The sequence below is a fragment of the Streptomyces griseomycini genome (assembly GCF_014203535.1).
Classification (GTDB): domain Bacteria; phylum Actinomycetota; class Actinomycetes; order Streptomycetales; family Streptomycetaceae; genus Streptomyces; species Streptomyces griseomycini.
In genome coordinates this window covers 76,959-119,695 of sequence record NZ_JACHJI010000018.1, presented here as the reverse complement: position 1 = coordinate 119,695, position 42,737 = coordinate 76,959, and the positions used below count along the sequence as shown (strand labels likewise).

41 protein-coding genes, 13 pseudogenes and 1 other annotated feature (1 of these 55 only partly in view) are annotated in these 42,737 nt (G+C 68.4%); of the genes and pseudogenes, 25 read left to right on the top strand and 29 right to left on the bottom strand.

Annotation, left to right across the window (positions count from 1 at the left end; all coding sequences use genetic code 11):
• On the bottom strand, positions 1-551 hold a 551-nt coding region (locus tag FHS37_RS33765; RefSeq protein WP_184828273.1), incomplete at its 3' end, for a transposase.
• Complete coding sequence (locus tag FHS37_RS33760) at positions 541-786, bottom strand: Helicase associated domain protein (RefSeq protein ID WP_446001700.1); 246 nt, start codon at positions 784-786, stop codon at positions 541-543. The genes FHS37_RS33765 and FHS37_RS33760, both read right to left, overlap by 11 nt.
• Before the next feature lie 337 nt (positions 787-1,123).
• On the opposite strand from FHS37_RS33760, the gene FHS37_RS33755 reads away from it, so the two are divergent.
• From FHS37_RS33755 to FHS37_RS33745, 3 genes and pseudogenes are all read left to right on the top strand, one after another.
• The gene (locus FHS37_RS33755) at positions 1,124-1,990 is read left to right on the top strand and encodes a GNAT family N-acetyltransferase (RefSeq protein ID WP_184828271.1); all 867 of its coding nucleotides are present in this window, start codon (positions 1,124-1,126) and stop codon (positions 1,988-1,990) included.
• A 350-nt stretch (positions 1,991-2,340) separates the two neighbouring features.
• Positions 2,341-2,556, top strand: a complete 216-nt coding sequence (locus FHS37_RS33750) for a hypothetical protein (protein ID WP_229890318.1) — start codon at positions 2,341-2,343, stop codon at positions 2,554-2,556.
• Between the two features lie 60 nt (positions 2,557-2,616).
• A pseudogene (locus FHS37_RS33745) lies at positions 2,617-3,458 on the top strand (transposase family protein).
• Between the two features lie 132 nt (positions 3,459-3,590).
• Here FHS37_RS33745 and FHS37_RS33740 read toward each other — a convergent pair.
• Positions 3,591-4,208, bottom strand: coding sequence for a TetR/AcrR family transcriptional regulator (locus tag FHS37_RS33740; protein ID WP_184828269.1), 618 nt, complete (start codon positions 4,206-4,208; stop codon positions 3,591-3,593).
• A gap of 172 nt (positions 4,209-4,380) precedes the next feature.
• Between FHS37_RS33740 and FHS37_RS33735 the strand changes: the two genes are divergently transcribed.
• Complete coding sequence (locus FHS37_RS33735; protein WP_184828267.1) at positions 4,381-4,602, top strand: hypothetical protein; 222 nt, start codon at positions 4,381-4,383, stop codon at positions 4,600-4,602.
• 54 nt (positions 4,603-4,656) lie between these two features.
• Here the strand turns inward: FHS37_RS33735 and FHS37_RS33730 are convergent, their stop codons facing one another.
• Positions 4,657-5,610, bottom strand: a complete 954-nt coding sequence (locus FHS37_RS33730) for a MerR family transcriptional regulator (protein ID WP_184828265.1) — start codon at positions 5,608-5,610, stop codon at positions 4,657-4,659.
• Positions 5,611-5,680: 70 nt separating this feature from the next.
• Positions 5,681-6,925, bottom strand: a pseudogene (locus tag FHS37_RS33725) (IS3 family transposase).
• Positions 6,516-6,644, bottom strand: a sequence feature (AL1L pseudoknot). (Overlaps the previous pseudogene by 129 nt.)
• A gap of 49 nt (positions 6,926-6,974) precedes the next feature.
• On the opposite strand from FHS37_RS33725, the pseudogene FHS37_RS33720 reads away from it, so the two are divergent.
• Positions 6,975-7,157, top strand: a pseudogene (locus FHS37_RS33720) (ATP-binding protein); the annotation flags it as partial.
• A 38-nt stretch (positions 7,158-7,195) separates the two neighbouring features.
• Here the strand turns inward: FHS37_RS33720 and FHS37_RS33715 are convergent.
• A complete protein-coding gene (locus FHS37_RS33715) occupies positions 7,196-7,630 on the bottom strand; it encodes a DUF6228 family protein (protein WP_184828263.1) in 435 nt (144 codons plus the stop codon).
• 154 nt (positions 7,631-7,784) lie between these two features.
• On the opposite strand from FHS37_RS33715, the pseudogene FHS37_RS33705 reads away from it, so the two are divergent.
• Positions 7,785-8,527: pseudogene (locus FHS37_RS33705) on the top strand (IS5 family transposase); the annotation flags it as partial.
• Between the two features lie 15 nt (positions 8,528-8,542).
• Here FHS37_RS33705 and FHS37_RS33700 read toward each other — a convergent pair.
• The 3 genes from FHS37_RS33700 to uppS form a co-directional block, all read right to left on the bottom strand.
• Positions 8,543-8,842, bottom strand: a complete 300-nt coding sequence (locus tag FHS37_RS33700; protein ID WP_184828259.1) for a hypothetical protein — start codon at positions 8,840-8,842, stop codon at positions 8,543-8,545.
• Between the two features lie 263 nt (positions 8,843-9,105).
• A complete protein-coding gene (locus FHS37_RS33695) occupies positions 9,106-10,572 on the bottom strand; it encodes an oxygenase MpaB family protein (RefSeq protein WP_184828257.1) in 1,467 nt (488 codons plus the stop codon).
• Positions 10,569-11,279 carry a polyprenyl diphosphate synthase gene (gene uppS / locus FHS37_RS33690; RefSeq protein ID WP_268254627.1) on the bottom strand — a complete coding sequence of 237 codons (711 nt, stop codon included), beginning with the start codon at positions 11,277-11,279 and terminating at the stop codon, positions 10,569-10,571. Before uppS ends, FHS37_RS33695 begins: the two co-directional genes overlap by 4 nt.
• A 271-nt stretch (positions 11,280-11,550) precedes the next feature.
• Here uppS and FHS37_RS40240 point away from each other — a divergent pair, with 271 nt between their 5' ends.
• The 4 genes from FHS37_RS40240 (at position 11,551) to FHS37_RS33670 (ending at position 14,138) form a co-directional block, all read left to right on the top strand.
• A complete protein-coding gene (locus FHS37_RS40240) occupies positions 11,551-12,081 on the top strand; it encodes a hypothetical protein (RefSeq protein WP_229890319.1) in 531 nt (176 codons plus the stop codon).
• A 39-nt stretch (positions 12,082-12,120) separates the two neighbouring features.
• Complete coding sequence (locus FHS37_RS33680) at positions 12,121-12,855, top strand: phosphoadenosine phosphosulfate reductase (protein WP_184828255.1); 735 nt, start codon at positions 12,121-12,123, stop codon at positions 12,853-12,855.
• Between the two features lie 10 nt (positions 12,856-12,865).
• A protein-coding gene (locus tag FHS37_RS33675; protein WP_446001699.1) for an IS5 family transposase occupies positions 12,866-13,736 on the top strand; the annotation gives its coding sequence in 2 pieces (ribosomal slippage) (positions 12,866-13,251 and positions 13,250-13,736; 873 coding nt in all).
• A 72-nt stretch (positions 13,737-13,808) separates the two neighbouring features.
• The gene (locus tag FHS37_RS33670; RefSeq protein ID WP_184828253.1) at positions 13,809-14,138 is read left to right on the top strand and encodes a hypothetical protein; all 330 of its coding nucleotides are present in this window, start codon (positions 13,809-13,811) and stop codon (positions 14,136-14,138) included.
• 8 nt (positions 14,139-14,146) lie between these two features.
• Here the strand turns inward: FHS37_RS33670 and FHS37_RS33665 are convergent, their stop codons facing one another.
• The gene (locus tag FHS37_RS33665; protein ID WP_184828250.1) at positions 14,147-15,238 is read right to left on the bottom strand and encodes an IS630 family transposase; all 1,092 of its coding nucleotides are present in this window, start codon (positions 15,236-15,238) and stop codon (positions 14,147-14,149) included.
• 617 nt (positions 15,239-15,855) lie between these two features.
• Between FHS37_RS33665 and FHS37_RS40235 the strand changes: the two genes are divergently transcribed.
• Together FHS37_RS40235 and FHS37_RS33655 are read left to right on the top strand one after the other, a co-directional pair.
• Positions 15,856-16,161, top strand: a complete 306-nt coding sequence (locus FHS37_RS40235; RefSeq protein WP_229890334.1) for a hypothetical protein — start codon at positions 15,856-15,858, stop codon at positions 16,159-16,161.
• A 75-nt stretch (positions 16,162-16,236) separates the two neighbouring features.
• Positions 16,237-16,813 (top strand): annotated as a pseudogene (locus tag FHS37_RS33655) (replication-relaxation family protein); the annotation flags it as partial.
• A gap of 353 nt (positions 16,814-17,166) precedes the next feature.
• On the opposite strand, the gene FHS37_RS33650 reads toward FHS37_RS33655, so the two are convergent.
• Positions 17,167-17,526 carry a MerR family transcriptional regulator gene (locus FHS37_RS33650; RefSeq protein WP_184828248.1) on the bottom strand — a complete coding sequence of 120 codons (360 nt, stop codon included), beginning with the start codon at positions 17,524-17,526 and terminating at the stop codon, positions 17,167-17,169.
• Positions 17,527-17,585: 59 nt separating this feature from the next.
• Here FHS37_RS33650 and FHS37_RS33645 point away from each other — a divergent pair, with 59 nt between their 5' ends.
• Complete coding sequence (locus FHS37_RS33645) at positions 17,586-17,915, top strand: putative quinol monooxygenase (RefSeq protein WP_184828246.1); 330 nt, start codon at positions 17,586-17,588, stop codon at positions 17,913-17,915.
• 142 nt (positions 17,916-18,057) lie between these two features.
• Here the strand turns inward: FHS37_RS33645 and tpg (FHS37_RS33640) are convergent.
• Positions 18,058-18,345: pseudogene (gene tpg / locus FHS37_RS33640) on the bottom strand (telomere-protecting terminal protein Tpg); the annotation flags it as partial.
• A 227-nt stretch (positions 18,346-18,572) separates the two neighbouring features.
• A complete protein-coding gene (locus FHS37_RS33635; protein ID WP_184828244.1) occupies positions 18,573-18,857 on the bottom strand; it encodes a hypothetical protein in 285 nt (94 codons plus the stop codon).
• 106 nt (positions 18,858-18,963) lie between these two features.
• Between FHS37_RS33635 and FHS37_RS33630 the strand changes: the two genes are divergently transcribed.
• From FHS37_RS33630 to FHS37_RS33620, 3 genes and pseudogenes are all read left to right on the top strand, one after another.
• Complete coding sequence (locus FHS37_RS33630; protein ID WP_184828242.1) at positions 18,964-19,629, top strand: hypothetical protein; 666 nt, start codon at positions 18,964-18,966, stop codon at positions 19,627-19,629.
• 153 nt (positions 19,630-19,782) lie between these two features.
• Positions 19,783-20,562, top strand: a pseudogene (locus FHS37_RS40925) (IS5 family transposase).
• The gene (locus FHS37_RS33620) at positions 20,559-21,002 is read left to right on the top strand and encodes a prefoldin domain-containing protein (protein WP_184828241.1); all 444 of its coding nucleotides are present in this window, start codon (positions 20,559-20,561) and stop codon (positions 21,000-21,002) included. Before FHS37_RS40925 ends, FHS37_RS33620 begins: the two are co-directional and overlap by 4 nt.
• A 9-nt stretch (positions 21,003-21,011) precedes the next feature.
• On the opposite strand, the gene FHS37_RS38985 is transcribed toward FHS37_RS33620, so the two are convergent.
• Positions 21,012-21,281: a helix-turn-helix domain-containing protein gene (locus FHS37_RS38985; RefSeq protein ID WP_221500630.1), complete on the bottom strand. Its 270-nt coding sequence runs from the start codon at positions 21,279-21,281 to the stop codon at positions 21,012-21,014.
• A gap of 132 nt (positions 21,282-21,413) precedes the next feature.
• Positions 21,414-22,681: pseudogene (locus tag FHS37_RS33615) on the bottom strand (IS256 family transposase); the annotation flags it as partial.
• A gap of 322 nt (positions 22,682-23,003) precedes the next feature.
• On the opposite strand from FHS37_RS33615, the gene FHS37_RS33610 reads away from it, so the two are divergent.
• On the top strand, positions 23,004-23,411 hold the full coding sequence (locus FHS37_RS33610; RefSeq protein ID WP_184828239.1) for a hypothetical protein: 408 nt from the start codon (positions 23,004-23,006) through the stop codon (positions 23,409-23,411).
• A gap of 269 nt (positions 23,412-23,680) precedes the next feature.
• Here FHS37_RS33610 and FHS37_RS33605 read toward each other — a convergent pair.
• Positions 23,681-24,486: pseudogene (locus FHS37_RS33605) on the bottom strand (transposase family protein).
• A 308-nt stretch (positions 24,487-24,794) separates the two neighbouring features.
• On the opposite strand from FHS37_RS33605, the gene FHS37_RS33600 reads away from it, so the two are divergent.
• Together FHS37_RS33600 and FHS37_RS33595 are read left to right on the top strand one after the other, a co-directional pair.
• Complete coding sequence (locus tag FHS37_RS33600; RefSeq protein WP_184828237.1) at positions 24,795-25,961, top strand: IS110 family RNA-guided transposase; 1,167 nt, start codon at positions 24,795-24,797, stop codon at positions 25,959-25,961.
• Between the two features lie 92 nt (positions 25,962-26,053).
• Positions 26,054-26,745, top strand: a pseudogene (locus FHS37_RS33595) (transposase).
• Between the two features lie 6 nt (positions 26,746-26,751).
• On the opposite strand, the gene FHS37_RS33590 reads toward FHS37_RS33595, so the two are convergent.
• Positions 26,752-27,168 carry a Dabb family protein gene (locus tag FHS37_RS33590; RefSeq protein ID WP_184828233.1) on the bottom strand — a complete coding sequence of 139 codons (417 nt, stop codon included), beginning with the start codon at positions 27,166-27,168 and terminating at the stop codon, positions 26,752-26,754.
• 112 nt (positions 27,169-27,280) lie between these two features.
• Here FHS37_RS33590 and FHS37_RS33585 point away from each other — a divergent pair, with 112 nt between their 5' ends.
• Positions 27,281-27,916 carry a TetR/AcrR family transcriptional regulator gene (locus FHS37_RS33585; RefSeq protein WP_184828232.1) on the top strand — a complete coding sequence of 212 codons (636 nt, stop codon included), beginning with the start codon at positions 27,281-27,283 and terminating at the stop codon, positions 27,914-27,916.
• Between the two features lie 194 nt (positions 27,917-28,110).
• A pseudogene (locus tag FHS37_RS33580) lies at positions 28,111-28,754 on the top strand (alpha/beta fold hydrolase).
• 78 nt (positions 28,755-28,832) lie between these two features.
• On the opposite strand, the gene FHS37_RS33575 reads toward FHS37_RS33580, so the two are convergent.
• The 6 genes and pseudogenes from FHS37_RS33575 to FHS37_RS33555 form a co-directional block, all read right to left on the bottom strand.
• On the bottom strand, positions 28,833-29,381 hold the full coding sequence (locus FHS37_RS33575) for a TetR/AcrR family transcriptional regulator (RefSeq protein WP_184828230.1): 549 nt from the start codon (positions 29,379-29,381) through the stop codon (positions 28,833-28,835).
• Positions 29,382-29,445: 64 nt separating this feature from the next.
• On the bottom strand, positions 29,446-29,952 hold the full coding sequence (locus tag FHS37_RS33570; RefSeq protein ID WP_184828228.1) for a hypothetical protein: 507 nt from the start codon (positions 29,950-29,952) through the stop codon (positions 29,446-29,448).
• 215 nt (positions 29,953-30,167) lie between these two features.
• Entirely contained in the window at positions 30,168-30,437 is a 270-nt protein-coding gene (locus FHS37_RS33565) for a hypothetical protein (protein ID WP_184828226.1), read from the bottom strand.
• A pseudogene (locus FHS37_RS40920) lies at positions 30,437-30,674 on the bottom strand (hypothetical protein). Before FHS37_RS40920 ends, FHS37_RS33565 begins: the two are co-directional and overlap by 1 nt.
• Positions 30,675-30,780: 106 nt before the next feature.
• Entirely contained in the window at positions 30,781-31,188 is a 408-nt protein-coding gene (locus tag FHS37_RS33560; RefSeq protein WP_268254622.1) for an NPCBM/NEW2 domain-containing protein, read from the bottom strand.
• Positions 31,185-32,126 (bottom strand): hypothetical protein, encoded by a 942-nt coding sequence (locus FHS37_RS33555; protein ID WP_184828223.1) that lies wholly within the window; start codon positions 32,124-32,126, stop codon positions 31,185-31,187. The genes FHS37_RS33560 and FHS37_RS33555 overlap by 4 nt, the downstream gene beginning before the upstream one ends.
• A gap of 198 nt (positions 32,127-32,324) precedes the next feature.
• Here FHS37_RS33555 and FHS37_RS33550 point away from each other — a divergent pair, with 198 nt between their 5' ends.
• The 3 genes and pseudogenes from FHS37_RS33550 (at position 32,325) to FHS37_RS33540 (ending at position 35,866) form a co-directional block, all read left to right on the top strand.
• A complete protein-coding gene (locus tag FHS37_RS33550) occupies positions 32,325-32,588 on the top strand; it encodes a hypothetical protein (RefSeq protein WP_184828222.1) in 264 nt (87 codons plus the stop codon).
• Positions 32,589-32,886: 298 nt separating this feature from the next.
• Positions 32,887-34,029, top strand: a complete 1,143-nt coding sequence (locus tag FHS37_RS33545; RefSeq protein ID WP_184828220.1) for a hypothetical protein — start codon at positions 32,887-32,889, stop codon at positions 34,027-34,029.
• 251 nt (positions 34,030-34,280) lie between these two features.
• Positions 34,281-35,866: pseudogene (locus FHS37_RS33540) on the top strand (ISAzo13 family transposase).
• Here FHS37_RS33540 and tpg (FHS37_RS33535) read toward each other — a convergent pair.
• Complete coding sequence (gene tpg, locus FHS37_RS33535; RefSeq protein ID WP_184828218.1) at positions 35,850-36,257, bottom strand: telomere-protecting terminal protein Tpg; 408 nt, start codon at positions 36,255-36,257, stop codon at positions 35,850-35,852. The pseudogene FHS37_RS33540 and the gene tpg (FHS37_RS33535) sit on opposite strands and share 17 nt — an antisense overlap.
• A gap of 463 nt (positions 36,258-36,720) precedes the next feature.
• On the opposite strand from tpg (FHS37_RS33535), the gene FHS37_RS40220 reads away from it, so the two are divergent.
• Positions 36,721-37,620 carry a TniQ family protein gene (locus FHS37_RS40220; RefSeq protein WP_229890306.1) on the top strand — a complete coding sequence of 300 codons (900 nt, stop codon included), beginning with the start codon at positions 36,721-36,723 and terminating at the stop codon, positions 37,618-37,620.
• A gap of 11 nt (positions 37,621-37,631) precedes the next feature.
• Here the strand turns inward: FHS37_RS40220 and FHS37_RS33520 are convergent, their stop codons facing one another.
• The 5 genes from FHS37_RS33520 to FHS37_RS33500 all read right to left on the bottom strand — a co-directional run.
• Positions 37,632-37,802: a hypothetical protein gene (locus tag FHS37_RS33520; protein WP_184828214.1), complete on the bottom strand. Its 171-nt coding sequence runs from the start codon at positions 37,800-37,802 to the stop codon at positions 37,632-37,634.
• Positions 37,803-37,952: 150 nt separating this feature from the next.
• Complete coding sequence (locus FHS37_RS33515; protein ID WP_184828212.1) at positions 37,953-39,125, bottom strand: XdhC family protein; 1,173 nt, start codon at positions 39,123-39,125, stop codon at positions 37,953-37,955.
• Positions 39,122-41,332 (bottom strand): xanthine dehydrogenase family protein molybdopterin-binding subunit, encoded by a 2,211-nt coding sequence (locus FHS37_RS33510; RefSeq protein ID WP_184828210.1) that lies wholly within the window; start codon positions 41,330-41,332, stop codon positions 39,122-39,124. The genes FHS37_RS33515 and FHS37_RS33510 overlap by 4 nt, the downstream gene beginning before the upstream one ends.
• Positions 41,329-42,312: an FAD binding domain-containing protein gene (locus FHS37_RS33505; RefSeq protein WP_184828208.1), complete on the bottom strand. Its 984-nt coding sequence runs from the start codon at positions 42,310-42,312 to the stop codon at positions 41,329-41,331. The genes FHS37_RS33510 and FHS37_RS33505 overlap by 4 nt, the downstream gene beginning before the upstream one ends.
• Positions 42,312-42,737 carry the 3' portion of a (2Fe-2S)-binding protein gene (locus tag FHS37_RS33500; protein WP_184828206.1) on the bottom strand. 186 nt of this gene lie beyond the right edge of the window, so only the last 426 of its 612 coding nucleotides appear in the window; the start codon falls outside the window, past its right edge; the stop codon is at positions 42,312-42,314. Before FHS37_RS33500 ends, FHS37_RS33505 begins: the two co-directional genes overlap by 1 nt.

Below are 42,737 nucleotides of genomic sequence, written 5' to 3'. Positions count from 1 at the left end.
TAGACCGGGTCGAGGGGCCTGCTCTGCCACTCGGCCATGCCCTCCAGCACCTTGTCGGTAATGGTGGAGATGGTCTGGCGGGAGACCTCGGCGCCATAGACCTCGGCCAGGTGGGCCTGCACCTCGCCGGTGGTCAGGCCCTTCGCGGCCAGCGAGATGACCATCTCGTCGACCCCGGTCAGGCGCTTCTGCCGCTTCTTGACGATCTTCGGTTCGAAGGAGTCGTCGCGGTCGCGGGGCACGGTTATCTCCACCGGGCCGACGTCGGTCAGCACCGTCTTGGAGCGTGTGCCGTTGCGGGAGTTGCCGCCGTTCTTGCCCGCCGGATCGTGCTTGTCATAGCCGAGGTGGTCGGTGATTTCGCCTTCCAGGGCGGACTCCAGCAACCGCTTGGTCAGCTGTTGCAGCAGCCCGCCCTCGCCGGTCAGCTGCAGGCCCTCGGCCTGGGCCCGGCTCGCCAGCTCGTCGATCAGCTGGTCGTCCACGGCCTTCGCCGATACAGCCGGTGCCGACTCGACAGCGTCCTGCTCGGCCACGTTCTCACTGGTCATCGATGCATCCTCCATGATCGGGAGTTACACCGAACGATTTGCAGTCCCTGACGTTGGTCGGTGCCAGCAGGTGCCCGTTCTCCTTGGCCCACCCTCGGGCGGCAGCCAGACTCTCTTCCCAGGCGACGTCGTAGTGCGACCAGATCATGCCGAGCTTTTCGAGCTGCGCGATGCGCTCCTCGTCCATGTCCCCGCAAGCGTAGAAGCGGCGGGCGTCGGCGATCCACCGCCCCAGAAAGTGGTGTGCATCGTGAAGGTGCTGGTCACGGGTCTGGCGTGAGTTGTCTTCGGCGTACTCGTGCTGGTCGTGGGCGGCAGTCTGAGGTGTAGACCGTCTGGTAGGTGCGGGTTTTGCGATTTCTCGCCCGCCGTCTCGGGTTGCGCTCGTACGCTCGGCGCATGGTGGACCCCGAGGTGCATGAGCGGATCACCGCGCGCCGTGCGGAACGGGGGGCACCGAAGCTGCCGGGCCATTGCGGGAGCAGAAGCTCTTGGCCGGGCCGCTGCGGGAGCAGCGGCCCGGCCCGGTTAATCGGTTGCGGACCTTCGGGACGGGGTGTCTGATCCCGGCTATGACGATTGTGCTGGGTACGCCGACTGTCGACGGGGTACGCAAGGCCATGGCCGCGCTGCGGGTGTGGCAGCACGACGAAGCGCCGATGCAGTTGCATCCCGGGGACATCGGCTGGAACTACCGGTTCGGAACGGCCGAGACGGCCGCGGTGATCCGGACCTGGAGTCGGGACGGGCGGATTCTCGCGGTCGGGATGCTGGACTCGCCGACGCTGGTGCGGATGACGGCCGCTCCGGACGCTTTCCAGGATGAGGACTTGGCGCGGCGGCTCGTCGAGGACTTCTCGCTGCCTGAGCGCGGCGTACTGCCGGAAGGAGCGGTGTCCGTCGAGGCGCCGCTGGGCCTGCTGCTCCACGACCTGCTGAGCGAGGAGGGGTGGGGCGTCGACGAGCCGTGGACGCCGCTCTTCCGCGACCTCACCGAGCCGGTGGAGGGCCCCGGCGTGCGGATCAAGTCGATCGGCCCGGAGCACGCGCAGGACTTCGCCGACGTCCTGCGGTCGGCGTTCAACACCTCGAGGCCTACGCGCGAGTACTGGCACGCGATGTCGGCGGGGCCGTTCTACGCCGACGCCCGCTGCCTGGGCGCCTATGACGACCAGGGCAGCGTGGCGGCGGTGGTGACGGTGTGGTCGGCCGGCCCGGGGAAGCCGGGGCTGGTCGAGCCGATGGGCGTCCACGAGGACCACCGTGGGCGCGGCTATGGCCGGGCGATCACCGTGGCCGGGGCGGCCGCGCTGCGGGAGATGGGCTCGTCGAGCGTACGTGTATGCACGCCGAGTTCCAACGTCGGCGGCGTCGCCACGTACAAGGCGGCCGGGTTCGAGGTGCGGCCGGAGGTGCGGGACCGGATCCGGACGGCCTGACGCCGGGGCTGCTCGGTAAGACGACAGTTTGGGGCGTAGATCGTCCGGTAGGTGCGGGTTTTGCGGTTTCTCGTCCGCCGTCTCGGGTTGCACTCGTACGCTGCGGCGCATGGTGGACCCCGAGGTGCATGAGCGGATCACCGCGCGCCGCGCGGAGCTGGATGAACTCGAAGAGCAGCTGGTCAAGCAGCTGTCCGAGGTGCGGGCTGAGCGGGACGAGCCGGCCGTGGCGGTGCGGGTGTGGCAGCGGATGAGCGAGCAGCTCGCTGATGAGCGGGCAACGGGCGGGTCGCCGGTGGTGCAGGTGGCGGGTCGGGCCGGTGCGGCTGGTCCCGGACCGGGTGTCAGGGGTGGCCGAGTCCGCGCTGCCGGCGGACTACCAGCGCATCCTGGCCGCCGTGCGGCAGGCCGGCGGGCCGGTCGCCACCCGGGCCGTCGGTGAGGCGTTGGGTCTGGACACCGGAGTGCGGGGCAAGCTGGAGCCGCTGCGCGGGAAGTTGACCAAGCTGGCCGGTCGCGGCTGGCTGCATCAGCGGGGTGACGGCAGGTTCACCGTACGCCCGTAGTCGCTGGGCTCAGAGCGGGTGGGCGTAACCCGCGGGCTTCCGGCGGCAGTTGAGTTTGGTGTGAAGAGAAACAACGAAACCGTCGAGGGCCCTGGCGGCCTTGTTTACACCGCCCGCCTGCCGCTGTCGAGCGCCACCTTGAACTATCCCACCGATCTGATCCGCGGCCACTGCACGAAGATCCGCTCGCCGTGGCGGGCGCTGCCCGCCGGGAAGATCACCGGGATCGTGCTGGCGGTGCTGCGCTGTGACCAGCGGCCCGGAGACCTGGCCGGCGGCAACGGCATCCACCGCACCACCGTGAGCCGGTGGGTGCACGAGGTCGTCGGCCTGCTGGCCGCCCGCGCCCCGCGCCTGGACCGCGCGCTCAAGAAGATCACCCGAACGGGCGGCGGCATCGTACTGCTGGACGGCTCACTGATACGCACCCGACGCCGCACCGGAGACGCGAACCGGAAGAACTACTCCGGTAAGAGCACATGCCACGGACTTCCCCTGATCGCACTCACCGACGATCGTGGCCGGCTGCTCCGGGTCTCCGCGGCCCGGCCCGGACGCACCTCGGAGATCACCGCCTGCCGGCACAACCACCTCACCGCCCATCTGCGCGCGACCGGCCTCGGCGTCATCGCCGACCTGGGCTTCATCGGCCTCGACGACAACGACGACCCGGACGCCGACCCGGCCGTGATCACCGGCTACAAGACGGCCCGCAGCCGGCCCCTGGCCCCGGCCAGAAACTGTCGAACACCGTGCTGGCCTCAGTCCGCGCCCCGGTTGAGCACGGCTTCGCCCACCTGAAGAACTGGCGCGTCCTCACCAAGCTCCGCACCGACCCGAAGTCGGCGACCGCCCTGGTCAGGGCCCTGCTGGTGCTGACCAACCGCGAAATCGCCCGCTGACCGATGATCTTCCCGAGAGGAATCCGCCCACGACCAGCCCGAGAATCCCGAAGACGACTCACGCCAGGCCCGTGACCTGCAACTTCACGATGCACACTGCTCAGTGGTCGACGGACGAGTACGTCTGCTGCCTCAGGCCGTTGCCTCGCGCTGGTCCGATCCCAGGATCTGATCGATGTGATAGCCGAGCACGCGTCTGGCGGCATCCGGTGAGCGATACCCAAGGGCGACGTCCACTCCGAGACTCGTAGCGAGTGACCAGCAGATGTCGGCGTCGACGCGCTCTTCGCCGCGAGGTTCGCTGCCTCGCGCCTGCCGGGCCGCAGCGATGAGCCCGGCGGTGAAGGAGAGCAGTTCGTCGTCGCCCGGAGCCAGGACCCGGGCCATCGTCGGGTCGGATACGGCCCGCCCCGCTGCTGCCAGGGAGAACCGCATGAGCCGCATGCTCTCCTGGTCAGCGTTGATCAGGGCATGGAGGCATGTACGGAGCACGGCTTCCGGGCTGGTTACGCCGGCTGCCCTGACCTCGTTCTCGATGTTGGCGTTCACGGCTCGCACCGCTCGGTCGAGCGCATCGCGAATCAGGGCCTGCATCGAGGAGTAGTAGTGCTGCACCTGCCCCATGGAGACGCCTGCTTCGTCGGCCACCTTGCGCAGCGTCACCTGCTCAATGCCGCCCCGGACGGCCAGCGACCAGACGGCGTCGACCAGGCGCCTCCTGCGCTCCTCATGGTTCACGATCTTCGGCATTGCGCCTCCTCCCTGGCCGTTTACCATGCATCTGCATTGCAAACGAGGTTCCGCCTTATTACAGTGCAAGTGCACTGTAACCGTCCCACCGACGGCCATGGCGGTGTGGAGGGCGCCCCCGGTGGAGTGCTGCTGCGCGATGGCGACGTTCTGGAGATCTGGAAGGCATCACATGAAGTACGACATCCTTGAGGGCCTCGGTGTGGTTCTTCTCGCCCTTGGGGCGCAGGGAGCAATTCGCCAGCTCATCGATCACGACAACGCCGGCCTGCTCGGCTGGCTGCCAGGCGGATTCGCAGCCGGCATCACCGTCTACGTTCTCGCCATTGTGATCGGCGCAGTCGTTGCGGGCTGGGCCCACGGCGCAGCGAAGGCGGTCGGCCGTCGCCGCTGAACAAATCCGACCGAGTTCCACCGTTCGCTACACAGACCCCCGTCAGGCGTGGGACTACTGCACGCGGGACTGCTGCGGGGTGTGAGTGCGCAGGGCTTCTGTGAACCACGTGAACACCGGTGCCAGGCTGGGCGGGACGGGCCATCCGTTGATGACGGCCAGCAGGTGCCAGTAGCGTTCCGCGCGGGGGTCGCCAGCGATCTCCAGGCGTGTCAGCAGCCAGTGGCGCAAGTCGGCGTCGTCGGCGCGGCTGAAGGTTTGGGCGTAACGGGCGGTAAGAGCGTCGAGGATGGGTGTGGCCTCGGCCGAGGCTGGAGCGATGCCGACATCGAGCGCGCGGCCGACGGTGTCGCGGACGGTCTCGGTGAGGTCGTGATGCAAGCCGGTGACGTCGCCTTGAGCGCGCTCGGCTGCCTGGTACTCCGCCATGCGGCGGACGGCGGCACGGAAGTCGGGGTCCTGGGTGAGCTCGGCGAGTTCCACCCAGGCATCGACCTGATTGGGTTCGGGGTCGTCCGGCAGCTCAGGCATGGCCGAGCGCATCATGTCCACGAAGTCGGCGTTGGCGTCGAACCCGCCGAAGGTGTCGTCGATGAAGTCATTGATGAAACGTCGGCGTTCGTCGTCGGAGAGCTTGGCAAGCTTGTGCATGAGGTCCATTTCCTCGGGGGTGGAGCCCCTTTTGGCCACCGCTCGCAGTACCGCGCGCCGCAGTCGCAGAGTGCGGATCTGCGCCTCCAGGGCGTCGGCGTGTGCGGCCGCGACCTCGGGCACCGAGACCTCCCGGTCCAGCACCTGCCGGATGACAGCAAGGTCGAGCCCCAGGTCACGCAGGGTGCGTACCAGATCCAGACGCGCCAGTGCGCCGATGTCATAGAGACGGTAGCCAGCCGGGCTGCGGTCCGTCGGCGGCACGATTCCGGTGTCGGAGTAGAACCGAATGGTCTTGACCGTCAGCCCGGTCCGCCGGGCCAGGGCCCCGATCGTGAAGAGCGTGTCGCCGTCCATGCCTGCACCTTCGTGCCTCCCCCCACGGGAGACTCAAGCCCAGTGAAGCGCTCCGGGATCGGTGGAGGCTCTATGCGTTGGCTCCAGCCGCCGGTTGGGGCTGGTGTCGAGCGTAGTAGTTGGTCTCGTGTTCGTGGGGTGGGATGGTCCCGATCGCAGTATGCAGACGCTGGTTGTTGAACCAGTCGACCCATTCCGCGGTCGCGAGCTCGACGTCGGGCAGGCCGTGCCACGGCTTGCGGGGCTTGATCAGCTCGGTCTTGTAAAGGCCGAGCTGGGACTCCATGAGGGCGTTGTCCAGGGCGTCGCCGACGGTGCCGATCGAGGCGTCGATGCCGGCCTCGAGGAGGTGGGCGGTGAAGGCGAACGACGTGTACCTGACTGCCCGCATCGGAATGATGTATCAGCCCAGGTCCGACCGGGTTTCCGGCTCGGTCGCGGCGCCATAACGCCATATCGAGAGCGTCTAGGACGAGCTTGGCCCGCTTGCTGGTGGCCGCGGACCAGCCGACGATCGCCCGGGAGAACACGTCGACGACGAAGGCGACGTAGACGATCCCGGACCAGGTGGCCACGTAGGTGAAGTCGGCGACCCACCGCTCGTTCGGATATGAGGCGGTGAAGTCGCGTTGCAGCAGGTCACCGGCCCGATCGTGGCCGTCGTCGCGGATGGTGGTGCGGGTACCGCGGCCGCGTCGGACGCCCTGGAGGCCGAGGTCGCGCATCAGCCGGGTGACGGTGCAACGGGCCACTGGTATGCCTTCGCGGTGCAGCTGTCTCCAGACCTTCCGCACCCCGTAGACGCTGAAGTTGTCGGCGTGGACGCGGCTGATCTGCGTTTTCAGCTCCGCATCCCGCACCGACCGCGCACTGGGCGTCCGCTTCCTGGCGGCGTAGTAGGTGCTCGTGGCGATCTTCAGTCCGTGACTGGTGAGGACTCTGCAGATCGGCTCGACCCCGAACACCTGCCGGTGCTCGTCGATGAACGCTACGAGCGCTTCGACGGCCGGTCGAGCTCGGCCGCGAAGAAAGCTGAAGCCGCCCTGAGGATTTCGTTCGCCCTCCGTAGTTCGGCGTTCTCGGCCTTCAGTCGCTTGATCTCCGCTGCCTCCTCCGAGGTCACACCGGGGCGGTGGCCGGCGTCGACCTGGGCCTTGCGGACCCAAGTCCGCACCGTCTCGGCGGCACCGATACCCAGCTTCGCGGCGACCGCCTTCATCGCGGCCCACTCCGTCGGATAGTTGGGACGGATCTCCGCGACCATGCGCACCGCACGCTCACGAAGCTCGGCAGGGTAAGGGGAAGGACGGGCCATGAACTCGATCCTCTCAGGGAATCGAGCCTCCAACAGGCCCGGAGCGCTTCACAGCGTCGCCATCGCCTCCAACGAGTCCTTCAGCGGTTGGACCAAGACCTTCACCGACCCCCGCCTCTGCGCGGCCATCGTCGACCGCCTCACCTTCGGCGGCAACATCATCGAGACTGGCACCGACTCCTACCGTCTCGCCACCACCCGCGCCCGCGCTGAGCAGCAGGCCGTCGGCTGAACCGGACGCGGGAGTGCCTGCCGGGCGACGTGGGCGACTTACCCCTGGCGCAGAAATTCCCGCAGGTCCGCAGCTACAGCTGTCATCCCTTCACCGGCTTCGATCACGGTCGTCACCGTGCACTTCCAGTCACCGGGAAAGAAGCCGGACCGAAGCGTCCAGTCCAGATACACATGACCACCCGAGCCGAAGGCCGCCGTCACGACCAGATGATTGTTGATCCAAACCCGCTCCCCCTCCCAGCCACGAAAGTCGCGCGCGAGGCCGTCGAAGAACTCGCTCATGTCATCCCAGACGGTGAGGGTCACATTCTCGAGCCGTGCACGCACACCATCAGCAACGGCCTCCACCGCGAAGACGGACTCGTACTCATCCGCACGCGACCAGTCGAACAACCGGACAGAGGCCGCCAGCGCCCCCGGCCCCCGCACGACGAGCTCAGCTTGCCCTGGCCCCACCTCGATCAGACTCACCCACCGAAGGATACGGACGTCGACACGTTGACGACATCACGATTCCGTGGCCCAGGACCGTTGCTGATTCTCATCAAAATTCGACGGCCCAGCAGCAGCCATCTGTTCCCAGCGCCCACCGACAAGTGCTCTTCGTTCTGACCTACGTAGCCACCACCGGCTCTGGTCGGCCGACGGCACCTGGGAACGGCTGCTGCAACAGGTCCAGGCTGCGGCCGACGCGGCCGGCGAGATCGACTGGGACATCTCGGTGGACTCCACCATCGTGCGCGCCCACCAGCACGCGGCGGGCGCCCGCACCGATCCGCCGCCAACCCTTGCCGCGCCAAAGGGGGACGAGATGGTGGAACACCAGGACGAAACACCGTGGCAGAGCCTCGTCGGCCGGCTGGTGGAGATGGCGCAGGAGGCGAGGGCCTGGGCCGTTCACGCGGCGGCTTCACCAGCAGGATTCACCTGAGCGCGGACGGCCACTGCCGCCCAATGTCTCTGATCGTCACGCCGGGGCAGCGGGCCGACTGCACCCAGTTCGTTCCGGTGCTGGAGAAGATCCGGGTCCTCCGGCTCGGGTCGGGCAGACCCCGCAAGAAGCCCGACAGCGTCGCGGCCGATAAGGCTTACAGCAACGGTCCCTGCCGTCAGTATCTGCGGTGCCGCGGCATCCGGCACATGATCCCGGAGAAGGCCGACAGCCAGGCCGCCCGCCTACGCAAAGGAGCGCGCGGCGGACGGCCGCCAGGCTTCGACGAGGACCGGTACAAGAAGCGCAACACCGTCGAGCGGGCCATCAACAAGCTCAAGAACTCCCGTGCCGTCGCGACCCGTTACGACAAGCGCGGGTACGTCTTCCTCGGCACCGTCACCGCGGCCGCCCTGGTCATCTGGCTCCGCACCTGACCGCGTGCCGCGACGTCAGCGCACCGAGGCGCCCGGCGCCAACGCCAGGCCCGCTGCCGCGAGGAAGTCCTCAAGACTGATGACACCGCTACCGGTGCCGTCGTCCCATTCGATCAGGAGCCCCGAGCGGCCCTCGTTCCACGACTCCAGACTGTCATCGAAGTCAGGGTCGGGATGCCACTCGACGCAGCCCTCGCCATGCCGGTATCGGAGATACAAGTACTGGCCGCCTGCCGTCCAGGCATCCCACTGCGACGGATAGGCAGAACACGTCTGCACAACCCGCGCAAGCTTCCGGCCCTCATCTGTATCCATCCGAGGATGGTCGCGCACCAGTAGACCCCTGGCAATCGGCTTCAGGCTGCCGTCACAGGCGCCTCAAGTAGCGGCTAGAGCACGCCATCAATGATCGGCCGGACAGCTCCTAGCTGCCGACGCCACCAGAGCGACGAGTGCGTGGATGAGAAGCGCGCGCCCAGGAGGTCCTGCCGCTCGAGGAGATTTCGCCACGACCTGAGCCGCAAATCCGGACGTGGGTACGAAGCGTGCAACCGTGGCCGCCAACATGCACGAGTTCGTCAGGCGTCGGCGAGAAGGGGGTCATACGCGGTGTTCTTGCGGCGGCCGGACATGAAGGAAAGGAAGTCGCCCACGAAGGCGCTGCGGCCGTAGCTGCCGTCTGTGGTGGTGAGGTCGCGGTGGAAGGCGGTGCGGAAGAGCGCCCGGTGTTCGTCCGCGTTGATGGTCCCGCTGCCGTCCTTGTCGGTGGCGTCGAAGAGCACCTCGGCGACGCGGATGAGCGCGGGACCGGCGAGGGAGGGTACGGCGGCGGCGTACTCGTCGGCGCTGACACGGCCGTCACCGTCCGTGTCGAGGGCGGCCTGGAGCTCGCGCCACCAGGCGGCGAAGGCGTCGTAGAGCCGGGTCTCCTCGGGTTCGTCCAGGTCAAGGCGGGTGGCCAGTTCGCGTGCCATGGCGGCGAGGTCAGGCCAGTCGAGGTGGCCGTCGCCGGTCTGGTCCAGCACCTGACGGAAAAACTCCTCCGCCGAGCGCTGGCCCTCTGCCGCCGCCGAGCTAGCCGGGACCGGGTCGGGGCCCGTGTCACCGTTCAGTGGTGTGAGGAGGCGGAGCAGGGCCGATGCCCGCTTCATGCGGGCGCGCAGCGCGGTCACGGTCCGGGCGCGGGGGTCATCGCTGTCCGGTGAGAGGGAGAGGGTCTCGATGATGGTTTCGGCATTGATCCAGCCCTCGGGCAGGAAACGGGTGAGCCCGGCGGCGAGGTAGGCACCCTGCATGAGGGTCGGGGCGCCGGGCATCTCGGGCAGGCCGGCCCTGCGCCGGTAGGGCTCGGGAAGCGAGGCGACGGTGATCGCGCCGAGGAGCGGACCGACGACGGCCCGGCCGGCCGCCCACAGCGTCGGCGCGCTGTCGAGCAGTGCCGGGGCGGGCAAGTGGTCGAAGAGCCGGTAGAGAATGATGCGGGCCGCCTCGGTGTTCTCCAGCTCGTCCTCGACGACCCGGTCGAAGTACCGCCAGAAGTCGTTCAGGTCCTCGGGGAGTTCCCCGGCATCGCCGTCGAGCGCGGCGAGGAAGGCGCGGTACTCGGCGTACATGCGCTCCATGGTGTCTTGGTCGAGCGGCTGACCGCTCAGTCGGCACATGGTGACGGCGCTCTCGTAGAGGGTGGCGACCACCCAGGCGCGGGCCGCGCGGTCCATGGCGTCGTAGGAGCGGCCGCGGGTGTCGGAGCCGCTCATGCGGGCGTGCAGCCTGTTGAGCCGGGCGGCCTCCCGTTCACGTACGGCTGGATCGGCATTGAACATGCGCCGCATGCTGAGGAAGGTGTTGCGCAGCCGACGCCAGGGGTGGGCGACGAAGGTGGAGTTGTCGGCGAGGGCGGCGCCGATCTGCGGGTGGGCGGCCTCCAGCACGGTGGCGCGGATCATGGCCAGCGCCCAGCGCGGGTCGTCGAAGAAGGCGCGGAACTGTGATTCCGGGCCGAACAGGGGTGCCTTGTCGGCCGTTCCCGTGGTTCCAGTCGTCATGACGGGTCTCCGTTCGTCTGGGGCGGCACGCCGCCGAAGCGGCGGTCACGGCGCCGGTAGGTGTGCAGGCAGGTGAGGAAGTCAGGGGCCCGGAAGTCTGGCCAGAGCACCTCGGGGAACACCCACTCGGCGTAGGCGACCTGCCAGAGCATGAAGTTGGAGATGCGCTGCTCGCCGGAGGTGCGGATGACGAGGTCGACGTCGGGGGTGTCGGGAAACGGCAGATGGTCCGCGAAGAGCCGCTCGGTCACATCATCGGCGGGTGTCCCGTTGCGAATCAGCGACTTGGCGGCCTCGACGATGTCTCGGCGTCCGCCGTGGTCGAAGGCGACGGTGAGCGTCATCCCCTGGTTGTCGGCGGTCAGCGTCGCCAGATCGTCGAAGTCCTGGGCCAGCTCCCGGGGGATGCGCGGGTCGGTGGCCCCGAGGAAGCGGCAGCGGATGCCGCGAGCGAGAAGCAGCGGTGCGTGCTTGCGCACAACCCGGCGGACCATGCGCATCAGGTAGTCGACCTCGGTGCCGGGGCGGTTCCAGTTCTCGGTGGAGAAGGCGTACAGACTGAGCCACTCGACTCCGGCCGCCCGGGCCGCCTCGATGATGTCGATGACGGTGGTTTCGGCAGCCCGATGGCCCGCCGTTCGTGGAAGCGAACGCCGCTGAGCCCAGCGGCCGTTGCCGTCCATCACGCAGGCTACGTGCCGCGGCACCGCACGCGCCGGCCCATCGTCCCGCCGCTGATCGTTGCCGTGCTGTCGCCCATCCGCCCCGTCCCCCGTTGCCGTGCGTGCGCGATGGACGCCGTGATCCGTCACACCCAGCCCCGTCTCGCCCGGAGCGGCACGGTCGGCCCTGCCCCGCTCGGTCACGCCCACCCCGTATCGTCCATACGCACGCCCCACCGGAGCGTTCCCTCCTAGGAGTCTGACGGCACGGAAGGATCCTGACCGGCCGAACAGGGGGTCGTCACCCTTGGCTCAGATGTCCGATTCCCTTCGGCATCGGCGGCTTTCTCCGGTGACCACGATCGACAACCTCATCCGCCTTCGCCCCCCCTCCGTCTCCGCCGCTCCCATCGGCCAGGGCCAGGCCCTTCTCCTGAAGATGAAGCCACAGGCTGTCCGACTGCTTGCGCGACGAACCCGCGCGCAGCCACCCGTCAGGCGGCTCTCATCGCGCGGGTTGGAGCGTGACCGCATCCAAGAATCCGCGGACCTGCGCGCTTCCGACCCGGCCGCACAGAAGGTCCGCCGCCAGGAGCAGGGCCACCAGTACGTCGAGGCCCGGCTGATCGCGCTGGGCGCTCCCGTACCGCGGGCCGGCTGCGATCCCGCGGTGTGGCTACGGGAGGCCCTGACAGCGATCGGTACCCGTAGCGTCCGCCACCGCGGCGCCCACAGGTTCATCTTTCCCCTGGGCCAAAACCGGCGACAGCGTGCCCGCACCAAGATCGGGATCGATGCGCGACCGCCCTATCCACGCCGCCCCGACTCCGAACCGGCCGCCCTGTGACGGCCATCCACCCATTCCCCTGCCTTCCTTGGAGCAGTCATGCCCGCACGCCCCACCGTCTGCCCGTCCGGCACCCCGGACCTGACCGCCTACGACCTGCTCGCCCCGCAGCTGTCCGGCGGCAAGGGCAGCGGCGTCATGCTGTGGCCGTTCATGCGGGACGCCGCGGCGGCCGGGGTCACCGACCGGGTGATCACCTATCACGCCACGCTCGGGCCGCTGGAATGGCCGGCCGTGCACGTCGACGGCACGCGCTATGCGTCGATGTCCGAGCTCGCCGCCGCCCAGAGCGCGGCCTGCGGCATCCCGCCCGACCGCCATGTGGAAGTCACACGGCCCGCGTTCCTGCTCACCGAGATCGCCGCCTACGGCGGCTTCCCCCGCATGGGCAGCCCCTACTGCCGCAAGTACGCCAAGGAGTCCATCATCTCCACCGCCTGGACACCCCTGGTGCGCCGGCTGCGCCGCGAGCTCGGCCGCCCGGTGCCCATCCTGAAGGTCATGGGGCTGCGGGCCGACGAGAGCCGCGACCGCGCCCACCACCCCGCCTACCGCGACATCCTCACCAACAGCGCCCGCATCGTCGACGAGTGGCTGCCGGTCAAGGACTGGCCCACCGCCACCGTCCTGGAATGGCACCGGGACGCCCCCGTGGCACACCACTGGACCTACGAATCCTACCCAGGCGCGGACGACTGGCGGGGAACCAGCCGCCATGTTGACCGGACTAGCCGGGTTTTGAAAGTCGGCTCTGTTCCTCGCCTCGCATCGTGATGATCTCGGTGTGGGGCGAGGGGATTTTTCTGATGAGCAGTGGGCGGTGCTGGAGCCGTTGTTGCCGGTTGCGGTGTTGGGGCGGCCGTCGTTGGGTCGGCGGAGGCTGATCGATGGGATCCGGTGGCGGGTGCGGGCCGGTGCACCGTGGAGGGATCTGCCGTCGGAGTACAGGCCGTGGCAGACGGTCTATGGACTCTTCCGCCGCTGGCAACGCGACGACACCTGGACCTTGCTGTTGACTCGGCTGCAGGTCCGGGCGGACGCGGCAGGGCTGATCACGTGGGAGGTCAGCGTCGACTCCACGATCTGCCGGGCCCATCAGCACGCCGCGGGCGCCCGCCGCCACGGCCAGTCTCAGAAGGAACCGCCGGGCGGTACCCGCACGGATACCCGAGGACCACGGCCTGGGCCGGTCCCGGGGAGGCTTCACCACCAAGATCCACCTGGCCTGCGAACAAGGCCAACGGCCGCTGTCCTTGCTGGTCACCGCAGGTCAGCGTGGTGACAGTCCTCAGTTCACCGCTGTTCTGGAAGGCATCCGAGTACCGCGCACCGGACCCGGCCGTCCCCGTGTCCGCCCGCTGCGAGTGCGGGGCGACAAGGCGTACTCCTCTCGCACCAACCGGGCCTACCTGCGGAAGCGGGGAATCCGGTGCACGATCCCGGAGCCTGCCGACCAGGCCGCCAACCGCAAACGGCGAGGGAAGGCCGGCGGGCGGCCTCCGCCCTTCGACCGCGAGGGCTACAAGGCCCGGCACGCGGTCGAATGCGGGATCAACCGGCTCAAGCGCAACCGAGCGGTCGCCACTCGCTTCGACAAACTCGCGGTCCGCTTCGAAGCGACCGTCCTGATCGCGGCCATCGGCGAGTGGTTATGACCGGCCCGAGCCGTCGTCTCCCCATGCCATGCTGGCCGCAATCAGGATGAACGGAGCGAGGGGAAGGCAACGATGGGGGCTCAGTACTACGGCGCCGACAGCGAGAACGGCGACCGCATCGACGACCCCTCCGAGGACGCACTGTTCATGCTGATCAGCGACCTCAACGACTCCGACAACACGTTCGTGGTCGTCCAGCCCGACGAGGACGACCCCGCCTGGTTCACCTCAGTGGCCGTCCTGGACGAAGGCGGGTACGAGATCGTCCGCCGCGACACCGCCCGCAATGAGCATGAGGTCACCACGGCGACCAGCGTCAACGACATCGCTCGCGACCTCACCATCTGGATGGCCGCCCGCGACATCCCCGGACGGCCAACCAGGCACGTCAACGAGTTGTAAAACACGGTCTAGTCTTCTGAGTCAGGAATTCTGTTCAGATAGCTGGCGAGGCGTTCGAGGATCTCGTCCGCGGTCTTGGTCCACACGTAGGGCTTGGGATCGGTGTTCCATGCGGCAATCCAGGCACGGATGCCCTTCTCCAGCGCTTGGACGCTCTTGTGGACGCCTCGCCGTATCTGCTTGTTGGTCAGCTCGGCGAACCACCGCTCGACCAGGTTGAGCCAGGACGATCCGGTGGGGGTGAAGTGCAGGTGGAAGCGGGGGTGGGCCATCAGCCAGGTCTTGATCGCCGGAGTCTTGTGGGTGGCGTAGTTGTCCAGCACCAAGTGCACGTCCAGGCCCGCCGGCACCTCCTGGTCGAGCTTGACCAGGAACTTCTTGAACTCCTCGGCCCGGTGCCGGCGGTGCAGGGAGCCGATCACCTTGCCGGTGGCGACCTCGAGTGCGGCGAACAGGGTGGTGGTGCCGGCGCGCACGTAGTCGTGGGTGATCCGCTGCGGGACCCCGGGCATCATCGGCAGCACCGGCTGGGAGCGGTCCAGCGCCTGGATCTGGCTCTTCTCGTCCACGCAGAACACCAGCGCCCGCTCGGGGTGATCCAGATACAGGCCGACCACATCGTGGACCTTGTCGATGAAGTACGGGTCGGTCGACAGCTTGAACGCCTCGGTGCGGTGCGGCTGCAGGCCGAAGGCCCGCCAGATCCGCGACACGGTCGACTGCGACAGTCCCATCTCCTTCGCCATGGCCCGCGTCGACCAGTGCGCGGCATCCTTCGGCGCCGACTCCAGCGTCCGCTTCACCACCGCGGCGACCTGCTCGTCGGTGACCGTCCTCGGCCCGCCGGAGCGCGGCATGTCGCCCAGGCCGGCGATCCGGTGCTCGACGAACCTCGCCCACCACCGGCCCACCGCATGCGGTGTCGAACCGAGCTCGGCGGCGACATCCTTGTTCGACGCGCCAGCCGCGCAGGCCAGGATGATCCGACACCGCAAAGCCCACGCCTGCGGAGTGGAACGGCGCCGCACCCACCCCTCCAGCGCAGCCCGCTCCGTATCCGACAGGATCAACTCGGCCTTCGGCCGCCCAGTACGCGCCACCCCGCACCCCTACACATCTGAACAGAATTCCTGACTCGGAAGACTAGACCGGCATTCCGCTCCGGCCCGCTGCCCCGGCCGTACGCTGGCCGGGGCAGCCCATCGCTCTCTTTGAGGAACCGCGCCGTGTCCATGATCCGCCGCCGCTTCCACGACCTCCCCGCGGAAGCACGCCAGGCCATCACCGGCAAGATCGGCCCCGTCCACGCCGCCCGCACCGCCGACGGAGGACTGAACTCCGGCATCGCCACGTTCCTCGACACCGATCACGGCCCGATCTTCGTCAAGGGCATCCCCACCAACCACCCACAGGCCCCAGCCCAGCGTCGAGAGGCTGCGATCAACCCCCACCTCCCGCGCGCCTGCCCCACCTGTACTGGCACCTCGAGACGGCCGGCTGGGACCTCCTCGGCTACGGAGTCCTTCCGGGACGACACGCCGATTACGCCCCCGGCTCCGCTGACCTGCCCCTCATCGCCGCAGCCCTTGCGGAACTCCAGGAGATCACCGCTCCCTCGGGCATCCCCGTCAAGGCCGCCGAACAACGCTGGTCCGCCTACGCCCCACCCGGAACCGCCACCCTCTTCACCGGCGACACCCTCCTGCACAGCGTCCTCGTGGACGACCGAGCCCACATCATCGACTGGGCCTGGCCCACACGCGGCGCAGCCTGGATCGATCCCACCATCCTCATCCTGCGACTTATCGAAGCCGGACACACGCCCGCTGAGGCAGACGCTTTCGCCCGCCGCTTCCCCTCATGGCGCACCGCCCCAGCGAAGGCCGAGAAGGCGTTCGCCGCCGCCAACGCCGCGGCGTGGGAAGAGATCGCCAGCACCGACACCGCACCATGGAAAACAGCGCTGGCCAGCCACGCGATCGCCTTCCACGCCCACCTGCATGCCTTGCCCGGCAACAGGTAGAGCGAGGAAGCGGCTCGGTAACGACCGGTGACGACACCGAACGTCGCCCCCTACCTGTGCCCCATGCGGTCGCGCAGCGTGAAGACGCCCCATATGCTCGCCGTTGTACGCGCGCACCGCCTTCGCTGCGGACGCCCGCCGGCTCGGGCACGAGCACGGCCCCTGGGACTGGACGCCCGAGGTGTCGCACTCCATCGGCGAGGGACAACGGGTGGTGGCCGACGCCGTCATGTACTACACGGTCATCAAGGGTGAGCAGCGGCGCAAGCTGCGCGCGTTCGTGGAGGTCGACCGCGCCACCATGAGCGGTGAGCGTCTGGCGGTGAAGCTGATCGAGTACGCGCGGCTGCATCAGTACGAGGCCCAGCCCGTCGGCCGGCGTCGGCGCGTCGCCGCGGAGCCCGGCTGGATGCGCTGGTATCCGGTCTTCCCCCGTGGGCTGTTCGTCCTCACCGGGGCCTCCCGTGCCCGGTTGAAGGACAGGATCAGCGACCTGCAGGCGATGGCCGCCCAGCACCCCCTGGTCGCCGCGCTCGCCCGCGAAGTACCGCTCGGAGCCGCCGTCCTCGAGGACCTCGAACAGCACGGCCCCGCCCAGGACGTGTGGACGCCCCTGACCGGCGGCACACCCCGCCCCTGGACCGACCTGTGACGCTGCCGGCCACCCCTGCCGGCGGATACACGAGCGAACCCCGGACCGATACCGTGCCGAAGCACGGCAGTTGACACCAACAGCAGCCACCGACCTGCGGCTTCGGCGCGGCGAAGCACAGTGGTTGGCACCAGGTCGGCACGCTATTTGTCACCAGCAGCGTCGAAAGCACGGCAGTCATCACCAGCTTTGGTGACCGCTGACCGTCCACCTGATCCGCTTGCAGGGGAAATGGGGGACGGCTTTCGCGCAGATCGAAGCCCCTTGGCTGGGACGGCGGGTCAGAGGTCGTATGCGCCTCCGCGTTGTCGCAGCGAGAGGATCGACGTCACCGTGGATGCGCGGTAGCGGTCTTATCTGGGTGCCGACTCGCGGACCTGGGTGGCGGAGATGAGCCCAGCCAGGGAGGTGCGGGCTTCCGACAGCGCTGAGATCCGGTCGTTCAGACCTTGGAGGTGTTCTTGAAGGGTCTCCAACTTGCATTCGGCGACCGTTCCGTCCTGGCGAACGCACGGCAGCAGGTCTCGGATGACCCGGGTCGGCAGGCCGGCGTCCAGCAGCGAGCGAATGCGGCGGACCACGTCGGGGGCGCTGTCGTCGTAGCGGCGGTGGCCGCTGTCGAGGCGATGGGACCCCAGGAGGCCCTGATCCTCGTAGTAGCGCAGCAGTCGGACAGAAGTGCCCGTCACGGCGGCGAGTTCGCCGATCCTCATGTGGTGCTCCTCACAACCGCTTGAACCTCACATCAGTGTGAGATCTTAGGGTCACAGCCATGACGAACACAGACCACCCCATCGCCCTCTACGGATTCCTTCGCCCCAGGCCGGAGCGCAAGGACGAGGTCCGGCGCATCCTCTCCTCCTTCGTGGAACCCACCCGGCGGGAGCCCGGCAATCTGCAGTACCACCTTCACGAGCACGAGGACGGCCGCTTCTTCCTGTACGAGGTCTGGCGCTCCCAGGAAGACCTGGATCGGCACAACGCGACGCCCCCGCTGCGAGCCTTCCTGGAAAACCTGTCGACTTTCCTGGAAGAAGCCCCGGAGGGTTACTTCGACACCATGCTCAGCCCGTACCCCGATACCGAACCGGCTCCAGCCTGAGCGGGATGCCCGCGGCAGATGCCCTGCAGCAAACCGTGCACGGAGCAGGACTCAACTCCCACGACCTTGGGACCGCCCCGCGTGACACACCTTCGATCTTGGTGACAACAAGCCTGCTTGGTGACAACCATCGTGCTTCGGCTCACACATGGTCCAGGGCTCGCGTGATGCGCGGTGGCGTCCACAGGTCGAACTCCAGGTGCTCGATGTCGGTGAAGCGGACCTCATCCAGGCTCCCGGCGCGGCGGCCGTTGTCCTGGAAGTACACCTCCTTGAGCGCTTCAGCCGCGATCTTCTTGAGCCGCTGGTCGCCGACGTCGGCCTGCTGGGCGTCGAAGAGGCCGGCGGCGTACTGCGGGGGCAAAGCGACGGTCGGATGCCGGATGCGGTCCTGGTCCGTCGACCCGATCGGAGCAGCAGAAGCCCTTCTGGTGTCGTCCCCGCACTTGCGGGGGTAGCTCCGGCCGGCCACCCCCGGTGCTGCCTCCGAGCCGTCGTCCCCGCGCTTGCGGGGGTAGCTCTCCTGGGCCCGCTTGCGAACCACCCCGGAGCGCGTCGTCCCCGCGCCTGCTGGGGTAGTTCATGACACGGCATCACAGTGGGGTTGCGATACGGGTCGTCCCCGCGCCCGCGGTAGTTCGAACTCTCCCGATCCTGCTAACTGCCGGTGTCGATGGCGGCGGAGGCGGTGTTCTGCTCGGGTAGGTGCAGGTCACGGCGGTGGCGTGCGGCGCGGCGGTGGGTGGCGGCGATGCAACGGGGTGTGCAGGCGGAGTGCCCGGTGTGCGGGCGGTCGTGGACGGTGGGGGTGGAGCGGTCGCGGTCGGCGGTATACCGCTCGACGCGGTGCCGGGTGCGGGCCTGCCGTCGGCGGCGGGCGTCGCGGGAGGGCGTTACGGAAACGCCGTAGCCGAACGCCTCACCTGTCTCTGTGGTTGACAATCTGATGAGACCGGGGACCGGTCCCGGCCGCGAACCGCTAAGTTGCCCCGTGAACGAGGCTCACGGCGCTGCGTAACAGTCAAGCCCTGATCAGATGAAGAGCGGAGTGTTCATCACGATGAAGTTCTTCCGGCGGCGGTCCAGCCCTCCCCCGAGCTCTCCCGGTCATCCGGTGGACCTCCACGCGGCCGCGTCGACTGGAGCCGTGCCGCAGCAATGCCCGAACTGTGGCTCGCGGAAGCTGTTCAAAGAGAAAGCATCATTCACCGCGATTTATCGCATCGACGACGAGCGCAGTCTCGCGCAGCCGTTCACGCCGATGCAGGTCTACTGCAAGGAATGTGACTTTCTCGTGAACGACGACCTGTATTGGGATGCCCAGGTCGTGTATGCGCGGTTGGCAGGCGGCCGCACACCGCAAATTCGCGTAGCCGCAGAAGTGGACAAGGCCATGCAAGCGGCCAAACAGTTGCCGGCTCTGTCCGATGCCGAACGGGACCAGGACTACGACAGGGCACGGGAGGTCTGGGGCTGCGCCGGCATGCACACGATCGCCGAGAGCGAGCTCCAGGACACCCTGACCAGAATCATCCGCGGGTACCTCGCGGAGGGCGCCTACAAAGTCGAGACGGAGATGGTGGAGCAGAGGTTTCTATTGCTCTCGTTCATTACGGGAACCGGCTGGCGTCCGGTTCGACTCGCTCGCACCGCCAGTAGCGGGTTCGTTGTCTACGGCCAGATCTATCTATACCGAATCCTCGACGCTCTCTGAGAGGGCAGTATGAGAGTCCATAGGAGATCTGTCGTCACCTGATCGTGTGGCGGTGCGGCGTCCCGGCCGGTCGGCGGCCATGGGCATGTTGGGCTGGTCGCCGTGAGCGAGCGCAAGCCCTACAAGACCGACGTGAGTGATGAGCAGTGAGCGCTGGTGAAGCCTGTGAGCGCCGCGTGGAAGGCCATGCATCCCTCGGTCAGTGGCCATCAGGGTCGGTACGCGATGCGGGAGATCGTCAACGCGTTGCTCTACCAGGGCCGGACCGGTTGTCAGTGGGAGCTGCTCCCGCACGACTTTCCGTCGGCCGGTGCGGTGAAGTACTACTTCTACACCTGGCGTGACGACGGCATTGATCAGACCATTCACGACCTGTTGCGCTGGCAGGTGCGGGAGATGGCGCGTCGGAAGGCGGACCCGAGCCTGGTGGTGCTCGACACCCAGAGCGTTCACGCGGCGGCCGGGGTGCTCACGGTGTCGACGGGGTGTGATGCGGCAAAAAAGTACCGGGTCGCAAGCGCGGCCTGGCTGTTGACGTTCTGGGGCTGGTGATCGCGGTGGTCGTGGCGGCCGCGTCGGCGCACGAGAACGCCGTCGGGATCGCGCTGCTGGACAAGGTCGCCGCCGACACCGACGCCGTACGGAAGGGCCCTGGTCGACCAGGGCTTCAAGAACGCCGTCGTCGCGCACGGTCGGAAGGTGGGCATCGAGGTGGAGATTGTCGAGCGCAATCCCGCGCAGACCGGGTTCGTTCCCCAGGCCAAGCGGTGGGTCGTGGAACGCGCCTATGGGATCTTGATGCTGCACCGCAGGCTGGTGCGCGACTACGAGCATCTGCCCCGCAGTTCGGAGTCGCGGGTGTACTGGGCGATGACCGCGGTGATACTGAGGCGGCTGACCGCGGCGACCGTACCCGCCTGGCGCACCGCATGACCGGCGGGGAGCTGACGCTCGGCGCGGTACTGGCACGGCTGGAGGAGCGGGAACGGGAGATCACCGCGCAGGCCGAGACGATGCGGGAACAGATCACGCAGTTGACCGCCCAGCTCGACGAACTCGGCCGGGCTGCCGAAGAAGTCCGGATCACCCGCAAGACGCTGCTGGCGCCGCCCGACCCCGGGCTGCCCGCGCTGTCGGCACCGAAACTGCCGGACCACCCGGCCTACCAGCAGATCATGGCGGTGTTCACCGCGGCCGACCATCCGCTGCGTGCGCGGCAGGTGTGCGAGGTAATGGACGTGGCGGTCGCGCCCAACAACATCAACAACGTCCGCCTCAAGCTCAAGCGGCTGGCCGACCGCGGAATCCTGGCCGAAACCGAGCCAGGACTCTTCGCCAGGCCACGACCGCAATCGCCCGGACCTCAGCCCTGACCAACACGCCTACTCGAGGTCCATGGCCAAGTCGGCCGATGTCTCACGGCCCATCGCCTCGGACGGCGCGGTCTTGATGCTGCCCGGAGCCCAGCCGAGTACCTCCTCGAAGCTTCGGGCAACGGTCGGGGTGGGCAGGTCCCCACGGTCGCGTTCGAAGGTCCTGATGGTCGCCTCACTCAGCCAGGTGCGGCGCGCGAGTTCACGCTCCGAGATGCCCTCGGCCTCTCGGAACTCGATGAGGGCTCTCGCCAGCCGTGTCGAATCCTCTCCACTCATGACCGCAGTATGCCGCCGAGCCCAGGCCGGGATGGCCCTCTTGCTCGGTCCCACGCCAGGGCACCGGGCGGCGGTAACACGCCCGCTGGAGTGGTGTATCGACGGCCACTCGATGATCTCGGTCTGAGGCTGTGCGGTGAGTTCGGTGGGCAGGGCGGGGTCGTCGGTTTCTGACTCGATCGGGTGGAGGCGAGCCTTGGCAAGGAGCTCGCGGCCCATGTGGCGGCGGGCTTCGGTCCACTCGTCGTTCTGCTCGGCCAGGACCGCGCCGACGAGCCGGATGACGGCGGTGCGGTCGGGGAAGATGCCGACCACGTCGGTGCGGCGCCGGATCTCCTTGTTCAGCCGCTCCTGCGGATCGTTCGACCAGATCTGCCGCCAGATCTCCCGCGGGAAGGCGGTGAAGGCCAGCAGGTCGTGCTGGGCGGCGTCCAAGTGGGCTGCGGCCTTGGGGAACTTGGCATCCAGCGCGTCCATGACGTGCCGCATCTGGGCCTGGACGGCGTCGGTGTCGGGCTGTTCGAAGACGGTCCGCAGCAGGGGTGCCACCCTCCCCCAGCCTCCGGCCGGGGGCACCCCCAGGCTGGGCCGACTTCGGCACCTGGCTCAGCAAGTTCCTCGCGTAGTGGGTGCGACAGCGCTACCACGACGCACCGGGCAGCACCGCACCGATGGCGTCCACCAGGCCGGCGTGGGCGTCGGAGACGACCAGCTGGACGCCGGACAGGCCGCGGGCGACCAGGGAACGCAGGAAGGCCAGCCGGCCGGCGCCGTCCTCGGCGGTGGCCACGTCCGGGCCGAGAATCTCGCGGTCGCCGTCGGCGTTGACGCCGATGGCGATCAGCGTATGCACGTTGACGATGCGGCCGCCCTCGCGGACCTTCTGCGTCAGGGCGTCGACCCAGACGAACGAGTACGGGCCGGCGTCCAGGGGCCGGTTACGGAAGGCGGTGACCTGCTCGTCCAGGTGCTTGGCCATCGCACTGACCTGGGACTTCGACAGCTGCGTCACCCCGAGGGACTCGGTGAGCTTCTCCACTCGGCGTGTGGAGAAGCTCACCGAGGAGGTAGGCGGTGGCGACCACCGAGATCAGGGCCCGCTCGGCCCGGCGGCGGCGCTCGAGAAGCCAGTGCGGGAAGTAGCTGCCCTGCCTCAGCTTGGGAACGGCGAGCTCGACGGTCCCGGCGCGGGTGTCCCACTCGCGCGGGGGATAGCCGTTGCGGTGGTTGACCCTCTCGTCGCTGACCTGCCCGTACTCGGCGTTGCAGAGGGCGTCGGCCTCGGCGGACATGAGGGCGTCGGCGAACGTCTCGACCATCGCGCGCAGCAGGTCGGGACTCGCCGCGGCGAGGTTCTCCTCGGCGAGGGCGTGCAGGGGCAGACTGTCGGGTGCGGTCATCGTGCTGATCTCCTTCGAGCTTCGACATCTCGAAGATCAGCCGGTGGCCGTTCTCATATCCGGGCCCCCACTCCGACGCCAGGACGAACGCCCGGATCAGGTGGGAACCCGTACACCGCTTCCCGGGACGCAATCCGCCGCGCCCCTCAGGGGTCAGCCCACCCCCATCCGCATACCTCACACACCACGGGATGCAGCCACTGCTCCGGATCCATCAGGAACTTCATGAAAGTTCACCCTGACGAGCCGAAGTCAGTGATCCGGTCCTGCTGTGAAGGGGAGCCGACGTGTGTACTTTGCCCCAAAGACGGACAGTGAGGCCATGGAAGTGGTTGTCGGGACGGCGTGGTGGCGAGTGATCCCTGCTCGCGCCGGCATCTTCACCAGCCACACGGAAGCCCGAGCGGGCAAGGGGGATGAATCAGTGTGGTGGACCGGCTGGGGACTGGTGTTTGTGATCTTCCTCATGCCCGTCGGAGTGGGTCTCGGAGCAGGTCTCGGATCCAACGCCGGTGGTGAGACAGGCCAGCACGTGGGAACGATCGTTGGTGGCATCCTGATGTGGCTGATCGGCAGGTATGTGAACCGAGACGTGCTCTACGTACATCCTGAGGGAAACGAATATCTCCCTCGCAACCGTCACACCCTCTACTCGATCCCCGTCCAGTACTGGGCCGTAGCCGCGGTTCTGTGGGGTATCGGTGGTTGGATCTTCGGGTGGGAATGGTAGGCCGGAGCGCTCGCGGTGATGTCGTCGTCGATCATCTCGGCGCCGAAGTTCTCGGCCTGGGCCCGCATGCCCCGGGGCGTCCCGGGCGTTCCAGGTCCCGGTGGGTGCGGTCGCCGACGTCCTCGGAGGCGTCCAGCAGGATCACCAGCGTGACGCGCTTGTCCACCGGGAGCCGCGTGACAAATGTCGGGCCCGGCCCGCGCGAGGTCGATCGGGCGGCAGCGTGATCGTTGTGACGGCCAAGGGCTAGTCTTCTGAGTGAGCCTCTTTCATCCTGGACAGCTACAGGTCAGCAGCGTATGCACGGCTCGGACGATGATGCTGATGCGGCGGGTAGAGCATCTGGCTCGCCGGAGTGGCCGCCAGGACTTCAGCTGGGCGAAGGCGCGTTCACCTGGGGCTCTGAGCCGGGCATGGTCGCGGTGGAACTGCTGGTAGTGCTCGGGTTGGTGGCGGTGATGGTAGTACGGGGTACGGACGGTGGCACCGGCGCCCTGGTAGGCACGGTCGGCTGGGACGAGGATCTGCCGGGTGAGGCATGCCTGGACGATGCCGTGGGCGCGGGCCGCGGTCAGGTCGTGGGTGCGGCCCGGTGTCGCGCGGGAGAACCAGAGCGGTGTGCCATCGGGACGGGCAACGACCTGCACGTTCATGCCGTGCTTCTTGTGCTTCATCGAGTAGTACGGCTCGTCGGCGGTGATCCGGTCGGTGGGGATCAGGGTGCCGTCAACGACGACGTGGTCGCCTTCACCGAGGCCGGTGAGGCTTCATGGAGGCCGGGTGCCCAGCCGGCCAGGACGTCCAAGGTCTCGTCGACGTACCGCCAGGCGGTGGCCTGGGATATCCCGAAACCAGCTCCGATCTGCGAAAACGTCTCGTTCTTACGCAGGTGCACCAGCGTAAGCAGTGCCTGCTGGAAGCAGCCGGGCTTGCGCCATCGGGTGTTGCGGGCCCGGCGGTGCTCGTGCAGCAGCCAGGCGACATGCTCGACGAGCTCATGTGGCACCTCGAGCGTGGCAGGATACCGAACCAACAGGGCCCCTTCGGCCGCCGGTGTGCTGAGTGGAATCACCACGCCAACGACGAGGGGCCCTGCCTTGTCACCCCACCCGCTGACCAGCCCATTCCACCCTCCAGAACAGGATGAAAGAGGCTCCCTACGTTGTTCTGCGGGATGCGGTGAGCCCTTCGTATGGTTCACCCACCCAGGGGCACCGGGTGTGGTTCAAAGAGCTCTGCCGCTTGTGGCTTGCACTGATTGGCCGCCCGGCGCCCCACGGCGACTCGGCTGCCAATTAGGAATTGCGAATGATCGCTCTGTAGGGAATCGACAGCGAGGTCGTCTGTGGGAGGCATCAGCAGCACACCGCACGGAGGGACCACATGACAGCGATCTGGGCCGGCATCGATGCAGGAAAGACCCACCATCACTGCGTCGCGATCGACGACAGCGGCCGCCGGCTGCTGTCGCGCCGCATCGCCAACGACGAGCCCGAACTGCTCCAACTCCTCAGCGACGTCCTGGCTCTCGGCGACCACGTGACCTGGGGTATTGATCTGGCTGATGGCGGGGCCGCCCTGGCCATCACGATCCTCCTCAACCGCGACCAGCCGGTGCACTACATCTCCGGCCGGGCCATCCACCGTGCCTCCGAGACCTACCGCGGCGAGGGCAAAACAGACGCCAAGGATGCCGCCGTCATCGCCGACCAGGTCCGCGTCCGCCGCGACCTGCACCCGTTACGCGCCACCGAGGAAGCCGTCACCGACCTCAAGATCCTCACGGGTCGGCGCATGGACCTCGTCGCCGACCGCACCCGAACGGTCAACCGTCTCCGAGCCCAGCTCACCGGTGTTTTCCCCGGCCTGGAACGGGCGTTGGACGTGACCAACACGGGCCCGCTCACCTTGCTGACCGGCTACCAGACCCCCGCCGCCATTCGTCGGATCGGCAGCAAGCGGCTGGATACCTGGCTGCGCAACCGTCACGTCGTCCGCCCCGACCGGCTCGCCGAGATCGCCGTCCAAGCCGCCGAACGCCAGCACACCAGCCTGCCCGGCGAGAAACTGACTGCCCAGCTGGTGCACACGCTGGCGAAGGAGGTGATGGCTCTCAACCAGAAGATCGCCGAGCTCGACAAGGTCATTGAGGCCCGGTTTCGCGACCACCACGCCTTCCACGTGATCACCAGCATGCCCGGCCCGGGCGTCATCCTCGGCGCTGAGTTCCTGGCCGCCACCGGCGGCGACATGACGGTCTTCGGCACCGCTGACCGCCTCGCCGGCTTCGGCGGCGTCGCACCGGTCCCCCGCGACTCAGGGAAGATCAGCGGTAACCTGCGACGCCCTCAGCGATACAACCGTCGCCTCCAACGCGTCTTCTGTACCTCCGCGCTGTCCAGCATTCGGCACTGCGACGGGTCGCGCCGGTTCTACGATCGCAAACGCGCCGAGGGCAAACGGCATACCCAGGCCGTCCTCGCGCTCGTACGCCGCCGCGTCAACGTCCTCTGGGCTCTCCTACGCGACGACCGGCGCTACGAGCTGTGACCGTCCACTGCCCTCGCGGCTTGACAGACCGCATCAGGAATCCCTACTCAGCCGCACTCGGCCTGCCTCATGCCCTGGTCGAGTGGGTCACGATGCTCATCGTCACCCGGGAGGTGACCGTCGCTGCAAGCTCCCGCCGCACCAGCGTGCGCTGGTCGGCCTGGTGTACCTGCGCAGACGTGACACGCTCGCCCAGATCGCTGTCGGCTTCGGTATCTCGGTGGGCACCGCCCACGCGTACACCTCCACGGTGATCAGCCTGCTCGCCGAGCGTGCACCGGGCCTGCTCAAGGTGCTGCGCAAAGCAGATCCCGACTACGTCCTGCTCGACGGCACTCTTGCGGAGTGCGACCGCCTGGGCGACGGCCAGGCCGACTACTCCGCCAAGCACCGCCGACATGGTGTGAACGTGCAGGCAGTGACCGATCCGGATGGCTGGCTGCGGTGGATCTCACCCGCACTGCCCAGCCGAGTGCACGACCTGACCACGGCCCGCACCCACCGGATCATCAGGATCTGCGAACGTCAGGGCGTCCCGGTCCTGGCCGACCGTGCCTATATGGGAGCCGGCCCGTGGGTGACGACGCCCCTCAGACGTCCGCCGGGCCGTGACCTCACCCCGACCCAGCAAACCGTCAACCGCGCACTGTCCGCGGCGCGGGCACCGGTCGAGCGTGGCGTCGCACGACTGAAGTCATGGCGGATCTTCCACGGGTCCCGGTGCAGCCCAAATCGAATGTCGTCAATCTCTGCCGCCACCCTCACCCTGGAGCGTCAGCGCTGAAAAGGCTCAGTTCTTGGGGTCGTCCTCGAGGCCCGCGCCAAGATAGGCGGGTACGTCGGCCAGCATCTCGTGCGTTTCGGGGCTCAGCTCGTTGCGACGCCGGTGCAGTTCCTCGATCTTCGCGGCCAGCTCGGGGTCCTCGTCGTCACTGATGTCGAAGATGTCGAGTCGCTCGACCACAGGCAGGCCGACCTTGTCGGAGTTCAGCGTCGCGGGATGCGTCAGGTACTCCCAGAGGCCGTCGAGGTCCTCGATGACGTATGTGGCGCCCCAGTCGAAATCGGCGCCGTGGTCGCGGCCCACCACGAACGACTTCACCGAGGACACCTGCCGCCCCTGATTGCGCAGGCTCTCCAGTGCCTCCTCCACCTGCGCCGACGGGGCATCCGCCTTGAGCTTGATGCGATTGACGTGGTAGATCATCACTTTCCTAACGTCGTTAGATTTCCTATCAACGTTAGATTAAGGGCGTGGTGATGCGACCGTCAAGAGGGGCGATACTGTGCGGTGCGACATCGAAGCGAAGTGACGGGACATGCCAAGCAGTACACGACGCGCTCGCGAGCGGGCCAACATCCGCGCCAGCATCGTCGAGACCGCCATGCGCCTTCTCGAGTCCGAGGGCGCCGCGGCACTGACGATCCGGCGTATCGCCGCTGACATGGACTACACAGCGCCGATCGTCTACCAGCACTTCGCCAACAAGGACGCTCTCGTGCTGGAACTGGTCGTACGCGGTTACGACCAACTGCTGGCCGAGCTGAGGCGGGCCGGCGAGGCATCGGACATCGACGGACGCATCGTGCGGGTCGCCGCTCAGTACGTCCACTTCGCCGGCGAGCACCCCCACCTCTACCAAGCCATGAACGGCACCGTGACCGACGCGGATGAGCGTCGACGTGCTGCGGCGCCTGCCATCGATCTGCTCACCGAATTGCTGGATGCGTGGTCTCACACGCATGGCGTGACCCTGTCTGATCAATCGGATGCCTGCGAGATCCTCTGGGGCACTCTGCACGGCATGGCCGCACTCGGATATCTCGACACTGTTGGGACCGAGCGGGCGCAACGGCTCGCCGAACAAGCGTGCCGCACGATTCTTCTCGGCTGGCGCGCCACGGGGTCCGCGAGCGGTCTCCGCGCAGGTTCCTCGCCGAAGTCGGGAACTTGAGCAGTACTCAGGCCCTCGAAGCGCACCCCCGTCCAGAGAGCCTCGACGGTCGGCGGAAGAACTGCCGCAGCACGGTCAGCCACCGCTAGCGTCCCTCGGGTAAGGCGGACGGGAAGAACTCGACGCCGTGCACGTCGAAGGCCACATTTCTACTGGTACACGGCGCCTGGCACAACGGGCGAAGCTGGGACCGGGTGGTCCCGCTGCTGGAGGCGGCCGGGCACCGGGTGCTCGCGCCGTCGCTGACCGGCTACGGCGACAGGGCACACCTGCTGAGCCCCACGATCGGGCTCGGCACCCACATCGACGACGTCGCCGGCCTGATCGAAGACGAGTACCTCGTCGACGTCGTGCTCGTCGGGCACAGCTACGCCGGGGTGGTCATCCCAGGAGTCGCCAACCGGGTCCCGAAGCGGATCCGCATCTGGTATTCCTCGACGCGATGGTCCCCGAAGACGGCGAGACCGCTGTCGACGTCCTCCTTGTCACCAAGCAGCTCATCGACCTCGCCGTGGACGGCTGGCGGGTTCCGCCGATGCGCGAGCGGCCGCCGCCGTTCGGCTTGTTCGGCGTCACCGGTCCCGACGGCCTCGCCTGGTTGCGCTCGATGCTGTCGGACCAGCCGGTGCGGTGCCTGCGGGAGCCAGTCCTGCTGGACGACCCGGCCGCGCGCACGATCCCGCGCACACACATCCACTGCCTCGAGGGCCGGCCGCCGGCGGACATCACCCGGCGTCCCGTCCCGGCAGGCGAACGAGTACGCGAGCAGCCGACCGGCCACGACTGCATGATCATCATGCCCGTCGAGCTCACCGCGCTGCTGCTCGAGACGGCCTAGAGGACTCACGAGGTGCGGCTGCTTCTGGCTGCCCCAACGGAAAGGACCGACCGGCCGGGGCGCCGGCCTGCCGGGCAACTACGCGGGAAACGGCCCTGCCGCCGGTGGCAGCGGGGTGCGGTCGGGGGAGGCGCGGAACGCCTGGACGACGTGGGCGGTGAAGCGGCGGGAGGCGGCGACCCGGGCGGCCGGTGTCGGAGCCTGGATGCCCTTGTTGGCCATGAGCATGAGGATGAGGTCCTCCGGGACGAAGTCCGGGTGCAGGCCCCCGGAGTCCTTGGCACGGCGGGCCGGTTCGGCGATCGTCCGCAGGGTCTCCTCCCGCCCTGCGGCGAGGCCCAGCGCTTCGGGGAAGCCCGCGACGAAGGCCTCGGCGATGTCGCGGCAGGCCCGCATCCGGTCCGCGAGGGTCTCGGCAACCAGGTCCCGCTTGGTCGGGAAGCGGCGGTAGAGGGTCGCGGGGCCGACCCCCGCGTGCCGGGTGATCTCCCGCATCGGCACGTCCGGCCCCTGGGAGACGGACAGCGCGCGGGCCGCGTCGAGGATGCGGGCCCGGTTACGGCTCCGGCAGCGAGTCGCCGAGCTCGAGGACGACCTCGCCGCTGCCCGCACCAGCCTCCGCCGCATGATCCGCAACGAGAACCGTGCCTAACGGGTGGCGTCGTTCGCCGGTGGCTATGAGGCCGCAGAATCACCCTCGACCCCACGGCCACCAGCGACGACGTCGCCGCACCGGCTCACCGATCTGCGGCTCAGGAACACCCCAGCCCAATCTCGTCATGACCTCGTCCAGCCGCGCCTGATACGCGGCATCGGCCTGGCGGGCCAAGTCCTCATGGCCGAAGAGCCAGATGTACTTTCGCGGCGGGAGTAACGTGTCGCCGGAGAACCGATTGAGATGTGCAACCACCGCCCGCCACCCGTCCAGATCTGCCGGATAGTGTTGACCGACCGTCAGATAAGGGCGTCCCTGACCGGCAGACACCAGCCGGAAATAAGTGCCCATGTAGTAGTCGGGGTCGCGCACCTCAAAGTGGTAGCCGATGGTGCCATCGTCCAGCCGCTTGGGCAGAGGAAGATCACACTCTAGATCTTGACGCATCCACTGGTCCACCTCAAATGGCAGAGGTCCCATGAAGCGCCGCAGCCGCAGATCGCGCCCGGCAGCCATCAAGAGTTGAGCGGCCTCACTCGTCATGACAGCAGTATGTGGCCTCGGACCGCTACCTCAAACGGCAGCCGCAATATCCTGTCCCTCCTGACTCAACAGTGAACCCACCGGCGTCGACGGGAGGAGTCTCCGCGCAGGGAGTCGGCCCTGCCGGTCGCAACGCCTCCGGCAGGGGCGATCCAGCCGACCAAACGAGAACCGTGCCTGACGTCCCTTACGCAGCTGCGCGGCGGTAACCTGCATCAACACCCCGCGAACCCTAGATAACCGGGATGCGCAGGGCGGTGACGAAGTACAAGGACGCGGACCTGGTCGACGTCGTCGGTGTACTGGCGCAGCTGGGGGCCGGTGGTGTCGCTGGGTATGGGCTGGCCGATCTCGGGATCGACAGAGATGACGACCAGGGTGCGGTCGAGGGCGTGGAGTTCCGCTTCGCTGGTGAGGGAATCCAGCTGTTTGGCGGCGGCGTCGGAGAAGGTGATCCGGGCGCGCCGTCCCTGGCGAGGGGGCATCAGGTGACGGCCGGGCGCTGCGCGGCCAGGCGGGCGAGGTGGGCCTCGCGCGGGTCCTCCCATGGGGTGCACTGCTCGGGGTCGGGCAGGCCGTGGGCGGCAATGTCCTCTAGGACCGCGGCGAACTCATCGGCCCGGGCCCGGATGTCTGCTGCGTAGGCGCGGACCGCGTCGGCGGCCGTGGGCTCCAGATGCTGCCGGGCCGTAGTGTTTGGCGGGGGCCGGCTGGTCGCTCATCGGGGCCTCCACGAGTGGCGGAACTGACCCAGACCACCACGGTATCGCCGGGCGGGCGCGCCGTAGACCGCTCGCAAGGATCCGGCCCGTTATGCATCGAGGGGCGTTAGGAGACCTTCGGGTTGCCCCAGACCAGAGGGGTGCCGCCGCAGCTGTCGGTGTGGGCGGCCAGGATGATCTGTCGGGCACCCTGGAGGTCATTGGTCTCGATGGCCCCTGGCTTGTCGAATGTCACACCTTTGGAAGCGACCAGCTCATCGCTGTCCGCCCTTTTATCCATGTTGAGGTCTGCATAGACGTCGAAATCGGTCACGCCTTCGTGGTCCCGGTCGTCGGATGGTTCGTTCAGCCCCACCTGGGCGGTGAAGCGGTGGTAGGCGTCGGGGAGGGAGATCACCACTGACTCTTCCTCGTTGCATGCATTGACCCAGGCCAGGCTCTTCTCGTACTTTCTGCCGCCGAGTGTCCACGCCCCCTGGACCCAATTGTCTCCCGTGAAGTTGAGGTCGGCTATGTCCAGCGCTGGTGGGGTGGGGGTGTCGTGGGCACTTTGCTCGGCTTGGAGGCCTCCTGCGTGGGAGTGTTCTCGTGCGGAGCAGAGCTGCTGGCGGGCGGCGTGGAGGTCACTGACTTCCCCTGATCGCTGGTACCGCCCTCTTGATCGGCGTCTTCAAGCAGCTGGGCGGCGCCGTACATGGCCAGCGCGCCGAAGACCACTGCCACTGCGGCCATGAACCGTGTGCTCCGCATGCGACTGCCATTCGGGCGGGCACCTCCAAACGGGTGCTCTCCATGGGAAACGCCCAGCTCAGCCCCGCTTCTTCTGTCGGCTGCCGCCTCGTGAGACTCGAACCGGTCGAGCTCTGCGCTCGCCCGATCACGCTGCAAGATGGCTTGCTGCTTACCCGCTTTGGCAGAGTTCAGATCACGCTGGAGCTGCTCAATCCGGGCGGAAAGGGCATGGGTGCGCTGACGCTGGTCGTCCCGGTCCTCGCGAAGCGTGTCCCGTTCCGCGATCGCGTGGGACAGGGCCAGCTGATCGCTGCTCACCTTCGCCGTGAGTTCGGCGACGACTTCAGCGTGATACAGCTCCGCGAGCATCGTCTGGTGGATGTGGTGCGGCTTGTCGACGGCGCACAGGGCCTCCAGTGTCTCCCGGTGCCGTTGGCGCAGCACGACAAGCGCCGCGTCCTGGACGTGGCAGCGCTCGGCCAGTTCCCTGCACAGCTCTTCGAACATCTTGATCCGCGGGAAGTACGTGCCGTCCGCGTTGGCCCGGAGCGTGTTGCTGACCCGGCCGCTGGTGTAGCCGTACTTCGTCGCGAACTGGTTCTGGCTCAGCCCCGAGTCACGCAGCATCTGGAACCGGTCGCGCAGCATCTCTTTGAACGCGAGGTGCTTCTCATGCGCGTCGTCGTCCTTGCCGACGGTGCTCAACTCCTGGCCAGACACTGCTTCTCACCATCATCACCAGACAGGCTGGGAACAGCATTCTGCCGCCAATGCGGAGCACCCGCGGCGACCGATCCAGTGGATCCCGCGCCGGCTCCCGCCGGTGCCTCCGCACCAGCGTGCAGAGACACATGGGGAACACGTTCCTGATGCCCGGCCGACACCAGGAGCGTGGACCAGAGACCGAAAGGTTCACGCATGAACGGCCACGACCCTCTGGGGGTCATCGCACTTCTCCTGCTCTTCGGTGTCGGCATCTCCGTTGTCGGCTACCGATGGCCGACCGTCGGGGCAGCGATCGACCTGGCAACCAAGGTAGTCCTCGCCTGCATCGGGGCTCTGCTGTTCGCCAGCGGCATGAACGCACCGTCCGTCACTCCGGTGCCAGAACCGACGCAGCCGACAGCGCCCACAGCGGACGCCCCCGCCCCGGCGTCCAGCACCCCGCCCGGCATCCAGTGACAAGCGGGGCGTAGTCGCGGCCGGCCACGCCCCGCCCGGCTCAGCCCGCCGCCGCGGGCTGAGCCGGGACGTGCCCTGAGCCGCGCCGGCACTCGTGGCCGACCGTGGGCGATGACGTCAGCCGGGCGTCGTAGGTTTGTCTGCCCGGCGTGGACCGCCCAGACCGGTGAGAGGTCCCGGCCCCGTTGCACAGGAGTCAGGAGGTGGAAGAAGTCACGGAGGGACCGGTCCAGCATCTTTGCCCGCCTCGGCAGTCTCATACGATACGGGGAGACCGTTGAAGGGGAAGCCGGGGGCCATGGACCCAGGGAGTAGAGAGGCCGACGCCGAAGTGTGGGCCGATGCTTCCGGTGCGCATGTTGCGAAGCCTGGTAGCTGGCGGACACCCGGTGTCCCGCAGGGCCGGACGTACGACCCAGGCCGGGATGTCGAGCATCCCGGCAGCGAGGTGTACTTCCCACCGGTCCCGAACGGGCTCGACTACCTGCTCAGCGTCGTCGAGCACCTGGAGGCCGGCACCGAGCGAGTCAGTGCCCGGGCCCTGAAGTACGCCGTCCTCCACCTCGCCGCCGGCACCGAGGTACTGCTCAAGGCCCGGCTCCAGCTCGAGCACTGGTCGTTGGTTTTCAGTGACCCGGCGAAGGCGAAGCGGGCGGAACTGGAGAGCGGCAGCCTGCTCAGCTGCGGACCCGACGAGACAATTCAACGACTGCGGGACATCGCAGAAGTGCAGATAACCGAGAAAGACCGCAAAGCTCTAAGTCGGCTGGCCAAGGACCGCAACGCGCTGCAGCACTACGGGCTGTTCGGCCAGTCGGCGAACGCCCGCGCCGTGGAGAGCCGGGCAGCCGAGGTCCTGGACTTCCTGATTCGCTTCGTCGACGAGGATCTGCTGCCGGCGCTGCCCCTGGAGGAAGCCGAAGCTGCGCAGAGCGACCTCGAGCGCATCCGCAGTGGCCTCGCTGAGATCGAGGGCTTTGTAAAGCAGCGCATGCAGCGGCTCCGGGCCGAGCTGCATGCGCTGCGCGACCGCACACTGCAGTGTCCCGACTGCCGCCAGTGGGCCCTGGTTGTTGAGCCCACCCAGGCACAAGGAGCGGCCCGCGCCTCTCGCTGCCGGTTCTGCGGCATGTCCCGCGACGCCGAAGACATCGCTCTCATTTACGGCGTGGAGATCCTGGGCCGTGATCCCGGGATGCCGGACTTGCTCACCGGCTTGACCGCAACCGAGCACTGCCCGCACTGCGAGGTGGAGAGTCTCGTGGAGGGGGCGCGGTTCGCCGCCGATCCGGACACCCCGATGGCCTTCTGTTTCCAGTGCGCCAGGCTGCAGCCCGCGCTGGCGGTGTGTATGGGCTGCGGCCACAGCTTCCGTCCTGCAGATGGCGCCGCGTCTTGCGAGAACTGTACGACCTCCACCTCACCGCACCAGGCACCGTAGGAGGCAGAGCTCGCCTGCAGTTCTCACGACGGTTGGCCTCCGGGACAACACCCCAGTCCGGATGCAGTTTCCGTTGGCGGGATCGAGCTGGGTGATCCACTTGCGCACAAGGGGGTACGCCGTGACGAACACGTTCGAGTGGCGGTCAGTCCGCATTGGGCAAGGTCGGCGGTCAGCAGCACCTCCACGGCGCTAAGGGCCTGCCGATCATCAAGGTGTTGCTTTCGGAGGTGGGGTCTCGTTGATGTCGTATGCGCATCCCGGACGAGACTCGTGATCAACTTGCTGTGAAGCTCGCGGTGTTGTTCCCGCATCTGGACGAGCGGCAGCGACGGTTGCTGGCGGCCGCGGAGGCCCGGAGTCTGGGGCATGGCGGCATCCGGGCCGTGGCCCGGACGGCCGGGGTGAGCGAGACAACGATCCGCAGGGGTATGTCCGACCTGGAGGCGGGCGAATCCCTGGTGGGGCGGGTGCGGCGGCCGGGCGGTGGGCGCAAACGCGTCGCGGACCTCGATCCCGGACTGCGGTCTGCGCTGTTGGGTCTGGTCGAACCGGACGAGCGCGGGGATCCGATGTCGCCGTTGCGGTGGACGACCAAGTCGACCCGCACGCTGGCGGCCGAGCTGACCCGCCAGGGACACCGGGTCGGTGCCGACACCGTCGCCGGCCTGTTGCGCCAGGAGGGCTTCCGGCTGCAGGCCAACGCCAAGACGCTCGAGGGAAGTCAGCATGCCGACAGGGATGCCCCGTTCCGGTATCTCAACGAGCAAGCACGCGAACACCGGGACGCCGGCCAGCCGGTGATCAGCGTGGACACCAAGAAAAAGGAATTGGTCGGCGACTTCCACGATCCGGGCCGTTCCTGGCGGCCGACGGGCGAACCGGTGCCGGTACGTGTCCACGACTTCGCCGATCCGCAGCTGGGCAAAGCCATCCCTTATGGCACCTACGACCTGGCGGCCAACACCGGCTGGATCAACGTCGGCACCGACCACGACACCGCCGCGTTCGCGGTGGAGTCGATCCGCCGCTGGTGGCACGACCAGGGCCGGGCCGCTTGTCCGCGGGCTTCCCGGCTGCTGATCACCGCCGATGCGGGTGGCTCCAACGGCTATCGCACCCGGGTCTGGAAACTCCACCTCGCCCGTCTGGCCGCCGAGACCGGCCTGACCATCACGGTCTGCCACCTGCCTCCGGGCACCTCGAAGTGGAACAAGATCGAGCACCGGCTCTTCTCCCACATCACCATGAACTGGCGCGGTCGCCCGCTGACCAGCCACGAAGTCATCCTCGAATCGATCGCCGCGACCACCACCCGCACCGGACTGCGCGTGAAGGCCCGGCTGGACACCAACATCTATCCCACCGGCATGGGCGTCGGCGACGCGGAGATGGCGGCTCTGCCGCTGACCCGGCACGCCTTCCACGGCGAGTGGAACTATGCCCTGCACCCCCAGTCGGCCCCGCCATCCCGGCAGCCCGAAGCAGCCGACCATCGGCGCCGCAGTGGGACCCGGCCATGCTGTCCGATCCCGCACTGACCGGCCTGACCCCGCACCAGCTGCAGCACCTCATCGAAACCCTGGCCGCAAAAGGGGACACTCGCCGCGGCCGCCCGCCCCGGCTCACCTTCGCCGACCAGGTCCTGGCCGCCGTGCTCCACTTGCGCGTCAACCTGGCCGCGGAACCCCTCGCCGTGCTCTTCAACAGCAGCCGCACCGCCATGCACCGCACCCTGCTGAAGATCAGACGCCTGCTCGAAGCACAGGGCATCACCATCGCGCCGGCCACCACCCGAAGCAGCAACCCCAACAACAAGATCAAGACGACAGGTTAATGATCGGCAGACCCTTAGGCGCCCCCGGACCGAGTCCGAAGCACGCCCGGCAGGAGATGACCAGCCCACCCGAGGACGCCGCGCGCTGCCGCGCCTGTGCTCTGACCTGCGGTTGCCACTCCGATTCGGTCTCCTGCACCAGCGCCGCCCGGAGGCGCTTGTTCGGCTTGGTGGAGGCACCCGAGAGGTAGCGCTGCACCGTCTTGCGGGAGACGCCCAGACGCTCGGCCAGGGACTTGGTGGAACCCTTCTCCCGCGTGCAAAGGAATTTCATCTGGGCTCGCGCAGATTTCGGCGCGGGCCGGGTGAACAGGGCACACTCCGCGCGGGCGAGGCCGTCCAGGATCTTGGCCCGGATCCGGGCAGTGCGCTTCACGTCGTCAGCAGTCATGTGATCATTCCGCCCGGCCGGGCCTGTGGACAGAGACCGGCGACCCGTCGCGCGGCCGAGGTTGCCTACTGTGTGTGACGACCCAGCACAGTTGGCGAATCAGCACGCTTGTTGGCAAGCGACGCCGATGTTGTCCCGTGGTCACTCTGCGAAGCGATCAGTTGTGATCAACCGCTGCGGGGCGCCGTACGAGCCGGTGATCTGGTGCGGTGAATCCGAGGGCTGCCGCCCAGGTCCGTTCTGACGCATGCGTCCTGGACGAGCTGATGTCGCCGTACAGGAGCCTGGATGAGGCCCGTACGCGGCTGGTCATGCGGGACAACTGGGCGAGCCGCTGGACGGCCGCCTGGCAGATCAACGGTCGGAGGTCGTCTGGCCGGTCCGGGACCTCGGTTCGGTGCCGGCGCTTTCGTCGAAGCCGGTTCGCGGGTTCACTTGGAGGACGAAGCGAAGACATCGTCCGGTGCTGGAGTTCCTGGTCTCGGCAGGGCGGAAGCACGGCTTCGAATCGCTGGAGGAGAGGGCGGCCCTGCTGGCCCTGGACTTCATGGCGGTGATCGAGGTGCTTCCGCAGCCCTTCACCCTCAGCTTCGAGCACGTCGACGGCCATGCCGGACACACCCCGGACTTCCTGGCCGTGATGGGTGACAGCGGGCACTGGCTGCTGGATATCCGGCCTGCCGGACTGACCGGCGAGGTGGACGCGGTGAAGTTTGCCGCGTCCCGGGAGGCTGCGGCCGCCTGCGGCTGGCGCTACTCGGTGATCACCGGATGGCGCCCGCACGCGCTCTCGGGGCTGGACGCGCTGTCGGCGCAACGGCGGCCGCTGACGGACCAGCTGGGATGCCAGCCCGCTCTTCTCGCGGCCGCCGCCGACGGGCCGGTCGCGTTCGGGGAACTGGTCCAGATGACACGGCTGCCGGCGGTGGGGCGGGCCCACGCGGTTCATCTCCTCTGGCACCGGAGGCCTCGACCTGGGTCGCCCGCTGAGCGATTCCTCCCTGGTCTGGCCGACGGGCTGGAAGGGGCCCCGGCGACGGCGGCACAGAGACTGCTGGACTTGGCGCCGGGTGCCGGGTTCCGGATCGACGGGGTCGACTGGTTCGCCGACGAGGTGGAGCCCCAGCACGGTCTGGGCATGCGCGGCCTGACACCCGCCCCCCGCGGGGTCTTCCCCGTCTGGCTGCTGACGACATCGACGCGCTACTGCCCCTCCTGCCTCTCCGGCGACGGCTCGGCCATCCAGCAACGCCACGGAGGACCCTGGAAACCGGCATGGCGGATGGCGGCCGACTTCGCCTGCCTGGAGCACCGCTGCTTCCTTGCACCACCTGCCCCGCCCGCGAGCTGCCGGCACAGATGATCCGAGGCACTTCACGACGTCTGATCGTCGAGCCGCACGCCGACCCGCTCCACCCAGCCCAGTGCCGCAACGTCATCGACCCCGGACAAGGCCCCTGCGGCGCCCGGCTCGACACCGCCGATCTCAACGCCGGCGACTTCCCCTCGGACGAGCTGCTCCACCTGCAACACCGCCTTCTGCAAGCCCGGCCCTACGGCGCGAGCAGCCCACTGGATCCCCTGGCGGGTGGGACAGAAGTGGAGGCCGGTCAGGAGCTTGTCGGCGACGTGGCACAACGCGGCTGCGCAGTCGTTGCCGAGCCTCCGGCGGGACGGCGTCCGCTCGCCGACGGGTCAGGGGGCGCTTACTTCCAGCAGCGGCTGTTGCGGTGGCGTGGCTTTCCGGTGGATCGGTCCGTGGATGTCGCGCAGGCGCATCCGGCTGCCGCCGTTGCGCAGGTGGAGGATTTCGGCGGTGATGGACAGCGCTGTCTCGGCCGGGCTGGTACCGGTCAGGTCCAGTCCGGCGGGAGAGCTCAGGCGCGTGAGTTGTTCCTCGGGCAGTCCCGCGGCTCGCAGTCCCGCCACCCGGCGCGCGGCGGTGCGCCGCGAGCCCATGGCTCCGGTGTAGGCGAGATCCAGGCGCAACGCGGTCTTCAGCAGGGGGTGGTCGAACTTGGGATCGTGCGTGAGTGAGACGACCGCGGTGCGCGCGTCGATGCGTCCGGCTGCCGCTTCGGCGGCGAGGTGGTGGTGGGGCCAGGCCACGACGACGTCGTCGGCGTCCGGGAACCGTTCTGGTGTGGTGAACACCGGGCGGGCGTCGCACACGGTGACCCGGTAGCCGAGCAGGGCGCCTTGGCGTGCCAGGGCGGCGGCGAAGTCGTTGGCGCCGTAGATCAGCATGCGCGGCGGGGGCGTCAGGCAGTTGACGAACACGCGAGGGCTGCCGGCTGTGCCGTTCTTCGGGCCGTCCGTAGCGGCGGTCGTGGGGCGGATGACGCCGGAGCGGCCCTGGGCCAGCAGCCGTTTTGCTTCCCGTGCGATCTCCTCGTCGAGGGCGCTGCTGCCGGTGCTGCCGCTCGTGCCGTCGGCCCAGCAGACGAGGTGCCGGCCCGAGCCGGGTGCGCTCGCGTCGTCGAGGAGGGTGGCCAGGGCGACGGCGGTGCCGGCCCGTCGATGGGTGAGGAGGTCCTCCAATTCGGGGAAGGAGGAGCGGTCGATGCGTTCGACGAGGACCTCGATGGTGCCGCCGCACGTCAGGCCGACCGCGCCGGCGTCGTCGTCACCGACCCCGTAGCGTTCCAGTGCTGCGGTGCCGTACCGCAGTGCCTCCTGGGCTTTGTCGTACACGGCCCCTTCCACGCAGCCCCCCGATACGCTGCCGGTGACTTTCCCCTGCGGGGTGCAGACCATGATCGCTCCGGGCTGCCTGGGCGCCGAGCCGTAGGCGGAGACGACGGTGGCCAGGGCGCCGGGCGTGCCCGACTCCCACAGGCGGTACAACTGCTGCCAGGCGTCGTTCATGATGCGCTCGCGATGAGTTTGTCCTGGGTGAGGGGCAGGTCGCGGATCCGGCGTCCGGTGGCGTGGTGGACGGCGTTGGCGATGGCGGCGGTCATGCCGCACATCGGTGTCTCGCCGAACCCACGGGCACCGAGGGCCTGGCTGGTCGGATCCGGCTGGTCGATGAAGAGGGCCTGGATGTCGGGGATGTCGGCGTTGACGGGGATCAGGTAGCCGGAGAGATTGCGGTTGACGAACCGGCCGTACCGGGTGTCGAGAAGGGTGTGTTCGGTGAGGGTGAAACCGACCGCCCAGATGAAGCCGCCGATGACCTGGCTGCGGATCGTTCTGCGGTTGAGGACGCGCCCGGGATCGAAGGCTCCGAGCATGCGGGTGACGCGGACCTGGCCGAGCAGTGGGTCGACGCGTACCTCGGCGAAGACGGCCCCGGTGGAGTACTGCTCCCCGCTCTCCTCCGGGGCCTCGGTGGCGACGTCGAGCGGCCGGCCGTGGCGGGTGAGCACCGCGCGGATGCTGTCCCGCCGCTCGGGCCGGCTCGTCTGGTAAAGGGTCCCCTCTTCGGCGGTGATCCCGTCGGCGGGCAGATCGTGCAGCGGGGAGCGCGGGTCGGCGACGGCGAGGCCGATCAGCTTCTGCCGGGCTTTGGTGCAGGTGCGGTTGACGGCGCTGCCGACGGCCGGAACGGTGGCGGAGGAGGCCGACAGCGACGCGTAGGGCAGGTTCGTGTCGCCGAGCACGAAGTCGACGTCGTCCAGGGGCAGGCCCAGCACGTGCGCGGCCATCTGGGACATGACCGTGTAGGTGCCGGTGCCGATGTCCTGGGTGGCGACCTGCACCTGCGCCGTGCCCTCGGTGGAAAGGGTGACACGGGCGGCTGCGCCGGGCATGCCGCCTGCGCTGTGCGCGGCGGTCGCCATGCCCCAGCCGATGCGGATGCGGCCGTCGCGCATCGAGCCGGGGCGCGGGTTGCGTTCGCTCCAGCCGAACGCGGTGGCGCCGCGCCGGTAGCACTCCTTGAGGTGTTTGCTGGGGAACGGCTCGCCGGTCTCGGGGTCGGTGGCGGTGTGGTTGCGCAGCCGCAACTCGATCGGGTCCATGTCCGCCGCGTAGGCCAGTTCGTCGAGTGCGCACTCCAAACCGTGGGCCGGCATGACCTCGGGCGAGCGCATCCAGGCCGGGGTGGGCAGGTCGAGCCGGACTGCCCGCTGGGCGAGGGAGAGGTTGTCGCAGGCGTACAGGCGGCGGGTGGGCACGCTGGCGCTGGGCAGGAACTCGTCCTCGGTCCGGGAGACCTGCTGGGTGGTGACGTGGTCGATGGCGGTGAGCGTGCCGTCCCGCCGGGCTCCGAGCCGCAGGCGCTGATGGGCCTGGGAGCGGTGCCCGTGCAGGCTGTAGGAGTCGGAGCGGGACAGGACGAGTTTGACCGGGCGGTCGACCTCCCGGGCGGCGGCAGCGGTGAGTACGGTGTGCGGCCACGGCGTCTTGCAGCCGAACCCTCCCCCCAGATACCGCGAGATCACGCGAACGTGCCCGACCGGCAGGTCGAGGGCTTGGGCGATGCTCTCCTGGGCGGCGGTGACCCCCTGGCTGGCGTCGTACACCGTCACCTTTCGGCCCCGCCAGACAGCCGTGGTCGCGGACGGCTCGATCGGGTTGTGATGGTGGATGGGCGTGGTGTAGGTGACGTCGACGCGCAGGTCGGCGCGCGCGAGGGCGCCCTCGGGGTCACCGCGGGTGAGCTCGTTGGGCACGGGGGTCTCCCCGGGCTCCTCCTCGGGCGGGGGGATCCAGGCGTCGTCCATGGCGTCTTCGAAGACCGTCCGGACGGGCTGGGTGTCATAGGAGACGCGCACGAGCGTCGCCGCGTGCTGGGCCTGCTCCAGGGTCTCGGCCAGGACGAGAGCGACCGGCTGGCCGCTGTGGTGGATCTCCGTGTCCTGCAGCGGGAGGAAGCGCTTGACCAGCAGATGCGGTTCCGGGACCGTCAAGCGTGGCATGTTCCGGTGGGTCATCACGGCGGCCACACCGGCGGAGCGCTCGGCCTGCCGGGTCTCCAGGCGGGTGATCCGTCCGCGGGCGACGGTGCTGAGCACCATGACGCCGTGCAGGGCGCCGGGGACGTGCACGTCCGCGGTGAACTCGGCCGCGCCGGTCACCTTCGCGTGGCCCTCGACGCGGGGCACGGGCCTGCCCACGATCCGGCTCATCGCCTGCCTCCCAGGTCGGTCAGAATGTCGGCCAGTGCACGGCGTACCAGCTCGACCTTGAACGTGTTGTGCTCGCGCGGCTGCGCGCCGCTGACCAGTGCCTGGGCGGCCGACGCGATGGTGGAGTCGGTCAACGGCCGCCCGCGCAGGGCCGCTTCGGCCTCGGCCGAGCGCCACGGCCGCGGGGCGATGCCCCCGAAGGCGAGGTGGACATCGCTCACCTCGCTGCCTTCCATGGTCAGCGCCGCGGCCACGGAGACCACGGCGAACTCGAACGCCGCCCGGTCGCGCAGCTTGAGGTAGCGCGAGTGACGGGCCGACCGGCTCCCGGGGACGGTGACCCCGGTGATCAGCTCGCCGTGCCGCAGTGCCGTCTCCTTGTGCGGGGTCGTGCCGGGCAGGAGGTAGAAGTCCTTGAGAGGGATGGAACGTTCGCCCCGTGGGCCGAGAACGACAACGGTGGCCTGCAGAGCGCTCAGTGCGACCGCGAGGTCGGAGGGATGTACGGCGATGCAGTGGCGACTGCCGCCGTGGATCGCGTGCCAGCGGTTCTGCCCCGTGATGGCCGGGCATCCGCTGCCGGGCTCGCGCTTGTTGCACGGGCTGCCGGCGTCGCGGTAGTACCAGCACCGCGTGCGCTGCATGAGGTTCCCGCCGATGGAGGCCCGGTTGCGGATCTGCGGGGACGCCGACGCCAGCAGGGCCTCGGACATCACCGGGAACCCTGAACGGACCACCGGGTGCTCGGCCACCTCCCGCATCCGGGCCATCGCCCCCACGTGCAACGTGCCGTCGCGCAGTTCGATGCCTGACAGCGGGACCTGATTGATGTCCACGACCAGGTCCGGGGCGAGAGCCCGGTCCCTGACGAGGTTCAGCAACTCGGTCCCGCCCGCGACGAACGTCGCCCCCGGGCGGGCCGCCACCAACCGCACGGCCTCGGACGCACGTGCCGTGCGCGTGTAGTCGAACGGCTTCATCACGCGCGCTCCCTCGCGGCGTCCCGTACGGCGTCGACGATGTTCGGATAGCAACTGCACCGGCAGAGGTTGCCGCTCATCCACTCCCGGATCTCGTCGTCGGAGCCCGTATGCCCCTCGTCGATGCAGGCGACGGCGGACATGATCTGCCCGGGGGTGCAGAACCCGCACTGGAAGGCGTCCCGCCGGATGAACGCCTCTTGCACGGGATGCAGTTCTTCGCCGCGGGCCAGCCCTTCGACCGTGGTGATCTCCCGGCCGTCCTCCATGACCGCGAGGGTCAGGCACGACTTCACACGCCGGCCGTCGACGAGAACCGTGCAGGCGCCGCACTCGCCCCGATCGCAGCCCTTCTTCGTGCCCGTCAGGCCGAGACGCTCACGCACCGTCTCCAGGAGGGTCACCCGGGTCTCGACTGTGAGGCG

Coding starts and splice junctions, on each gene's coding strand:
- FHS37_RS33755 (WP_184828271.1), top strand. CDS start 1,124: ATGACGATTGTGCTGGGTACGCCGACTGTCGACGGGGTACGCAAGGCC.
- FHS37_RS33740 (WP_184828269.1), bottom strand. CDS start 4,208: ATGCCGAAGATCGTGAACCATGAGGAGCGCAGGAGGCGCCTGGTCGAC.
- FHS37_RS33735 (WP_184828267.1), top strand. CDS start 4,381: ATGAAGTACGACATCCTTGAGGGCCTCGGTGTGGTTCTTCTCGCCCTT.
- FHS37_RS33730 (WP_184828265.1), bottom strand. CDS start 5,610: ATGGACGGCGACACGCTCTTCACGATCGGGGCCCTGGCCCGGCGGACC.
- FHS37_RS33700 (WP_184828259.1), bottom strand. CDS start 8,842: ATGGATACAGATGAGGGCCGGAAGCTTGCGCGGGTTGTGCAGACGTGT.
- FHS37_RS33695 (WP_184828257.1), bottom strand. CDS start 10,572: ATGACGACTGGAACCACGGGAACGGCCGACAAGGCACCCCTGTTCGGC.
- FHS37_RS40240 (WP_229890319.1), top strand. CDS start 11,551: ATGTCCGATTCCCTTCGGCATCGGCGGCTTTCTCCGGTGACCACGATC.
- FHS37_RS33680 (WP_184828255.1), top strand. CDS start 12,121: ATGCCCGCACGCCCCACCGTCTGCCCGTCCGGCACCCCGGACCTGACC.
- FHS37_RS33670 (WP_184828253.1), top strand. CDS start 13,809: ATGGGGGCTCAGTACTACGGCGCCGACAGCGAGAACGGCGACCGCATC.
- FHS37_RS33650 (WP_184828248.1), bottom strand. CDS start 17,526: ATGAGGATCGGCGAACTCGCCGCCGTGACGGGCACTTCTGTCCGACTG.
- FHS37_RS33645 (WP_184828246.1), top strand. CDS start 17,586: ATGACGAACACAGACCACCCCATCGCCCTCTACGGATTCCTTCGCCCC.
- FHS37_RS33620 (WP_184828241.1), top strand. CDS start 20,559: ATGACCGGCGGGGAGCTGACGCTCGGCGCGGTACTGGCACGGCTGGAG.
- FHS37_RS38985 (WP_221500630.1), bottom strand. CDS start 21,281: ATGAGTGGAGAGGATTCGACACGGCTGGCGAGAGCCCTCATCGAGTTC.
- FHS37_RS33610 (WP_184828239.1), top strand. CDS start 23,004: ATGGAAGTGGTTGTCGGGACGGCGTGGTGGCGAGTGATCCCTGCTCGC.
- FHS37_RS33600 (WP_184828237.1), top strand. CDS start 24,795: ATGACAGCGATCTGGGCCGGCATCGATGCAGGAAAGACCCACCATCAC.
- FHS37_RS33590 (WP_184828233.1), bottom strand. CDS start 27,168: ATGATCTACCACGTCAATCGCATCAAGCTCAAGGCGGATGCCCCGTCG.
- FHS37_RS33585 (WP_184828232.1), top strand. CDS start 27,281: ATGCCAAGCAGTACACGACGCGCTCGCGAGCGGGCCAACATCCGCGCC.
- FHS37_RS33575 (WP_184828230.1), bottom strand. CDS start 29,381: ATGCGGCGGAGGCTGGTGCGGGCAGCGGCGAGGTCGTCCTCGAGCTCG.
- FHS37_RS33570 (WP_184828228.1), bottom strand. CDS start 29,952: ATGACGAGTGAGGCCGCTCAACTCTTGATGGCTGCCGGGCGCGATCTG.
- FHS37_RS33565 (WP_184828226.1), bottom strand. CDS start 30,437: ATGCCCCCTCGCCAGGGACGGCGCGCCCGGATCACCTTCTCCGACGCC.
- FHS37_RS33550 (WP_184828222.1), top strand. CDS start 32,325: ATGAACGGCCACGACCCTCTGGGGGTCATCGCACTTCTCCTGCTCTTC.
- FHS37_RS33545 (WP_184828220.1), top strand. CDS start 32,887: ATGGACCCAGGGAGTAGAGAGGCCGACGCCGAAGTGTGGGCCGATGCT.
- tpg (WP_184828218.1), bottom strand. CDS start 36,257: ATGACTGCTGACGACGTGAAGCGCACTGCCCGGATCCGGGCCAAGATC.
- FHS37_RS33515 (WP_184828212.1), bottom strand. CDS start 39,125: ATGAACGACGCCTGGCAGCAGTTGTACCGCCTGTGGGAGTCGGGCACG.
- FHS37_RS33510 (WP_184828210.1), bottom strand. CDS start 41,332: ATGAGCCGGATCGTGGGCAGGCCCGTGCCCCGCGTCGAGGGCCACGCG.
- FHS37_RS33505 (WP_184828208.1), bottom strand. CDS start 42,312: ATGAAGCCGTTCGACTACACGCGCACGGCACGTGCGTCCGAGGCCGTG.